The organism is Okeania sp. (genome assembly GCF_035285525.1).
Taxonomy (GTDB): domain Bacteria; phylum Cyanobacteriota; class Cyanobacteriia; order Cyanobacteriales; family Microcoleaceae; genus Trichodesmium.
On sequence record NZ_JAYKGW010000217.1, the window covers coordinates 1 to 50,653 of the forward strand.

Annotated in this window: 42 protein-coding genes and 1 pseudogene; 20 read left to right on the forward strand and 23 right to left on the reverse strand. The window is 32.5% G+C overall.

Going from position 1 to position 50,653, the window contains the following annotated elements:
- A partial coding sequence (locus VKJ25_RS20465) for an endonuclease domain-containing protein (protein ID WP_324238491.1) occupies positions 1-260 on the forward strand: 260 nt, incomplete at its 5' end.
- 488 nt (positions 261-748) lie between these two features.
- On the opposite strand, the gene VKJ25_RS20470 is transcribed toward VKJ25_RS20465, so the two are convergent.
- The 4 genes from VKJ25_RS20470 to VKJ25_RS20485 all read right to left on the reverse strand — a co-directional run bounded on the left by VKJ25_RS20470 (position 749) and on the right by VKJ25_RS20485 (position 5,136).
- The gene (locus VKJ25_RS20470) at positions 749-1,429 is read right to left on the reverse strand and encodes a HEAT repeat domain-containing protein (RefSeq protein ID WP_324238492.1); all 681 of its coding nucleotides are present in this window, start codon (positions 1,427-1,429) and stop codon (positions 749-751) included.
- 836 nt (positions 1,430-2,265) lie between these two features.
- On the reverse strand, positions 2,266-2,661 hold the full coding sequence (gene mutT, locus VKJ25_RS20475) for an 8-oxo-dGTP diphosphatase MutT (RefSeq protein WP_324238493.1): 396 nt from the start codon (positions 2,659-2,661) through the stop codon (positions 2,266-2,268).
- 476 nt (positions 2,662-3,137) lie between these two features.
- Positions 3,138-3,458 carry a DUF760 domain-containing protein gene (locus VKJ25_RS20480; protein ID WP_324238494.1) on the reverse strand — a complete coding sequence of 107 codons (321 nt, stop codon included), beginning with the start codon at positions 3,456-3,458 and terminating at the stop codon, positions 3,138-3,140.
- Between the two features lie 718 nt (positions 3,459-4,176).
- Positions 4,177-5,136, reverse strand: a complete 960-nt coding sequence (locus VKJ25_RS20485) for an RNA polymerase sigma factor, RpoD/SigA family (protein WP_324238495.1) — start codon at positions 5,134-5,136, stop codon at positions 4,177-4,179.
- 1,077 nt (positions 5,137-6,213) lie between these two features.
- On the opposite strand from VKJ25_RS20485, the gene VKJ25_RS20490 reads away from it, so the two are divergent.
- The 5 genes from VKJ25_RS20490 to VKJ25_RS24745 all read left to right on the forward strand — a co-directional run bounded on the left by VKJ25_RS20490 (position 6,214) and on the right by VKJ25_RS24745 (position 7,859).
- Complete coding sequence (locus tag VKJ25_RS20490) at positions 6,214-6,462, forward strand: AAA family ATPase (protein WP_324238496.1); 249 nt, start codon at positions 6,214-6,216, stop codon at positions 6,460-6,462.
- 153 nt (positions 6,463-6,615) lie between these two features.
- A complete protein-coding gene (locus VKJ25_RS20495; RefSeq protein ID WP_324238497.1) occupies positions 6,616-6,864 on the forward strand; it encodes a hypothetical protein in 249 nt (82 codons plus the stop codon).
- A gap of 310 nt (positions 6,865-7,174) precedes the next feature.
- Positions 7,175-7,306 (forward strand): hypothetical protein, encoded by a 132-nt coding sequence (locus VKJ25_RS20500; protein ID WP_324238498.1) that lies wholly within the window; start codon positions 7,175-7,177, stop codon positions 7,304-7,306.
- Between the two features lie 2 nt (positions 7,307-7,308).
- The gene (locus VKJ25_RS20505; RefSeq protein ID WP_324238499.1) at positions 7,309-7,515 is read left to right on the forward strand and encodes a hypothetical protein; all 207 of its coding nucleotides are present in this window, start codon (positions 7,309-7,311) and stop codon (positions 7,513-7,515) included.
- 176 nt (positions 7,516-7,691) lie between these two features.
- Positions 7,692-7,859, forward strand: a complete 168-nt coding sequence (locus VKJ25_RS24745) for a DUF3226 domain-containing protein (protein WP_375340360.1) — start codon at positions 7,692-7,694, stop codon at positions 7,857-7,859.
- An 882-nt stretch (positions 7,860-8,741) separates the two neighbouring features.
- On the opposite strand, the gene VKJ25_RS20510 is transcribed toward VKJ25_RS24745, so the two are convergent.
- Positions 8,742-9,167 carry a hypothetical protein gene (locus tag VKJ25_RS20510; RefSeq protein ID WP_324238500.1) on the reverse strand — a complete coding sequence of 142 codons (426 nt, stop codon included), beginning with the start codon at positions 9,165-9,167 and terminating at the stop codon, positions 8,742-8,744.
- A 2,792-nt stretch (positions 9,168-11,959) separates the two neighbouring features.
- Here VKJ25_RS20510 and VKJ25_RS20515 point away from each other — a divergent pair.
- On the forward strand, positions 11,960-14,338 hold the full coding sequence (locus VKJ25_RS20515) for a protein kinase domain-containing protein (protein ID WP_324238501.1): 2,379 nt from the start codon (positions 11,960-11,962) through the stop codon (positions 14,336-14,338).
- A 273-nt stretch (positions 14,339-14,611) separates the two neighbouring features.
- Here the strand turns inward: VKJ25_RS20515 and VKJ25_RS20520 are convergent, their stop codons facing one another.
- On the reverse strand, positions 14,612-14,950 hold the full coding sequence (locus tag VKJ25_RS20520; RefSeq protein ID WP_324238502.1) for a TMEM14 family protein: 339 nt from the start codon (positions 14,948-14,950) through the stop codon (positions 14,612-14,614).
- Between the two features lie 958 nt (positions 14,951-15,908).
- Here VKJ25_RS20520 and VKJ25_RS20525 point away from each other — a divergent pair.
- From VKJ25_RS20525 to VKJ25_RS20535, 3 genes are all read left to right on the forward strand, one after another.
- Complete coding sequence (locus VKJ25_RS20525; protein WP_324238503.1) at positions 15,909-17,240, forward strand: ATP-binding protein; 1,332 nt, start codon at positions 15,909-15,911, stop codon at positions 17,238-17,240.
- A 356-nt stretch (positions 17,241-17,596) separates the two neighbouring features.
- Positions 17,597-18,043, forward strand: a complete 447-nt coding sequence (locus VKJ25_RS20530) for a tellurite resistance TerB family protein (RefSeq protein WP_324238504.1) — start codon at positions 17,597-17,599, stop codon at positions 18,041-18,043.
- Between the two features lie 457 nt (positions 18,044-18,500).
- The gene (locus tag VKJ25_RS20535; protein WP_324238505.1) at positions 18,501-18,917 is read left to right on the forward strand and encodes an acyl-CoA thioesterase; all 417 of its coding nucleotides are present in this window, start codon (positions 18,501-18,503) and stop codon (positions 18,915-18,917) included.
- 359 nt (positions 18,918-19,276) lie between these two features.
- On the opposite strand, the gene VKJ25_RS20540 is transcribed toward VKJ25_RS20535, so the two are convergent.
- The gene (locus VKJ25_RS20540) at positions 19,277-19,660 is read right to left on the reverse strand and encodes a KGK domain-containing protein (protein WP_324238506.1); all 384 of its coding nucleotides are present in this window, start codon (positions 19,658-19,660) and stop codon (positions 19,277-19,279) included.
- Positions 19,661-20,209: 549 nt separating this feature from the next.
- Here VKJ25_RS20540 and VKJ25_RS20545 point away from each other — a divergent pair.
- The 3 genes from VKJ25_RS20545 to VKJ25_RS20555 all read left to right on the forward strand — a co-directional run bounded on the left by VKJ25_RS20545 (position 20,210) and on the right by VKJ25_RS20555 (position 22,140).
- Complete coding sequence (locus VKJ25_RS20545; protein WP_324238507.1) at positions 20,210-21,175, forward strand: putative 2-dehydropantoate 2-reductase; 966 nt, start codon at positions 20,210-20,212, stop codon at positions 21,173-21,175.
- Between the two features lie 222 nt (positions 21,176-21,397).
- On the forward strand, positions 21,398-21,934 hold the full coding sequence (locus VKJ25_RS20550; RefSeq protein ID WP_324238508.1) for a class I SAM-dependent methyltransferase: 537 nt from the start codon (positions 21,398-21,400) through the stop codon (positions 21,932-21,934).
- Between the two features lie 59 nt (positions 21,935-21,993).
- Positions 21,994-22,140: a hypothetical protein gene (locus VKJ25_RS20555; RefSeq protein WP_324238509.1), complete on the forward strand. Its 147-nt coding sequence runs from the start codon at positions 21,994-21,996 to the stop codon at positions 22,138-22,140.
- Between the two features lie 223 nt (positions 22,141-22,363).
- Here the strand turns inward: VKJ25_RS20555 and VKJ25_RS20560 are convergent, their stop codons facing one another.
- From VKJ25_RS20560 to menA, 5 genes are all read right to left on the reverse strand, one after another.
- Entirely contained in the window at positions 22,364-23,779 is a 1,416-nt protein-coding gene (locus VKJ25_RS20560) for a 2-succinylbenzoate--CoA ligase (protein ID WP_324238510.1), read from the reverse strand.
- Between the two features lie 172 nt (positions 23,780-23,951).
- Entirely contained in the window at positions 23,952-24,920 is a 969-nt protein-coding gene (locus tag VKJ25_RS20565) for an o-succinylbenzoate synthase (RefSeq protein ID WP_324238511.1), read from the reverse strand.
- Positions 24,921-25,329: 409 nt separating this feature from the next.
- A complete protein-coding gene (menH, locus tag VKJ25_RS20570; protein ID WP_324238512.1) occupies positions 25,330-26,130 on the reverse strand; it encodes a 2-succinyl-6-hydroxy-2,4-cyclohexadiene-1-carboxylate synthase in 801 nt (266 codons plus the stop codon).
- Positions 26,131-26,393: 263 nt separating this feature from the next.
- Positions 26,394-26,792, reverse strand: a complete 399-nt coding sequence (gene msrB / locus VKJ25_RS20575; RefSeq protein ID WP_324238513.1) for a peptide-methionine (R)-S-oxide reductase MsrB — start codon at positions 26,790-26,792, stop codon at positions 26,394-26,396.
- Between the two features lie 533 nt (positions 26,793-27,325).
- Positions 27,326-28,222: a 2-carboxy-1,4-naphthoquinone phytyltransferase gene (gene menA / locus VKJ25_RS20580; protein ID WP_324238514.1), complete on the reverse strand. Its 897-nt coding sequence runs from the start codon at positions 28,220-28,222 to the stop codon at positions 27,326-27,328.
- Positions 28,223-28,799: 577 nt separating this feature from the next.
- Between menA and VKJ25_RS20585 the strand changes: the two genes are divergently transcribed.
- Positions 28,800-30,296: an isochorismate synthase gene (locus tag VKJ25_RS20585; protein WP_324238515.1), complete on the forward strand. Its 1,497-nt coding sequence runs from the start codon at positions 28,800-28,802 to the stop codon at positions 30,294-30,296.
- Positions 30,297-30,377: 81 nt separating this feature from the next.
- Here VKJ25_RS20585 and VKJ25_RS20590 read toward each other — a convergent pair whose 3' ends face one another.
- A complete protein-coding gene (locus tag VKJ25_RS20590; protein ID WP_324238516.1) occupies positions 30,378-31,394 on the reverse strand; it encodes a VOC family protein in 1,017 nt (338 codons plus the stop codon).
- Positions 31,395-31,737: 343 nt separating this feature from the next.
- Between VKJ25_RS20590 and menD the strand changes: the two genes are divergently transcribed.
- A complete protein-coding gene (gene menD, locus VKJ25_RS20595; RefSeq protein ID WP_324238517.1) occupies positions 31,738-33,492 on the forward strand; it encodes a 2-succinyl-5-enolpyruvyl-6-hydroxy-3-cyclohexene-1-carboxylic-acid synthase in 1,755 nt (584 codons plus the stop codon).
- A 470-nt stretch (positions 33,493-33,962) separates the two neighbouring features.
- Here the strand turns inward: menD and grxC are convergent, their stop codons facing one another.
- The 3 genes from grxC to VKJ25_RS20610 form a co-directional block, all read right to left on the reverse strand.
- On the reverse strand, positions 33,963-34,277 hold the full coding sequence (gene grxC / locus VKJ25_RS20600; RefSeq protein ID WP_324238518.1) for a glutaredoxin 3: 315 nt from the start codon (positions 34,275-34,277) through the stop codon (positions 33,963-33,965).
- Between the two features lie 130 nt (positions 34,278-34,407).
- Positions 34,408-34,665, reverse strand: a complete 258-nt coding sequence (locus VKJ25_RS20605) for a hypothetical protein (protein ID WP_324238519.1) — start codon at positions 34,663-34,665, stop codon at positions 34,408-34,410.
- 388 nt (positions 34,666-35,053) lie between these two features.
- On the reverse strand, positions 35,054-35,821 hold the full coding sequence (locus tag VKJ25_RS20610; RefSeq protein WP_324238520.1) for a PspA/IM30 family protein: 768 nt from the start codon (positions 35,819-35,821) through the stop codon (positions 35,054-35,056).
- 478 nt (positions 35,822-36,299) lie between these two features.
- Between VKJ25_RS20610 and thiL the strand changes: the two genes are divergently transcribed.
- The gene (thiL, locus tag VKJ25_RS20615) at positions 36,300-37,325 is read left to right on the forward strand and encodes a thiamine-phosphate kinase (protein WP_324238521.1); all 1,026 of its coding nucleotides are present in this window, start codon (positions 36,300-36,302) and stop codon (positions 37,323-37,325) included.
- Positions 37,326-38,055: 730 nt separating this feature from the next.
- Here the strand turns inward: thiL and VKJ25_RS20620 are convergent.
- Complete coding sequence (locus tag VKJ25_RS20620; protein WP_324238522.1) at positions 38,056-39,075, reverse strand: type I glyceraldehyde-3-phosphate dehydrogenase; 1,020 nt, start codon at positions 39,073-39,075, stop codon at positions 38,056-38,058.
- Positions 39,076-39,846: 771 nt separating this feature from the next.
- On the opposite strand from VKJ25_RS20620, the gene murC reads away from it, so the two are divergent.
- The 4 genes from murC (at position 39,847) to VKJ25_RS20640 (ending at position 44,403) form a co-directional block, all read left to right on the forward strand.
- The gene (gene murC / locus VKJ25_RS20625) at positions 39,847-41,481 is read left to right on the forward strand and encodes a UDP-N-acetylmuramate--L-alanine ligase (protein WP_324238523.1); all 1,635 of its coding nucleotides are present in this window, start codon (positions 39,847-39,849) and stop codon (positions 41,479-41,481) included.
- Between the two features lie 245 nt (positions 41,482-41,726).
- Positions 41,727-42,698, forward strand: a complete 972-nt coding sequence (gene murB / locus VKJ25_RS20630) for a UDP-N-acetylmuramate dehydrogenase (protein WP_324238524.1) — start codon at positions 41,727-41,729, stop codon at positions 42,696-42,698.
- A gap of 617 nt (positions 42,699-43,315) precedes the next feature.
- Positions 43,316-43,663 (forward strand): YbaB/EbfC family nucleoid-associated protein, encoded by a 348-nt coding sequence (locus VKJ25_RS20635; RefSeq protein ID WP_324238525.1) that lies wholly within the window; start codon positions 43,316-43,318, stop codon positions 43,661-43,663.
- Between the two features lie 257 nt (positions 43,664-43,920).
- Positions 43,921-44,403 (forward strand): low molecular weight protein-tyrosine-phosphatase, encoded by a 483-nt coding sequence (locus VKJ25_RS20640; RefSeq protein WP_324238526.1) that lies wholly within the window; start codon positions 43,921-43,923, stop codon positions 44,401-44,403.
- 331 nt (positions 44,404-44,734) lie between these two features.
- Here VKJ25_RS20640 and VKJ25_RS20645 read toward each other — a convergent pair whose 3' ends face one another.
- From VKJ25_RS20645 to VKJ25_RS24750, 6 genes and pseudogenes are all read right to left on the reverse strand, one after another.
- Complete coding sequence (locus tag VKJ25_RS20645) at positions 44,735-45,427, reverse strand: response regulator transcription factor (RefSeq protein ID WP_324238527.1); 693 nt, start codon at positions 45,425-45,427, stop codon at positions 44,735-44,737.
- 898 nt (positions 45,428-46,325) lie between these two features.
- Positions 46,326-47,912 (reverse strand): glucose-6-phosphate isomerase, encoded by a 1,587-nt coding sequence (locus VKJ25_RS20650; RefSeq protein ID WP_324238528.1) that lies wholly within the window; start codon positions 47,910-47,912, stop codon positions 46,326-46,328.
- A gap of 53 nt (positions 47,913-47,965) precedes the next feature.
- Positions 47,966-48,223, reverse strand: coding sequence for a cytotoxic translational repressor of toxin-antitoxin stability system (locus VKJ25_RS20655; protein WP_324238529.1), 258 nt, complete (start codon positions 48,221-48,223; stop codon positions 47,966-47,968).
- A 623-nt stretch (positions 48,224-48,846) separates the two neighbouring features.
- Positions 48,847-49,071: a hypothetical protein gene (locus tag VKJ25_RS20660; protein ID WP_324238530.1), complete on the reverse strand. Its 225-nt coding sequence runs from the start codon at positions 49,069-49,071 to the stop codon at positions 48,847-48,849.
- A gap of 97 nt (positions 49,072-49,168) precedes the next feature.
- Positions 49,169-49,414 (reverse strand): HNH endonuclease, encoded by a 246-nt coding sequence (locus VKJ25_RS20665; RefSeq protein ID WP_324238531.1) that lies wholly within the window; start codon positions 49,412-49,414, stop codon positions 49,169-49,171.
- Between the two features lie 571 nt (positions 49,415-49,985).
- A pseudogene (locus VKJ25_RS24750) lies at positions 49,986-50,051 on the reverse strand (KGK domain-containing protein); the annotation flags it as partial.
- Positions 50,052-50,653 lie beyond the last annotated feature (602 nt).

The window sequence follows — 50,653 nt, forward strand, 5'->3', positions numbered from 1 at the left end:
CTAATCGTTTAAATGGTTGGCATTTTCGTCGTCAACAAATTATTGATGGGTTTATTGTAGACTTTTATTGTCACTGTGCTGGAGTTGTGGTAGAAGTTGATGGGGAGATTCATCTGCAGCAATTTGAATATGATGTAGAACGCGATCGCATTCTCTTAATGCGAGGCATTCGATTGTTACGATTTAAAAATGAGGAAGTTAGACAACAACTAGATAGGGTTTTGATAAGTATTGCCACAGTATGCAGTGAGGAGACCTAACCCCCCAACCCCCTTCCCTACAAGGGAAGGGGGTGTTGATTTTTGACTCCCCTCTTTCTTGCCCCCTCCTGTTTCTTGCCCCCTCCTGTTTCTTGCCCCCCTCCCCTTGCAGGGGAGGGGTTGGGGGAGAGGTCTTAGTAAGCGATCGCAACTTGATGACCACTTTATCTAGACTAATAATATAGATATGGAATTAAAATGTAACATCTCTACAGGGTTATCATTTTCTTCACAACCCCTAATTTTTGCTGGATAGAGGTTAGCTGAAAACTTTATTCCAAAAGCTTTTTACCTTACTTGTCACGACTCCAGTCGAAAATTACAGCAGATTCGATTTTGGTAAGGTAAATCCACGGGAGCAAGATGCACGGTTCCCGAAAAATCCCTACTTATGAAGATTTAATTATTAAATCTGTACTTTAGTTATGCTTGGAATCTGCTGTAAATCCATTATTATCCAGAAATCATCAATTATTTTCCTTGACTCCCTATTCCTTCTTTTCTAGCTCTAACAAATGTTGCAGAGAAATACTTGCTGCTTGAGAAACTTGAGGATGAACATCTTTTTCTAAATATTTCAAAGCAGATACACTCTTGGGAGTAGACATATTTCCTAACGCTTCTGCTAACCTCTGACGAATCAACCAATCTTCCGAAGAAGCAAATCTAAGAACATGATCTACTGCTTCCAAATCTCCAATTTCTCCTAAAGCGGCGATCGCTGCTTGTTGTATTACCAATTCCTGACTGTCTAATGCTTCTATCAATAAATCATGGGCACGTTTATCTTTCAGATTTCCCAGAGCAACTGCTGCACTGAAACGTACTAACCAACTGGTATCTTCATAAAATGCTCGTGCTAAAGGTTCAAACGCTCTCACATCCTCCAAATAACCTAAAGCTCCTGCTGCATCAGCGCGAACACCATAATCTTCATCTTTTTCCAGTAATTCTACTAAAATTGAGTAGCATTCCTCTGTCCGTTTAACACCCAGAGCAAATACTGCCATCGAACGTACTGGTAAGTTGGAGTCATACAATACTTTTTTGATTAGAGGAACCGCTTCAGTTGCAGATACTTCCCGGAGATGAGCAAGAGCGAGGAGGCGATCGCGGGAATTTTCGCTATCTAGTTGGGCTGATATTTGTTCTAAACTCAGATTTTGCATATTTTGCCTTTGGTTTATAAAACTTTATATTTAACTAATATTATAACCCACATTCCGGACGACAAAATGTAGCATACTAAAGAGGAAGAAACTTGAGTAAGTATTTAGGGTTTGCTGAAAAAGTTTGTTTGTGAAACTAGGCAATTGGTATGGGGCAATAGGTAATAGTTAGGGTTTGCGCTTCTTCAGTCTTTTTTAAGGGTAGGGACATTTTGCTGCGCAACATGTTTGCGGAGCATTCCGGAACGGAAAACGCATTTTTGTTATGCAAGGTCCTACGGGAGTAGAGGAGCTCGAAAGTAATTTTTTTTGCCCAACGATGTGTCTAGAATGTTAACTTGAGGAGCATTAAAAGCTGATTTTTCGGGAACCGTAAACCAGGTACTTTTTCCTGACCTAAAAAGGCTAAAACTATTAGTATGTAAATACTTTTAGTTTTCCATACGCCAGCCCTAGTTACAGGTGTTAATTTTTCTAAATTTTTTCAAGTTTGGTGAGAAAAAATCTAGAGTTTTTCAAGATTAATTTAGTAATTTATTGCCACTTTTTGTTACCTAAAAAAGTTTCTTCATCTGTCAATGGGAGCGAGATTTAATCAGGAATATCTATTGATAATTATAATATTTCATTCACCTAATTTTATGGCTGATGTTAACTATAGTTATGGGAAAAAATAGGGGTGTTTATCCAATAATGGATAATTGATAATTACCTCTCCCTAAAAAAATGAATAAAAGGAAAAAATATATTTTTTCCCCCTTGAAAGGGGAGGCTTTAAACCTGAATTATTTAATTATTTAATTATTTAGTTATTTAGTTATTAATTCTTTGGTAATTTAATCCTGGTTCAAAGCAGTAATAATTTGTTGATTTGCTTCAGGAAAAGTAAATTTATCTATCTCATCCAATGTAACCCATCTAAACTCATCACATTCTATAGTTTTTGGTATTCCCCGCAAATAACGACAATGATAAACATGAAGTGTAACCGTAACTTCCGAATAATTATGTTCTATAGTAATTAAATGTTCTTCTACTGAAATTTCAACTCCTAACTCTTCTAAAATTTCCCTTTTAATGCAATCTTCTATTGTTTCACCAATTTCTTTTTTACCTCCTGGAAATTCCCATAAACCACCAAAAGTACCTCCAGGTTTTCGCTTGTCAATTAAAATTTTTCCTGCTTCATTCCAGATGACAGCAACACCAATTAACTTATGAGGTAATATCATATTGCCATTCTATTTTTATTTTATTTGTCTATAAAAATCTTACTGCTTTTCGGGAATAGGTATGGAGGCAATAGACAAGAGTTTCAGAGTTTAATTTTGCCTAACTATCAATAAAAATTCCCCGGTTTATTACAGCAGTTATCAACAAAGTTTAGACATTCTCAAATTTAATTACACCAAAAATTAAACTTCTGACTTCCACTATAAACGTAAGCATTCAGCCCTCAGCTAACCTCCTGGAGCGGAACTGCGGAATTAATTCAGCTATTAGCTTTAGATGATAAATTTAATAAAAAGTATCAAATCTAATAGTATTGGTAAAATTCAATATTGTTCTCCAAACCTTACCAAGATTGAAGTTTTTGCCAATATTGATTTTCTCCTCCAAAGGTGGATTTGATATTAATAGCTGAATGCTTACCTATAGCCAGGGAAATAATAACTATTCGACTAAACTAACTCTCCTTGCTAAACATTTAATCCCTTTTCAAAGAATTTTCAAATGTCATTCTCTGTTCAGCATTTCTAATAAAATAGCCACTAAGCATTGCTGAAGCTAATAACTTACCTAAATTTTCTCTGCTAGTTGTTATACTTACATTAAACTGTTCTGAAGGTAGATTGCCTAAAAGTCCCACAATATTTCGCTCCATCACCTGAAAAACTTCTTGGGAATTTGGTTTTGATAAGTGGGATACTGTGTCTGGACTCATAGATTGGACATATTGCCAAAGTAAATTGACTTCTTCTGAACCTTCTGCAAACAACTCTGGCTCGTGATTGTTTCTACTGGTCACTTCCTACCTCCATTTCAGAAACTTTTTTTTGACAACTTAATAGTTTATGGACTTAACTAACCATAATCTATTGCAATTGTTAATATTTGTTTGACTTCCTATATTATAACTTAACAGAATATTGCCATAAGTCTCTATTATAGCACTTCCCGGAAGTCAGAAATCAGAAATGAGAAAATATCTGATCGAAAATTTGGGGCATTTGCTTCCCATTTCCAAGCTATCTCTGATTAGGAACTCCTGAAAAGCTTGTGGTACCCACCCCTAGCCCCTCCCAGGAGGGGCTAGGAGAGCTATTAGCAGGAGAGAAAGGAGAAAAAATCATAGTAGCTAGGCCAAACTACTCAAGTTATCAAAAAAATGTACTTTTTCATACACTTTTTCCCCAACAAAAGCTATTTAAAGGCTTAAACATAACTTGTACATAATGCCCAAGTTTTATGTTCAGAAAGATGCTTATAAAGCATAAGTAGGAAGATGGGGAGGAAAAATCCTGTTTAGTCAAGTAGACCCCCATACGGGCTTTGCAGCCCCCACTAAAAACATTTAATTCTAAATAGGGCTGGCTGATTAAATCTAAAAGCATTTACAGATAAAGGTTTTAACGTTTTTTTGTAGAAAAAAGTACCACCTTATTAGGTCGCTCAGATTCAAAAAAAAAAGAAGTACATTTTGGGCAAGAGTTAGACAAAAAAATTACTCCCCATCACCCCAAACTCTAACTAGCTAAATAATCACCTATATCTTGTTTTCTTTTACGCAGTTTACTCAAAGCTTCCCGCTCTATCTGTCGTACTCTTTCACGACTAATATTGAGGCGATCGCCTATTTTTGATAGAGTCATACTTTGTCCATCTTCTAAGCCAAATCTTAAGGCCAAAACTTGCTTTTGTTGAGGATTAAGGTCAGCCATAATTAGTTCTAAATCAGTCTGCATCGAAGACTGAAGAGCATAATCTTCTGGAGAATATCCTGTGTCCTCCAACAAATCTCCTAACTCTGTATCTTGGTTATCTCCTACTCGCAAGTCCAGTGATAAAGGTAAGCGAGCCCGTTCTAGACATTCTCGAATTTGTTTGGGAGTTAAACCTAGTTCTTCTGCTATTTCCGCAGTGGTTGCCGAACGTCCTAGTTCTTGGGTTAATTGACGTTGGGTTTTTTTGATTTTGTTGAGCTTTTCTGTGATATGAATAGGTAAACGAATTGTGCGACCTTTTTCGGCGATCGCCCTAGTTATAGCCTGACGAATCCACCAATAAGCATAAGTAGAAAATCTATAACCTTTAGTAGGGTCAAATTTTTCTACCCCTCGCTGCATACCAATAGTACCTTCTTGAATTAAATCCAGCAAATCTACATTTCGTTTGATATACTTTTTAGCAACAGATACAACTAAGCGTAAATTGGCCTCTACCATCTTGCGCTTGGCTCTATCCCCCTCTCTCATAATTCGCTGCAATTCACTTTTTGAGAGGTCTTGGGCATCTGCCCATTCTTCTAATGTTGGCTCACGGCCTAATGCTTCAGCTAAGGTCTGATGAAATTCTTGCAAGGCTATTAAGCGTTGTACTTGTTTCCCATAAAGAATTTCTTCTTCGTGGGTTAATAGGGGAACACGACCAATTTCTTTTAGATAAGTGCGTACAGAATCAATGTCTGAGGTTTTACCAATCTTCATAATCTTTTTACCGCTAGATAACTCTACTTTGAGCCAGCAAGAAAAGCGGGCGGGGGTTACGCTTTTCTTGAGTTTTTCTGAAAAAAAGCTTTTCTGTCTCCAGAAAACAAAATGATAAGACTCCTGCACATTCCAGGAGTTAGTGATAGTTGATCAATGAAATGACCATTTTTGATTAATTTGGTCTAGAAAAGGTCTTGGTTATAGATTTTAGATTTTGTATAAATGACCAAAGAGTTCCTCTTTATATTGGACTTCTATGATGAACATTTGTTAACAATAAAAGAAGTTTTACTATATCTTTTTGTAATTTAGATTTTGTACAGAATCCAAGTAGGATTTCGCAAAAATAGACTTTTTAGTGTTTTTAATCACCTCAGATAGTTATTATGGCCTTTACATAACTCTATATTATGTTAAGAATTTTAACATTTATGAGGGCAAATGGCTATACCTAAATACCGTTTTACTGAAATTAGAGAGGTTAACAAGGTTTAATAGCTTGTATGAGACTACTGAGAAATCCTGAAAAAAGTTGCATCCTGTACAACAAAATCACAAAAATACTTGAGTTAGTCAGAAATTATGGACTTATTTTCTGGCGTTTGACTTTTTTTTTTGACTTTCGACTTGATTGAGACATAACAATAGGATAATAAAACAGGACTTATGAATGAACGCTATTAATAGTGGATTGTTTCACCTTAAATGGTGCAATAGCTGTAGGTTACAAAAATATTTCTCCCCCACTCCCCCACTCCCCCACCCCCCCACTCTCCTACTCCCTAATGCACCATTTTAGGTATGTCGGTCCAGTAGGGTGTATTTTCCGCGCTTGAGCGGAGATGAAACGCTACGGGACATGAAAAGCGTTTCGCTGCGCGACATGAATGGGCAGCATTCCGCAGGAAAGCGTAACGCACCAACCCGCTATATACAGAGTTGTTGCGTAAGTCTTATAAAAGTGATGGTAACACTGAGTAGAAAAGCAGAAATTGTTATAGCAACTATTGCCCAATAGTTAGTTATTTATTTAAGTAGTATTATTATTCCCCAGTTATGAACAGGAAATAAATTATGTTGAAATCTTTGACTATAAATAATTTTCGGCGCTGCCAATTTTTTGAACTTCAACAACTTAGCAGAGTTAATTTATTGGTGGGGATGAATAATAGTGGGAAGACTTCTATTTTAGAAGCAACCAAACTTTTATATTCTGTGAAACAACCAGATAAATTGGAGAAAATAATGTCTTATCGAGGAGAGACTTTATTTGAAAAAAGCTCTGAAAAACTAGATATTAGTCACCTTTTTTATGGGCGTTAAATTTCAGTAGGAAGTAATGATAAAAATCGGGAGAATTTAGTTGGTTTAATACAAGTAAATTCAATTAATGAATTGTCTAAACCAAAAGATTTATTAGATTATTCAGAATAAATTAGTGATGAAATAGATGAATTAAAAGATATTTTTTTAGCCTTGATTGGAACAAAACAAGAAGTTAGTATAAGAGGTAGATTATCAAATGATGGAGGTATAGATATTCGGATGTTAAGGTTATCTAGAATAATGACAAAAGAAGTTACAAAATATCAATTTATTACACCTTTATCTTTGAATATTAATGAAATTACTAAATTATTTGATAAGATTGTTTTGACTCCAGAGGAAACATTTATCCTAGAAGCATTACAAATTATTGAACCTAACATTGAACGTATTGCTTAAATAAGTCCTGAAAAATACGTTTATTAGACTGAAATTGTAGCAACAAGAGACGGGTTTAGAATAAAAATTTCTGACCAAAAACAACCTATACCTATTGGAAGTATGGGAGAAAGAATATGGCGAATTTTAGCATTAGTTATGGCTCTTGTTTCTGCTGAAGGTAGAGTATTACTTGTGGATGAAATTGATCTGGTTTACATTTTCGACAATGTCTGATATGTGGAAACTTCTTTGAAAAACGGCGAAAGAATTAAATGTTCAAGTATTTGTTACTACTCATAATGGTGACTGTTGGAGTAGTCTTGCAGATGTGATTAAAAGTGAATATTTAGAAGGTGAAGAAATTACAATTCACAGAATAGAAGCAGATAAAAATAGTTCTGTAGTTTTTACAGAACCTCAAATTGTTATTGCTGCAAAACGCGAAATAGAGGTGCGGTAGTAATGAGGACAAAAGAAAAGAAATTACTTCCTAAAAATAAACTCTTGGTCGAGGGTGCTGAGGAGAAAAGAGTTATTCCATATTTGATAGAAGCTAATGGAATTTCTACCAAGTTACAAAAATCTGGACTTTCTGCATTAGTTGAATGGTTCATGCAGATAATAAACCAGAAAATACATGGCAAAGTATTAGAAATGTTTGTTTACTAAGTATTCCTGATTTGTAAGCATTGAGCTATTAGCTTTCAGCTCTCATAAACAAGACTTTTAGCTCTTAAATAGTGTTTAAATGAATCAAGATTTCAAGTCAATAAAAACCAGCTTTGGTAGCAAGATTTATAAAGCTTTTATCCCACACATAATAGCTGATAGCTAATAGCTGACCGCTGAATACTTACCCTAATTTTCCTAAAAATTTACCAGAAACAAGTTTAATTCATAACACTAATTATGGTGTTAAGTTTGGAGTTTGGATGATGCCAGATAACAAAATGTGTGGGATGTTAGAAACTTTTTTTACTTATATGATTCCTGAGGAAAATCAACCTATTTAGAACCATGCAAAAACAACTGTTATGGAAGCTAAAAATGTAAGGATTCAGCAGTTAGTTATCTATTTTATTTTGAGATAAAAGCTTTATGATCCGGTTCCCGATAAATCGGCAATTTTATCTGACTACAAAATTCAGCTTGAACTTTCTTTATTCGTTTAAATATCCTCCTTAAGGTTGAAGTTTTTATTGCTGAAGTGCTGACAGCTAATAGTTGAATGGTTACCTAAAAATTTAAAATCCAAAACATTCCCAAGCTCAAATATTTATTAACTGGTTGAAAAAATTATATGACTTGTAAATTTAGATTTTAACTTCATTCTCTCTTGATGTATAGTTGAGGCGAGCACTACAATCAGATCAACCTGATCAAATACAATTAAAACTAAAACTACAAGAAAATTTTTTTCTCTAATTTTTCTCAAGAATTCGGTTCAGAAAAACTATAACAGTCTGAAATTTGTGACCAATCAAAAAGCAACTAAAACAACTGAAATTTTCACCTGTTCCCTATTCTCTCTTCCCTCTTCCCTAAAAGGAATGCAATTTTGTACACGAATAAAATAGGATTGCTATAGGAGTCTCAGCACTTTAAAAAATTGGTTAATTTAATATATTTTGGGAAGGGAAATTTCAGTATGATAAAAGCTTTATCTCTCAAACTAAAGACAATAGCTGATAGCTGTTAGCTGACGACTGAATGCTTACTAATTTGTACATGTTGAGAATTAGTTTAATATAGCAATCCTAAATAGGTTGCGGGTAATCAAAAAGTAAATAAAGAAACGGAAACTCCTACCTGTTCCCTCTTCCCTATTCCCTAAAAAGCAGTAAGATTTTTGGCAAGAATAAAATAGGATTGCTATATTAATTTAGTCAGGTTAGTTAAGGTTGTTTTAATAATTCAGCTCGGATGCAACCTTTTTCCCATTTCCAGTTAGGTAAAGATTTTTGGGGAAGAAAAATTGCCCAAATTGAACCTTCAGGACTTTTATAAAAACCTGTAATTTCAGCTTCTACCAGACTACACCAGGGTGCTGATACTAAAATTTTATCTCCCGAACTAAAAACTTTTCCATTAGCATTAGTTGCTTGTTGAATAGATTCTTTTAATTTTGGTTTACCTGGTTTTTTAGACCTTTGTAATCTAGTTGACTGATTAGTAGTTTCTCTTAATGAGATATTTTTGGCTATGGTGGGTTTTTCTGTTTTGGACTCAGTTGTTTTGCGCAGGGTCTCCTTGGAGAAATTAGATTCAACTGGCCTTTTGGGTCTAACAGGTCTATTAATTGCTATTATTTCGTGACTCATTCACTTAACTCCCTATACCTGATTTTAGCTATCTTTCTATCTTATGATAGCACTACTGAAATTTGGCTTTTATTTTTGGTAGCCTAAATAATTATTTAAACTGTTATAGTACACTTTTTGCCAGAACAAATTTTATGTTCTGAAAGAATAAATTCCCCAGAATTAATTTTTAATAGTTAAAATAGTTAATCCTAGTAGATGATAGGAGACAGCTTTATCCTTGTTCATTTTAGCAACAGTCCAAGCAAGCCTTAAATAAGGATTTAAGTTTTATTGAATAAACTGTTTTTAATAATTCTCACTTTCTGGACTTGAATCAGGAATTTTTTTGATTAAGATAACTTTTACTGAATTTTAACCTGATTAATAGTAAGTATTCAGTTTTCAGCGGGTGCATCTCATCGCCCCCAAAACAATTTTTTCTCTTCTCTTTTTCCTATTGCTCATTCCTTAAAAAGCATAAATTTTTGTCTTTATTCAAAATTGAGATGCCCCCGATCTCTGGTTTCCAATTAATTAAGCAATTCTTGCTTTTTATCTGAGAGTAATTAATTGAATAAGCTTTAATAATTTTACTTATTGACTATTCAGAGAGTCTGATAAAAACTGAAAGTTATTTAATTGCAAAAGATAGTTTTTATAATATTTATACTTGAGCTTGACGTCAGGATTCAGCTATTAGCATTCAGCCCTCAGCTTTTTTAACTTATAGCACATTTTTAACTAGAAAACTGATGTACAAAAACGATAGTTTGACTGGTCAAATCATACAATTAATTATGTGGCGGGAAATGCAGATTTGTCTGACAAGGTAATAGCTGATAGCTGACGGCTGAATGTTTACAAATTGACTCAAATAATACAGCATTACCTATAAAAATTATCATACTTATAAGGTACATTTTTTTTTGATTTTCTACCATTTATCACACATTCTTGCTATACTTGGAACCTGGGAAAATAACTTTTGTTCATAACTGAAATTACCACTCTATTAAGTATTTGTTTGAACAAATAATATGGGGGAAATAAAAAATCCAAATATAGCAAAGTTTATGGCAATTAGTATTAGAGAGCAGGGATTAGGGTCATTTCAGTTATCAGTTATCAGTAGAGAGTGAACCTCCGAGTAAATTCGGAGGCTTGAAATATTGAGTTAAAATTTTTTCATCCCCGAACAAGGGGAGGCTTTATACCTCTTTTGTTGGTAAGTTATAAAGTAGGTTCAATAATGGATAATTGATAATTACCTCTTCCTTTTAGGGCTATGCTTTATAAATATCTTTCTTAACATAAAACTTGGGCATTATATACAATTTATGTGTAAGCCTTTAAATGCCTTTTGTTGGGGAAAAAGTGTATGAAAAAGTATATTTTTTTTTGATAACTTGAATAGTTTTGCCTAGTTACTATGACTCTTTCTCCCTTCTCCCCTGCTCAGAGCTCCCCCTTCCCCTCCTGGGAGGAGCTAGGGGTGCTTCCCACAAGGGTTTCAGGAGTTCCTGATCAGGGATAGCTTTTAGGGAGAGGATTGAATAAAAGGAAAAAATTTACTTCTCTTGGTCGATTAGATATGGTTAGAGAAGCTATCCATCTCACCCTTCGGGAAGCTCTGCTGACGACCACTTTTTTCCTTTTTAAAGGGGAGACTTCAAGGGGCGAATTATTTAATTATTTAATTATTAATTCTTTGGTAATAAAAAAGAAGAAAAACCAGAGTACCTTATGAGTGTGGGAATCGGTACACCTAAGTTGATAAGCTAAATTAATTGCCATCCTATTAATGCCTTGTTTCCTTTCTCAACTAGGAAATTTATTCCCGATGAATGCTTAATAATTTTGACTATAAAATTTTCACTAATGAATAATTATTTCTCAGGTTAAAGGAGTTTATTTTGGTAGTAATTTTTAATTCTTTCTCTATTTTTAAATTACTTTTACCTTTTCTTCTCATTAATAGCTGATGGCTTAATGCTTAGATTATCTCTTCCCTATTACCTCTCTCAATTAGGAAATTATTAAAAGTACAACTACTTAATCTTTACAGGCTAAAGGTAATTAAATTGTTTTATGTCACAATTAGGTTGCTAAAATTAATTAGAGCTTGGTGATGAAATATGAAAGGATTAGCATTAATTATGATAGTAGCATTTAAGGAGCGAAAAAAGTACCATATTTTCCCTTAAGAAGGCGCGGTTCCCGAAAAATCAAAAATTTAGTATTTGAGTAAGAGTTGAGTAGAAAAATCAAGGGATAATTTTTCCGATTGATCGAGAACCGTTTACCTCCTCTATAAACCCCCTATTCCTCTTGACTCTTAACTACTCTCTGCTCCCTACTCCCTGCTTTGACAAAAAGACTTTTTCAGCAAACCCTAATTAGAAAATTCAAAGAGGTATGAGAACAACGAAAAAATTCATCCTTAAATTTCCTACCTCATATAACAATGCTAAATTGGTTGTGATAATTTTGATAACAGTTAATTTGAGCTGAAAATTTTGGAAATTCTATCCGTCAAGAACCCGATGGCCTCCTAGCTAATTCCTGAGTTCTACTCCCATCCATAATACTTATTTAGCCAACCCTGACTCTAAGCATTCAGCAGTCAGCTATTAGCTATTAGCTTTTGGAGCAAATCTATAATTTTCAGCCATAAATAAATATATGGAATATATATGGTTTAACAACTCAGACATTAAAAAAGGGCTTTGCTGACTGCTGAGTGCTAATAGCTAAGTGCTTACCCCTAACTTAATTGAAACCCTGCCCTAAAGAATGAGGTTTTATCTATCATGATGAAAAATATTTTAGATGGACGCTATAAAATTATCAAAATTATTGAATCAGGAGAATCTGGCCATACTTATTTAGCCAAAGATATTCGCCGTCCTGGAGAAGCAAAATGTTTTATTAAGCATTTACGGCCAAATACCTACGACGAAAGATTTATGCAAATCATCCGTCGTAGATTTCAACAAGAAGCAAAAATACTAGAAAAGTTATCTGAACATAATCAAATTCCTAAACTTCTGGCTTACTTTGAAGAAAATCAAGAGTTTTATTTGGTTCAATCTTTTATTCCTGGTCAATCTCTAGATAATGAAATATTGCCTGGTAAAGCTCTATCTGAAATGCAAATAATTAAAACTCTCAGAGAAGTATTAGAAATTTTAGTATTTGTGCATGGAAAAAATGTAATTCATCGAGATATTAAACCAGCTAATTTAATTAGAAGAAAATCAGACTATAAATTAGTTTTGATTGATTTTGGTGCTGTTAAAGAAATTAATATTTCTCAACAAAATAAAACAGCAAGAATTGGTACAATGGAATATATGCCAATTGAACAATTTGAATATAATCCACAATTAAATAGTGATATTTATGCTTTAGGAATGATAGGAATTCAGGCAATTACAGGATTACCTAGTAGTGAATTATCTAAACTAAAAGATTATCAAGACAGGGAAAAAAGAGAAATATTTTGGAGACATTTAGCGGTTTGTTCTACAGAAATAGCAGATATTTTAGATAAGATGGTGCGCTATGATTATCGTGAACGTTATCAATCAGCAGCAGAAGTTATAGCTGATTTAAAAGAAATTAGCAATAAATTAAATCAAACTATAGATAAAAGAGAGATTTATCGGGAAGAGGTGGTTCGTCGAGCTAGTTATCAAGGAGATATTTCTATTGTCGGAAGAAGAATTTTAGATGAATTACGAGAAAGTTTAGAACTATTAAAAGAAGAAGCGGAAATAATTGAGGATGAGGTATTAAATCCTTATCGTAAATATCACGAGAAAGGGGAAATATATGAACAAACATTACGAGCTGCACTTCAACAAGAATACCCATTTAGTAATGAAACTCGTGAAGAGTTAGAGCGTCTACAGCAAATTTTAGGACTTACTCAAGAGGATATAAGATTAGTAGAAGAAAGAATATTGCCTAAATCTACAATTAGAAAAATTAAAAATATATTAATCAATAATTACAGAAAAATTCCTATGACTAATTTGCGGTCAATTTTAGGGATTATCGTTATGGTTATAGTAGTAATATTTACTCTTGATATATATATTAAATATCAAAGTTATCTTCAAGATAAGGGAGAAGAAAAAGTAAAAAAAGAACAGAAAGAATTAGAAAAACTAAATTCATTTAAAAGTTTATATGAAGAGCGAAACTATGAAAGTTGCATCATTCAAATAACTTTTATTAGTGAAGATGAAAGTATTTTTGCTGAAGCTCAGGAGATTTTACAAAAATGTAAAGAAGGTAAAAATTGGCAGAATTATCAAGTCAAAGATTTATCTCAATATTCAGCTGCTGTTAATACTGTTGTATTTAGTCCCGATGGCAAAATGCTAGCTACTGGTAGTAGAGAAAACACAGTAAAAATTTTAGAAATACCTACAGGAAAAGTTATCAAAACATTTTCTGGTGATGGTTCTCCAATTTGGTCAGTTGCTTTTAATAGTGATGGTAATCAATTAGTTGCAGGTACTTATGATTGGAGAGTAATGGTTTGGAATTTGTCAGAAAGAGAACCTTTTCAGATTGTTGAACATCAAGCACCTATTTGGTCGGTTACTGTTAGTCCTGATGATGAATTAATTGCTAGTTCGAGTGGAGATAAAACTGTTAAAGTTTGGGATTTAAAAGCAGGTTTCTTAATTTTTAGTTTCCCAGATCACTCAGATATAATTTATTCTGTTGCTATTAGTTCTAATGGCAAAATATTGGTGAGTGGTAGTGCAGATAAAACTTTAAAAATTGAAGATTTAGATACAACAAAATTACTTAATACTTTAACTGGACATGAAGGAGTTGTTAGGTCTGTTAAGATTACTCCAGATGACAAAAAAATAGTTAGTGGTAGTTATGATAAAACTATTAAAATATGGGATTTAGAAACTGGAAATTTAATCAAAACTCTTGATGGTCATACTGATGAGGTTATCTCGGTTGATGTTAGTCGAGATGGTCGCTATATTGCTAGCGGTGGTAAGGATAATACTATTAAAATATGGGATTTAGAAACTGGAGAATTACTAAAGACTTTAACCGGACATACAAATGAAATTTATACGGTTAGTTTTAGTCCTGATGGTAATAGTATTGCTAGTGGGAGTAAAGACGGTACTATTAAACTTTGGCAAAGATAATTGGATAATTAATAATTAATAATTAATAATTAATAATGGATAATTAGGGCTTGCTGATTAAAAAAAAGTATTGAACAGATAAAAAAGATTTTAGCTTTTTTGGGATAGAAAAAAGTACCAGGTTTTCGGTATAAAAATTACGGTTCCCGAAAAATCAAAAAGTTAGCATTTTGAGCAGGCAAGATTTTATCTACTCACACTTCCCCTCCTGGGAGGGGTTAGGGATGGGTCTCACACTCTGCTTTGTTCAGCAAACCCTAATTACGTTTTTTTTTAAATTATAGCTGAATTGTTTATACTAATTTCATAAACCATAATTGCTAGGGCGATAATACCAGTTAAAATCATTAATCCAGCAGGCATCATTTTACGGGTTTTTGCTAAACGAATAATAAATGTAATTATGAGAATAGTTGTAATTATAATAGACAATATTAGACCCCAATTTATTCCTATTAGTTGCATAATTCCACTAATAATTAGTAGTAAACCGCTGATACTACCTGATACTAAAGATATTTTGCTGCCTACTTTCTTATATCCAATAATTCCTCCAATTATGGCTAGGATTCCATAAGCGATCGCTGCTATTATGACGATATTTATAGTCATTATTATTAAATCCCTAAAACTAATTGATAAAGTAATTTATACAGTTTACTTGCACAAATAGCTAGCTAACTTATTAAAAATTAATATTGCCTAATTTTTAATAATTAGGGTTTACTGAAAAAGTCTTTTTGTGAGGTAGGGGGTGGAAAATATGTAACTTCTCTACATACAACTCCCTTGCAGAATAGCGAGAAGCGGGGAGTTAGCGAATAATTAATAATTAATAGTTAATAATTAGTAATTATTCGTTGATAGTTAATAATTATTCATTCAAAAATTCACGGCTGGAAGCCTCTCTTTTTAAGGGAATAAATCAAAAATTTTCATAATTATTCAATCCCCTTCTTTGAAGAAGGGGTAATTATTAATTATTAATTATTCATGGCTTTATTGCTGAAAGAGGAAGTAGTTGAAAAAATAGTTTCTTAATTTTTCTGTCCTAGTTAATGTAAAATGCTAAGATGCTTAAACCTGAGCAGCCTAAAAACTTGCACTTTTATGGTTCCCGAGAAATCAGACTATAAAAAGACTGAAATTTTTATCTATAAATACTTTTAGATTTAATCAGCAGAGCCATAATTATTAAGTTATGATTAAAGCGGAAATTTGTAAGCATTCTGCATCGTCAACAAACAGCGGTCAGCTATTTATTTTAGTTTGAGATCAAAGCTTTATTAGTTGAGGTAAATTCAATCTTAATATCAAAACAGACTTTAAAGTTTATATTCATTTGAAGTTATTTTAAGCTTTAGATAGGGTTTGCTGAATGGGAGGGCATTCCGCAGGAAGAGCTGACGGTTAATAGCTGAATGCTTACTGAAATTTTCAACTCTTTAATCACATTTTTTATAATATTTCTAATTCTTAAAATTGTATCTTAAGTAAATGTAAAAAAATAGTTTTTTATCAATACAGATAGTAAAATTAATTATTAATTATCCATTATTCATTATCAATCATGTCTTGTTTAGATACTGAAATTATTATCGAAATTGAAAATTTGCAACAGCAAATAGCATCTCTTTTGTTATATCAATCTGTTCTGAAAAAAACAGTGGGTGAATCTTTTCTTCAGCTATTAGAATCTTTGTCTAAAAATGATGGGATTAAAATAGAATGTTTTCGAGCTTATGGTAACTGGTTTAGAACTATTGCTAGTGAAAATATTTCTTGGCAAGAATATCTAATTTCTCAGATTATTCTGGATGATAATCCTTTTAGTCAACAAGTTCAAAAAATAGATACTACTAACCTATCTCCAAATTTAATTGCAGCAGTAAAACATGATTTACAGATTTTGCAAAATCTTTATCGGTGCAATGGTAAAACAATTAGTCAGTGGGTAAAAATAATAGCTAAATTAGAAAAAATTCCCATTGTTTGGGAACTAGAATTAGAAAGAAAAGAGCCTATCTATCAACAGTTAATAAATTTAGAAAATTGGGAAGATGCTATTGATATTTTAGCTGTTCATTATCGTAATTTTGGTACAGGTTTGTTTGCGGAATCAATTGCTTTTGAATGGCGCAATGGTCAACTACTAACTATTACTTATCCCGATTCAGTGAAATTAGAAGAATTGGTAGGATATGAATTTCAACGAGACACTTTGATTAAAAATACAGAATTTCTTATAGCAGGATATTCAGCACTTAATGTTTTGCTTTATGGTAGTCGTGGTACTGGAAAATCTTCTTTGGTAAAAGCTTTATTAAATGAGTATAGTCAACGCAATCTCCGTTTGGTTGAAGTAGCTAAATCTGATTTAAAAGATTTACCTTTAATTGTGGAAAAGTTACGGAATGTTCCCCAAAAATTTATTATCTTTGTTGATGACCTTTCCTTTGAGGAAGATGATGATATTTTTAAAGCTTTAAAGGTTGTTTTAGAAGGTAATTTAACTGCTAAACCAGCAAATGTTGTGGTTTATGCTACCTCAAATAGAAGACATTTAATTAGAGAATTTTTTAATGACCGTCCTTCTCCAAAAGATAGTGATGAAGTTAATAATTGGGATACGGTTCAAGAAAAGCTTTCTTTTAGCGATCGCTTTGGTTTAACTTTAACTTTTGAACCTGCTAACCAAGATACTTATTTAAAAATTGTTAGGCATTTGGCAAAGCAAGAAAAAATTAATTTAAGTCCTGAAGATTTAGATTTTCAAGCTTTACAATGGGCAACTAGAAATAATGGTCGTTCTGGGAGAACAGCACGACAATTTATTGATTTTATTAGTGCTAATTTAGCAGTTTTGAGAAGCAAGGAAGAAGGAAAAAGTAAGAAGGAATAGTGTTTCGATTCAGTAGTTATGGAGCAATTAATTATACTAAATTCAATTATCATAAATCTTCTAGCAATGAATAATATATAATCCGATTGAAGAGTTGTTCCTATCGACTATAGGAAGCAATCTCTACGCACCCCTGAGATTGTTTCCTTCCACACTGTTACCGTCGCAATGACTTGAGTATAGTAATTATTCGGATTCCATATAATGGATAATTAAAGATAGTTTTAGTTATCCATTATCTATGTTTAAATTAATATAAATTTTCAGGTAGGGGGAACAGCTTTTGTAGTAAGATTTAATTATGGCTAAATAAGGCAATGGCTGACGGCTGAATGCTTATAAAATGAGGTGACTAAATGGGTCTTTTTGAGCAAGGAACAACAACAATAAAAGCTAGGGATATTAAATTAGAACCTGCTGAAGCTTTTGCAGCGATCGCTTTAATTGCTGTAGCTGCTGATGACGTTATTACTGAGAGTGAAAAACAAGGTATTAATAATATGTTATCTTGCATGAAACTGTTTAGTAATTATTCAGAAGAACGTAAGAGAGAAATGTTAGATCGTCTCTTAGAGATAATTAAGAATAAGGCAATTAAGCCTTTGTTTGATGCGGCAGTTGCTAAAATTCCTCAAGAGTTAAACGAGACTGTTTTTGCTGTTAGTACAGATTTGGTTTTAATAGATGGAGAACTTGCTGAAGAGGAAGAACAACTTTTGAATGAGTTGTATAATGCTTTGGAAATTTCCGAAGCAGTAGCTACTAAGATTATTGATGTAATGATGATTAAAAATAAGGGGTAATTTCAGTTATCAGTTATCAGTTATCAGTTATCAGTAAATACAATTTCTTCGGAATGCTGCACAAACAGTTAAGAATTTTTTGAAAATAAATAAGGAAGAATAAAAGTAGAATTGTATTGAATTATCGGTATTTATGACTGAAACTGGTAAGTTGAAATATTAGTTCAAATTTCTCTAGCGAGCATCTTGCTCGCTACCTAACTTAAGACTAGATTCCCTACCTAATTAAAATTAAATTCCCTATATTTTTGTGAGTATTCAGCTATTAGCAATCAGCAATTAGTAATTATTTATTACTTCTAAGCTTTGGGAAGGAAACCTCGACATTAACTTTTGATTAGTTCTAAATTTTCAGGGTTGTTTTACCTTCTCTGCAATTAATAGCTAATAGCTGAAAGCTGAATGCTTACATATTTTTTATCCTTAAAATTAGCTTTTTTTCTATTTATTTCTATCAATGTCTTTTTACTATACAAGAATAGTTCATTTTCAAGATACTGATGCTGCGGGTGTGGTTTATTTTGCTAATGTTTTAGCATTTTGCCATGAAGCTTATGAAGCATCTTTGGTAAAATTTGGTATTAATTTAAAGGTTTTTTTTAGCAGTCAAGAAGTTGCTATTCCTATTATTCATGCTGATGTTTATTTTCGTTGTCCGATGTTTTGTGGGGATGAGTTAATTATTGAGTTAATGCCTAAAAGTTGGGGAGATGATGAGTTTGAAATTTTTTATCAAGTCTTTTTAAATGAGGTGGAAGAAAAGTGGGTTGCGAGAGCTAATACGAAGCACGTTTGTATTCATCCTCGAAGTAGGAGTAGGCAAAATTTATCTGATGAAATGAGGCGATGGTTATTGAGTTTTGAAAGTTCCTAGTTTTGGGGATTTTAAGGAGGTGGAAATGATAGAGATGTTGATTTTTTTGATTGAGTAAATCTTTTTGGGGTACTATTTACAATATTTTTATTGCTACAAAGTTAGCGATCGCTCTGAAGACTATATTTCTCTTGGTTGAATAAAAAGTCATGTGTATAGACGAGTAGACCCTTACAAGTAAATCATATCATCATTTTTGGGAAAATGCAAGGGTAAACCCCTCTATTTTTTTGGAGCTTCACAAAATGCAAAACTTATCTACTAAGTTAGATACTAAATGGTTTCTGTGGTTGGTTTAGTTACAGTATTTGACAAGAAATACCTGAGTTTTCAGGGTTGATAATAGAGGAGTTATAGATTTATTGATTATTTAAAAGTTGTTGATAATCTTCTCTTTGCCGAATATCATCTAATGGTGATTCTGGTTGTGGAGGTTCATCATAACAAAACTCTAATTTAACAAGTACATCTGAAGCATTTTTGAGCGTAAGATTAATTATTGCTTTACCTGTTTCCCACTCAGAATTACCTAATTTTAGAATCTTACATTCTATACCTTCAGGTGTAAAAATTAACAGTATATCTCTAAGATTAAGTGCTACAGATTTATCAACTATTTTAATAATATTCCTACCTAATAGTCCAAATATACTAAGACTATTTATGTTTTGGTTAAAATTCTGATTTACCTGACGCAATAAAGGGCGTTCATAAAAGGAACTTCTAACTTTTTCTACTACCAACTATTTAAAGCATTCAACAGTAAAAGTATCCTTCTGAATCATCAAAATATCAGTATCACATTCTAGAGGTTGATATGTATTAGTCATAATATATAATCCAACTTTTATCTAGCTAATAATAACACAAAACTTTGACAAATGAAAAATTTATTGATGTAAAACATTAGGCAGATAGGTGAGGATATTGATAAATTATCAACCTTAGTTATAAATGACTTTTAACCCAAGTTTCACACATCAACTTGTAAAATTAAAGATAGTATTAAAATTGGTGGCTTGTTAAATATTTATACTATATGATTCATTTTCATTAAGTTAGAAAAATTATAGCTGTAAGCTAACAAATTGCTATAAGCTATTAAACATTTAAACCACATACAGCAGATGCTATTTTGGTGAAGTACACCGACGCGAGCCGGAAAGCTCGCACTGAGAGAATTTAATGATTAAATCTGTATTTATTATACTTAGAATTTGCTGTATTTATTGTCTACGAATGCTATACCTTATTTCTAATAACCCTACTCTTTACTCTCTATAATAAATAAAATGTCAAACAATACTTATGCCATAATTGGTAGTGGCGCACTAGGAGGTTTTTACGGTGCAAAACTACAAAAAGCAGGATTAGAAGTTCATTTTTTACTACACAATGATTATCAGTACGTTCTGGAAAATGGCTTTATTATAAAATCAAAAGATGGCGACTTTAATCTCCCTCAAGTTAACGCCTATAACAATATTAATAAAATGCCAAAATGTGATGTGATTATCATCGGATTAAAAACTACACAAAATCATTTATTAGCAGAATTAATCCCACCTTTATTAAAAGAAAATACTGTTGTTTTACTCTTACAAAATGGCTTAGGTGCAGAACCAGAAATTGCTAAAATTGTAGGAGAAGATAGAATAATTGGAGGAATATGTCGCATTTGTTCTAATAAAGAAAGTTCTGGTTATATTCATCATTCAAATGGTGGTTTAATTAGAATGGGAAGATATGCTATAAATTATCAAATTGCTGAAATTAATAATAAAATGCGTGACATTAATCAGAATTTTGAAAAGGCTGGAGTTTCGGTTAATTTGATTGAAGATTTACTACTAGAAAGATGGAAAAAATTAGTTTGGAATATTCCCTATAATAGTTTGTCAGTAATTTTAAATGCTCGAACTGACGAAATTATGGGAGATACTAATACGAGAAATTTAGTAGCAGAAATAATGGAGGAAGTTTTAGAGGGGGCAAAAAGTTGTCAGCGTCAAATTCCAGATAGTTATATTCAAGAAAAGTTAGACTATACTGATAAATTACAACCTTATTCAACTAGCATGAAAATTGACTATGAACGAGGAAGACCTTTGGAAATAGAAGGTATTATTGGCAACCCTTTACGAATGGCAAATAAAGTTGGTATGAAGTTACCAAAAATTGGGATGTTGTATCAGCAATTAAAATTTTTGGATGCTAGAAACATAGATAAATTTTCCAGTAAAAGGAAAATTACATGATGGATATATTTCCACCTTTTCTGATTTAATAAAGATGATAAGGAACTACAAAAAATTAATTACACATTCTGTTAATTCTCTGTTATTCTTTACCTCTTACCTCTTACCTGTTCCCTGTTCCCTGTTCCCTTTCTCAAATAGGAAATTAATTTTGCACGACTATTTAGTTAATAGTTGATGGCTATTTGCTTACATAAACTTTTCGATAAAATTTACATAATTATGTCTAAAGATATTGCCAAAATTCAACATCAGACTCTACCTTCTAGTGTAGAAGTGTTTGCTAAAAACTGGCAGATATACCAGAAAATTCTCAAACATAATCACATGAGACATAAAGAAATGTATGATGTCTTAGATCAATTTATTCTCAATTATCCAGTTAAACCATTTTCTTTTTTAGACCTCGGTTGTGGAGATTTATCAACTATAACACCTTGTCTTATTTATAGTAATGTTAATAGTTATATTGGTGTTGATTTATCACCACAAGCATTAGAAATTGCTCAAAAAAATATTGCTGATATTCCTGGCGAAAAAAGATTAATTACAGGCAATATTAAAGATATAGTTAAAGAATTAGTGTCTACTAAAAACTCAAAATTTGACATTGTTTTTTCTTCCTATACTATTCATCATTTAAGCACATTAGATAAGCAAAATCTCATTAATGATATTTGGCAAATACTGAATCCTAATTCTTGTTTTATTTTTATTGATGTTTTAGAGAGGAAGGAGAAAGTCGCGATAACTATTTAGCAAAATATTGGCAAAATTTTAATAAAAATTGGTTTAGTTTGACTAAAGATGAAATAGATATGGTAATTACACATATGAATAATTACGATTTTCCTGAAACAGAAAGTACAATTATTAATCAAGCTAAAAGTGCTGGTTTTAGTAAATTTGAGTTTATTTATCGAGACCAAAAACATCCTGGATATTTATTAGTTTGTTATAAATAATTGAAGAAGGAAGAAGCAAGAAGCAAGAAGCAAGAAGCAAGAAGCAAGAAGCAAGAAGCAAGTAGCAAGAAGCAAGAAGCAAGAAGCAAGAAGGAAAGTAGATAAGTCATAATAACTCAGCTATTAGCTGTCAGCTTTTAGTAGTAAAGTTTAACTCTAACATTATTAAAGGTGAGATTTAGATAAAAGGCAATAGCTGATAGTCTATCCCTGAATGCTGACCCTAATCTTTTATTCTTTGAATAGCAATTTCTTTTAACAACTGCCGATTAATTTTTCCTTGAGTATTACGAGGTAAACTTTCGATTCTCACCCAATATTTCGGTTGTTTAAATTTACTCAACTTTCCATCAATAGCAACTAACAATTTTTCCCTAGAAACTGCAAAATTATTACTAACATAAATAGCAGTTACAACTTCACCCCAATACTTATCTTTTAAACCAATTACACAAATATCATTCACTAAACCAGTTCTTAAAATAGCAGCTTCTATTTCTGCTGGAAAAACATTTTCTCCACCAGTAATAATTTTTTGACTGTTACGACCTACTATTTTTAAATAATTTTGATTGTCAAAAAATCCTAAATCATCTGTTGTGAAACTTTCAGAATTATTAAAAGTATTAGGATAATACCCTAACGCCAAAGAATTAGCTTTAATAATAATATTACCAATTTGATTCTGACCTAATATTTCTCTACTTTCACTTTGAACGATAATTTTAGCGTGAGGTAATACTTGACCGTTACTATTATTTCCTGCTAAAAAATCTTCTGGTTTCAGAGTCGCAACTTGAGAAGCTGTCTCTGTCATTCCATAAGTTGGAGCTAATTTAATTTGATATTTTCTAGCTACATTAAATAATTCTTCCCAAGCAGCAGCACCACCTAAAAGCACTGTTTGAAAATTTGATAACCAGTTAGCTATTTCTGCATTTTGTAACAAATTTTTTAACTGAGTTGGTACTAGGGAAATGAAAAATTCACTAGGGTTAATATTCCATTCTTTTTTGTCAAAAATATCTTTATAGGATGGCAAAATTACTAAATTTCCTCCAGTGGTAAAGGAACGCATAAATTGCATTAAACCACTGACATGATATAGGGGTAAAACACAAAAGGAATTAATTTTTTGTACTTGGAAATATTCTTGGAAACCTTTGACGGATGATATTAAAGTTTCCCATGTATGAATAGCAAATTTAATTTTTCCAGATGAACCACCAGTAGGAATCATAATTAAATTTTGCTCACTAGAAAGAGTTTTTTTACAGGGGTTATGTTTAGGAAAATTAGGTGTTTTTTCTAAATTTTCTCCGGGAAATTTCTGGTTAAGGATATTTCCGAAAATTATGTCTGGTTGTACTAATTTTAAAACTTGTTCCCATTCCTGTTTTTGCCATTTTGGATTACATAAAAATACTTGACAACCAGCAGTAACAGCAGCAATAAAACTGGTAAGAAATTCTTTTGGTTTTGGTTCTGATATTAATACTTTGCTTGGAGTTTCTGGATTTACTATTTTGATTAAATCAGTAAATTTTTTCTCGGCAAGATAATAAAATTCACTATTAAGAAAGAAGTTGTTATCTCTGTTGAGTTGGTATTGTTTTAGGTAGTTAAAAATTTGATTCATAAATTAGCCCTGAAAAAGGTTGATTGGCAAACTTTACAGAAAAAGGAAAATATTTCACCTTCTACAAATATATAGATAAAGTTCGACTTCTCTCCAGAAATGTCAAAGTCGAAATTTATCCTTTTGCCTCAACTTTCTGCCAAACTAGAAAAAGGTTGATTGGCAAAATTCATTATTCATTATCTATTAATAAATAGGTTTCCTGTTCTTCATCAAAAAAGTGAGTGACTCCAAAACCAAAAGCATGATTTTTTATTAAAAATGTTTGTAACTCTGTGGCAAGTTTAAGTGCTGCTTGTCTACCAATATTTGTTTCAAATACTGAAGAAAAAACTGCATCAATAGAATTATTTTTGCAAAAGTTACGGAGTTCCTTTCGCGAACCAAAAATGGCAGGTTTAATCACAAATATTCCTTGCCAACTCTGTTGATAATATTGTTCCATCTTCCTGAGATTAGCAACAGATTCATCTAAAGCAATAAGAGTAGAATAGGAATTACTTAATTCCAACATTTCTGAAAATTTATCAATAGATAAAGGTTGTTCAATAAATTCAATTATGTTGAGATTTTCGCAAATTTCTAACCATTGCTTTGCTTCCTCAAAATTTAATCCTCCATTAGCATCTAATCTCAGATTTATTTCCGTAGGAAGTTCTTTAACTAACTGCTGAAATATTTCTATTTCTGTTTCAATTTTATCCACTGCAATTTTCCATTTAAAAGTTCGATATCCTTGTTGCCAAAGTTGCTGAAAAATTTCTAGAGCTGCTTTTCCTCCTGGTAATAAAGCACTGTAAAAATTAGTGTTTTTTAATTCTTCTTTTTCCTCTATTTCTACTTGTTGAATATTTTCCCAAGCTGACTCAAAACCAAATTGACAACTAGGTAAATTATCGGGAATAGAAAAAATTGTTTCTGTTATAATTTCTGTTGGTAACTGACGACAAAAATCTAAAGCTGCCGATAAATTTTCCGAACCAAACCAACTTAAAGGTGCAATTTCACCTAAACCTATTTTTCCATTTTGATCGGTTAGTTTCAGAATAATTCCTTCTCTAATATTCCAAATACCATGACTGGTTTTCAGAGGTTGTTTGAAGTTTCGTTTATAGAGAGAAAATTCTAATTTATATTGCATGATTTTTTGAGAATATTTTATTTAAAAATTTTACCTCTTTGACCTCTTCGATTAATAGTTATACCATTTTTATATAAACTTTCCCTTCATAAAAGATCATAACTGTCACTAGAATATAAGTTTGCATAAGGATTATTAAATACATTGTTAAAGGCAAATAGTATCAGGTGATATTTATTAGGTAAGACACAGAAAGAAGTAAAGAAAAAATACTTTAATATTATTTCAACTAATATGATTTAGATAATACTAAAATTTATAAATTATGGAAGTATATAGAGTAGCTATTGAGATTACAAAACTACTAAAAAAAAATCCTTAAGTGAACTGTATTTATCTATAGACTCATCTATTTTATATCCTAGATAACTAAAGCTTACTTACTTCTTCCTTAATTCTTCTTCCTTCCTTATTCCCAAAAAATTATGATACTTTCAACCCATTCTCTAGGATTTTCCCAGTGGATATTATGACCAGATTCAGGAATTATTTTTACTTGAGCAACCCGACATAATTTTGCCATTTCAGTATTAATAACTTGAAATTTATCATCATATTCTCCCACTATTAATAATGTCGGAATCTGATGATTTGATAATTTATTCCAAAGTGAAGGTTGATTTCCTATTCCTAAACTTCGGAGAGACTTTGCTAACTCTAATTGATTATTTTCCAACCGCTTTTTGATGACATTTTCAAAATTATTATCCTGTCTCAAAGATGCAAATAATGGTTGACTATACCAGTTCCATAAAAATTCTTCAAAATTACTATTTTCCAACTTATTAGCTAATTTAAAATCTGCCTGATAACGAAGTGATCGCTCTTTTTTAGTCTTTAATCCTGGAGATGCTGATTCTAATATTATTTTTTCAAACCGAGTTGGATAATTTATTGCTAAATATAATGCTAATCTTCCACCCATTGAATAGCCAAATAAATAACATTTTTCAATCTTTAAATCATCTAATAAATCAATCAATGCTGTGGCAGTATTCGGCATATTATAATATTCTTCACTGCCAAAAATTTTGGTTTTTCCATGCCCAGGTAAGTCAACTCTTAAACAGCAAAATTTTTCAGATAACTCAGGAATAATTTCTCTAAAATCATTAGTATTACCCATAAATCCATGTAGTAATAAAATAACCTGTTTATTATTTTTTCCAGTTAAATAGTAATTAAATTTATAAACTTTTCCATCAAACATGAATCAATAATACTGAGCAAAGTAAATAGATGATTAATAATTAATAATTAATCGAATCTCGGTTTTAAACCTATCCTTTTATATTGAAAATTGATAATTAGACATAGTTTTCATTATCCACTATTCATTATTCGTTATTAATTAATAATATTTCCGTACTTGATTCAATCAAGTACGGTTTTAACCAGAGGTAATTAATAATTAATAATTAGAGATAGTTTCCATTATTCATTATTCATTATTCATTATTCATTATCCATTATTTATTCTGCTTTAACAAACTTCAGCGCAGCAGAATTTAAGCAATAACGTAACCCTGTTGGAGGGGGACCATCAGGAAAAACATGACCAAGATGAGCATCACAATTATTGCAAAGAATTTCTGTTCTGCGCATAAATAAACTCCAGTCAGTTTCTTCTTTAATATTTTCTGGATTAATAGGTGCCCAATAACTCGGCCAACCTGTGCCAGAATCAAATTTTTCTTCTGAACTGAATAGGTCACTACCACAACAAATACATTTATATATTCCTTTTTCTTTGTTGTTGTAATATTCTCCTGTAAACGGTCTTTCAGTTCCTTTTTTTCTAGTTACATTAAACTGTTCTGGTGTGAGTTGTTCCTTCCACTCTTTTTCACTTTTTTGAACTTTATTAACCATATCTTCAATGTTCCTTTTGACAAATTGTTATATTTAGCAGTACAACGTTTTTTAAGACTATATATTGTTGTACTTTACAAATCATAACATATTTTTGCAGAAAGAAGGAAGAGGGAAGAAGGAAAAAGGAAGAAGAAATAAGGAAGCAGATGAGTCTGTAGTAATCCTATTTTATTCGTGTACAAAATTCAAAAGCTTTTAGGGAAGACTTAAATGGTAGTAGTTTAAGTTTTTATTGACTTTTTAATTTCTTACAACCTATTTAGGATTGCTATATCATTTTTAAATTACTGAAATACACAAATTTTGGTTAATTAAATATTATAAAACTACTGATATTTAGATAACTTCTGCTATGAGCAAATAAATTTATTTCTTGGGGTAATTTATCATTTAAAATTTCAGTAATTAACCATAATAAACTAGCTACCTTTAGTCATCTAAAGATGACTTATGCTATTAGTCAAGAAATTTATTTCTTGGCGTAGAACCTAAATCTACTTTATTGTAAATTTTGGCAAATATTTTCAGATTTACAGAACAAATCCTAAGCCCAATAATAATCCACTAAAAAAATGCAAATAAACAGCAATAAACTTACAATTACTAACTTTTTCTGGTTGGTCATGATAATTACTAACATGACTACATAAATGAATAGCAAAAGGCAAACTACCAAAACTTAATAAACTCCAAATAGGGAAAAATCCTAAACTTATACAGATAGAAATTAATACAAAAACCATTCCACAAAACCAATTTAATACTTGAGAACCTGCCTTAGTTCCTATTCTCACAATAGGCGATCGCTTTCCTGCTGCTAAGTCATCTTCTACCTGATGAAAATGAGAACAAAAGAGAATAATAGTAGTAGTAATTCCGATAATTATTGATGCTATTAAACTGTTAATTGACCAAGCCTTAGTTTGACTATAATAAGCAGCAGAAATTGCCAACGGACCAAAAGCAAAAAAACAGAGAATTTCTCCTAAACCTTGATATCCTAATCTAAAGGGAGGACCTTGATAAGTATATCCTAAAAAACAACAGAGTAATATTAACCCAATTACAGTTAAATCTTGTAGCCACCAACTAATCATTGCAATTCCCAAAATACCTAAAAATAAACATAAATTACCTAGCCAAAAAATTAAGGTTTTATTATTAGTTAAGTTTACCAATGAATGATGTTTATTTTTATCAATTCCTGTTTCCGAGTCAAACACATCATTGCTAATATTCTCCCAAGCCAAAATTAAAATTGCTGATGTTATAAACGTTAAAAAAATCGACCAATTAATTGCGTTTTTTGCCGAGATAGCTATTGCTGTTCCTACCCATATTGGCATAATTGCTACACTATACATAGGTGGTTTAATTGCAGCTAGCCATAACTTTTTATCAGATTTATTTGCTATTTGAACTGTCATTTCAGTTATCATTTATCAGTTATCATTTATCATTTATCAGTTATCAGTACCTCTAGCTAAAGCCAAAAGCTGAAATATAAAATTTCTTTTTTTATATCCTTGAAAGAGGAGGTATGAGATATTAGTCTTTCAAAAGCTGAATCCGGGGACATTCTGTAGGAAATCCAAGCTAGCTAAATACTTATCCTCAAAACAATGATAAATATTATCCAGAAATATTTTTTACTGACAATAATTTTTAATCTCTTACCACTTTAATTTACCAATTAGAGCAAAAGCTTAACAAAAAATAATTTAATTTATCTTTCCTTTACATTATACTTGCCTAAATAATCCCCTATCCCCTATCCTCACAAAAGAGGGTTCAATAATTAACAATTAACAATTAATAATTAATAATTAGTTCAAAGGAACTTGTTTCTTCTCCCCGAAAGGAGAGACTTTAAAGCTTAATTTTGCGGTAAAAAAAAGTCTAATATTAATTAATGCTAGGGGATAAATTTTAGCACTATCAGGAATTGGACAGCCCCACCAATCACTATCTCTGATTCAGTGAAAATTTGCTATTCTTATTTTCATGCCTGTAATACCAACTTCTATTAATCTGTTTCAAACCTGCCAAGAGCTGCATCAATTTCTGTTTAATTGTCAACAGACATTAACAGACAAGATGCAGACAAAAATAATAAGTATTTCTCTGGAAATATTACCCGTAGATCCCCTAGCAGTATTGCAAGAAATTTGTCAACCAAATCAACTACATTTTTACTTAGAAAAACAAGTAATTGAAGAAAAAAATTCTCAGAAAAAGAGCTTGGCGATCGCTGCTATTAATTCTGCTAAACATTTAACCATTAAAAGTGGAAATCGTTTTGCCCAAGCTCAATCTTTTATTCAATCGTGTTTAAACAATATAACTTCTCTAGGAGCGACACATTTACCTTATGCAGGACCCCACTTTTTTTGTAATTTTACCTTCTTTGAAAAACATACTCAAGCAAATATAAACAACTTTCACCAAAACGGTAATTATCAACAAAAATCATCTGTAAATCCTCACTTTCCTTCAGCAACAATATTTCTACCAAAGTGGCAAATAACTCATATAAATAATCACAATATACTTGTCATCAATATAGTTATCAACACCTCTATTAACATTGAAAATCTTTCGCAGAAAATTTGGAATAAATACCAGCAAATAACCCAGATAAAAAATACTGATTTATCAACTTTAACAAAGCCTTATAAAAAACTTAGGAAAATTAACGTTAATCATTTACAAGAATTTAAAAAATCCGTCGCTTCAGCTCTAGACTTAATTAATTCAAATTCTTTAAGAAAAATTGTTTTAGCCCATGCTATAGATATTTATTCTCAAACGAATTTTAACCTAATCAAATCCTTAAATAACTTGCGATTAATTTATCCAGACTGCTATGTAATTTCTATCAGTAATGGCAAAGGTCAGAACTTTATATGTGCAAGCCCAGAACGCTTAATTAATATTAATAATAATCAATTAATTACAGATGCCTTAGCAGGTTCTGCACCCAGAGGTAAAAACCCAAGTGAAGATGCAAAATTAGCCAATAATTTATTATCTAGCGAAAAAGATTTACGAGAACATCAATTTGTCATAGATTTTATTATTAAACGTCTTCAAAATTTAGGATTAAAACCTAATTATTCATCTCAACCCCATCTACTACAATTGTCAAATATTCAACATTTATGGACTCCAATAACAGCAGAAATTTCCCAAAATATTCATCTATTAGAAATATTAGCAGAACTTCATCCCACACCAGCAGTAGCAGGATTTCCTAGAGATATTGCTCAAGAAAAAATACAGAATTTTGAAACCTTTGATCGATCGCTTTATGCAGCACCTATTGGTTGGATAGATCGTCAAGGAAATGGGGAATTTGCTGTAGGTATTAGGTCAGCTTTAATTAATGGAGACCATGCTAGACTTTATGCTGGTGCAGGTATAGTTATTGGTTCTAAACCAGATAAAGAATTAGCAGAAGTTCAACTAAAACTTCAGACATTATTGAAGGCTTTAGTATAAGCTTGATTAAAAATAGTATTCACTCTTTTTTCCCAGTTAAGTGTTCTCTCTCAACGTAGGAAATTTATTTGACACAACTACTTAACTTTGTAATAATGTCCAAAAATAGCCATCAGGAGAAACAAAAGAAAAGCTTTTTTCTTCAAATTCATTAACTATTATTTCTGTAACTTCTGTTGCTTCACTATTACTAACTTTTTGATGATATAAGTCAATATTAGTAACTTTTAGGGTATACAAAGACGTTCCTAAACAACCAGGACGAGAATAAGACTGTTTATTCTCTAAATTTCCTTCTAAACGTAAAACTTCCAAGTTACCTGAGTGAATTTGATTTTTTTCTTTTAAGTCATAACCAGGAGCAATAAAATAATAGTTAAACATTCTTTCATCAAGATTCTCTTTTTTCACTTCAAGTATGTTGCGAGAAGCCATATTATATCCACTTTCAATATTGTTAACAACCCGAACTAATCCCAAGACTCGATCATAAAAATCTAAGCTTTTATGTTCACAATCAACAATTAGTCCAACATGAACAAATTCTGAACTTTTAAAATGAGAATCTAGATTAACAATACCAGAATTAGGTCGATAATAATCATAACGTTGAAAGATAACTTGTCGAGTTAATGGTTGAATCAGAACCATTTCATAAACACAGGGGTTAGCTTGATAAAATGGCTGAAAATTTTCGGGACGATTAATTAAATTTCGCTGTGGAGGAACATAATATATTGGAAGTCCTATAGCTTGAGCATCTTCAGCATGATTAGCAACATTAAATACATCTAAAGATAAAGATGTTCCCCAACGACTACCAACTACTTTTAAAGGATTTAATCCTAATCCTTCATTTACAAATTTATCCCAAATCATTATACGGATTAAACTTCTATCTGTGACTTGGTTTTGAAGACGTAAAGAATGTAAATTTGAGTCAACTCCATACAATTTTTTAGCTGTTTCTGCATCAAGGTTTCCAGATAGATTAACTGTATAGCCAAACTTTTCCCAATAGTTAATTAAATTGCTTTTTTCTGCTGCTGTAATACCGATAACAATTTCGTACAATCCGCTAATAGATGAATTAGTCATAAACTAAAACCCCTCAAAGAATATATAATAAATTTGCTGTTTATTTATGTAGTAGTTCCCAAATTAAAATCAAAAAAAATAGCGATTATTTGGAAAATTTCATTGTTATAAGTAGCAATTATTCACAAACAAATTTGCTACACCATTAAAATAAGTCCTAAAGATTAATTGAGTGGAACAACTTAATGATACTATATTTCTGTGCTGTATAAATTTTTGTCAAAAATCATATAAAAAAAGCTTTGAGATAGCCAAAAATTAGTATTTGATATTTATTAATATAGTATTGTTTATTTATGTCTGATTATTTTACATATTGCCATTAAATATTCAAAATTTAACAATGTCAATTGATTTTAGAAATATTAATACAGTATGGGCATCCATTTTAGTAGAAACACTACAACATTTAGGATTAACCATAGCAATCATTAGTCCTGGTTCTCGTTCTACACCTCTAACATTTGCCTTCGCTACCCATCCCAAAATAGAAACTATTCCTATTCTTGATGAACGTTCAGCAGCATTTTTTGCTCTAGGAATAGCCAGAAAAAATCATCAACCTGTGGTTATAGTCTGCACATCTGGTACTGCCCCAGCTAACTTTTATCCAGCTATAATAGAAGCCAGAGAAAGTCGTATCCCACTATTAGTTTTAACTGCAGATAGACCCCCAGAATTAAAAAATTGTCATGCTGGTCAAACCATAGATCAAGTAAAATTATATGGTAATTATCCTAACTGGCAAATTGAACTAAGTTTACCTTCAATACAACTAAAAAGACTAGAATATTTAAGACAAACAGTTATTTATGGTTGGGAAAAAACTACTTTTCCTACACCAGGAGTCGTACATTTTAATATCCCTTTTCGAGACCCTTTACCACCCATCCCTCAACCAGAAGCTACTGCCTTAGAATCAAAATTTCCCCAAAACTTTTTTGCTAATATACAGCCAACTTTCAGAACAGAATTTATCCCAAATTCTGACTTAATAGAAATATTAAAAAATCAAATTAAATCTGATTCAGGAATCATCATTGCAGGTTTAGCACAACCAGAAAAACCTCAAAAATATTGTCAAGCGATCGCTCAAATTTCCCAAACTTTAAACTTTCCTATTTTAGCGGAAGGTTTATCACCTTTAAGAAATTATTCTCAGTTAAATCCTTATTTAATTAGCACTTACGATTTAATTTTAAGGAATCAAAAATTAGCAGAAAAACTCATTCCTAAAATAGTCTTTCAAATTGGAGAATTACCGATAAGTAAACAACTCAGAAGTTGGCTAGAAACAACTAATTCCCAAAGATTAATAATAGACAAAAGCGACCATAATTTCGATCCACTTCATGGCAAAACAACTCACTTACGAATCTCAGTAGAACAACTAGCAAAAACTTTAATTAGTCAATCTTTCCCAAATAAATTTGATAAAAATTACTTAGATTTGTGGTGTAACGCTGAAGCAAAAGTCAGAGAAAATATCGACAAAAAAATGATAGCAATAAATCAGATATTAGAACCAAAAATAGCTTGGTTAATATCTCAGACATTACCAAAAAACACACCAATATTTATTGCTAATAGTATGCCAGTTAGAGACGTAGAATTTTTCTGGGTTCCAAATAACTCTCAAATTCAACCATTTTTCAATCGAGGAGCAAACGGAATAGACGGTACTTTATCAACAGCTTTAGGTATAGCTCATACTAATAAAAGTAGTGTTATGTTAACAGGAGATTTAGCACTTTTACATGACACTAATGGTTTTTTACTAAGGAATAAATTAGTCGGTCATTTAACCATTATTTTGATTAATAATCAAGGAGGTGGAATTTTTGAAATGTTACCTATTGCTAAATTTGAACCACCTTTTACAGAATTTTTTGCTACTCCTCAAGATATTAATTTTGCCGATCTATGTAAAACTTATGGTGTAGAATATCAAAACATTTATTCCTGGCAGAAATTAGAACAACTTTTAAATCCTTTACCAAGTAGTGGAATCAGAGTTCTAGAATTACAAACAAACCGCCAACTTGATGCTAAATGGCGGTTAGATAACTTAGATAAATTTGCAGCGGATTTTTTCTAAAAGAAAGAATTCAATAATTAAATAATTAATTATTGGGGTTGGCTGAATTATTTATCAAAGCATTTAAACATAAAGGTTTGAAAAGTTTTAGGTGCTGATTTTTCACCGAACCGTAAAAGTACCATTTTTTGGGTTTATGGAGCAGAAAAATTGAGTATTTTAGATTAATAATGACAGAACAACTAATCCGTAATCATTAACAACCACTTCTTCTAGAAATCCTCTAAAACCTAACTCTTAACTACTCCCTACTCCCTACTTCCTACCTTAACAAAAATAATTTTTCAGGAGATGAGGTAATAGGGTGATAGAGAGTAATTTTTTTTACCCAACTCTTGCCCAAAATGCAATCCTTTTTGAGTATGAATAGCTCAAACAAGGGGACCTTTTTACACCCTAAAAAAGCTAAAACTTTTACAGACAAAAGTTTTTATATTTAATCAGCAAGCTGTAATTATTAATCCCAAAGTTTATGAAGTAGCTTGACTTAATAAAGAATCTAATTCACCCTTGCTATCCAAAGTATAAATATCATCACAGCCGCCAATATGTTGATTATTAATAAAAATCTGTGGCACAGTACGACCTCCATTAGCACGTTCAGCCATACTATTTCTAGCACTTTCATTGCCATCTATTTTGTATTCCGTGTACTTAACACCTTTCCACCAAAGCAAAAGTTTTGCTCTAATACAATAGGGACAAGTTTGCCAAGTGTAAATTTCGACCTTTGCCTTGACAAGTTCTGCATGACGACCCAGAATAGGGTTGAGAAAATCAAACATTTTTAGTAATTAATTAGAGTAAAAATAAGTAAGTTTAAAAATTTAGAACCATCAACAGTAAATTAATCCGACTTGATGTTCTATTTATTAATTTACACTAATACTGCAAAATTAATTTAGGACTACTTAACTATCTATATCTTGTAGGTTTAGCTCTCATTTTCATTTGTGTTTGCATTTTTTTTCTAATATATAACTCTCTCGAAATATTAGAAAAATAATGAGCAGTAAATACTACATTTACTATAAAAAAAGCTAAGACAAAAACTAGAACAAAAAAACCTGCTAAAGTAAATTTATAGAAGAAAGTAAAAAATAAAAATATAATCGAAAGAAAACCTGCTCCAGAAGCAGAAGAACTAACAACTAGCCAGCGTAAATTAGACATAGTTAAGTTAATATATATTTTTCTTAATTTAAGAAACTAAATAAAAATTATTTAACCACATATATCAATCCTATTTCAGTTTTCACCAAAGGTAATTAATAATTAATAATGGATAATTGATAACTAGAGATAAACAGGTAAACAAAACAAATCACACATTGAGCGAAGCTGAAATCCTGATTTTGTAAACATCGCGCTTTGTGAATAATTCTATATAGATGCTTAGTGTTCATTATCCATTGTTCATTATCCATTATCCATTAAAGAAAGAAGTTATACTTTTAATCTCACACAGCCAAATAGAAGTGGGACTTGACCAGGAAAAAGCTAAATATGTATCAAAGCTATAAACTCTTGCTGAAAGAGCAAAATTCACATAAAACAAAACTTACATTTTGTCAAGTTGTTTACGCAAATCCTCAAGTTCAGCATCAACCTCCGATTTTTCTGCTGAACCTTGATGAGAAGCAGGTAATTGACTCTGATTTACTGAACCCCCTGCCAACTTTGCCTTCATCGCTGCCAACTCATCATCCACATCACTACTAGCTTCCAACTTGCGGAAATCCTCTTCCAAACCACCATCACCTGCTAACTCTGCTGTAGCTTGAGAACGAGCCTCCATTTGCAAAACCTTTTCTTCCATCCGGTCAAAAGCTGCCATTGCTCCGCTAGTATTTAAAGAACCCATTGTATTATTAAGTTGCTCCTGAGTTCTAGCAGCCGTCATTCTGGCCTTCAACATATCCTTCTTAGCCTTAGCCTCAGAAATCTTACCTTCTAAAGCTGTCAGATTCTTTTTCAGGGTTTCCACCTGAGATGTTTGACTGTCCAAAGATACTTTTACAGTGCTTGCCGTCTCAGAATAAGTCTTCTTACGTTGCAGAGCTTCCTTGGCCAGATTTTCATCTCCCTTTTGCAAAGCTAACTGTGCCCGAGAGTACCATTGATTAGCTTGAGATTCAGCTTGATTGTACTGTTGTTGGCTGCGTTTCTGAGTCGCAATAGCACTAGCAACTGCCTGACGCAACTGGACTAAATCTTCCTGCATATCAAGAATAGACTGTTCCAGAACCTTCTCAGGATCTTCAGCCTTATTTACCATATCATTAACATTAGCTCTAACAAGACGACTAATTCGATCAAATAATCCCATAATTTTATCTTTCCTTTTGATTGACCACTTGTTTAAGTTTGCTCCCAGCTTGCAATGACAGATATTAGCTACTCTGGGCCAAGCTTTTGATTAGTTGATTAGAGATAATTTCCCCTACAATTATAATATCCATTTTCAGCGGTTCTTTGTCCCTAAAGCATTAGACAAAGTGCTTTATAAAACTGATACAAAGCCTCACATATCGTGACAAATTGATTGATGTGTAGGGACGTTGCATAAGTCCCTACCTACAGAGTCAAGAGGAATAGGGAGTTGCATAGAAGACTCGAAAAAATTATCCCTGGCTCGACTCTTACTCAAATACCAACTTGATTTTTCGGGAACCGTGCTTTATAAGGCAAAAATCTGGTACTTTTTTAGACTAAAAATGCTACAATCTTTGTCTGTCAATCTTTTTAGATTTGATCAGTAAGCCATATTGAAGTGTGTAGTGCTATACATCTAAAGGACTACCTGAATGCTCAAAATTAAAGATATTAGCGAACAAGGACTTTTAAAAAGACTACACCGTTTTTGTCCAGATAATATTATTGGCGATGATGGGGCTATTTTGCCAACTCAACCCCATAAATCATTAGTAGTAACAACCGATACCCTTGTCGATGGAATACATTTTAGCGATCGCACAACCTCCCCCGAAGATGTAGGTTGGCGTAGTGGTGCTGCGAACCTATCCGATCTGGCCGCTATGGGGGCATTTCCCATTGGGATTACAATAGCTCTTGGTTTAACTGGCGATACACCCGTTACTTGGGTTGAACAACTTTATCAAGGAATCTATGACTGCTTAAAACCATACAATACTCCTATCGTCGGCGGAGATATTGTGCGATCGCCTGTCCTTACCATCTCAATTACTGCTTTCGGACAAGTTGAACCTTCTTATACTATACTTCGTTCCAATTGTCAACCCCAAAATTCAATTGTAGTTACTGGAGTTCATGGAGCATCAAAGGCTGGATTAGAACTATTGCTTAACCCAGAATTAGGTGAATCTCTCACAGAAGCAGAACGTTCTAGTCTAATTTTAGCTCACCAACGTCCCCAACCAAGGCTTGACATTTTAACAATTTTATGGCAATGCTTATCTTTAGATAGTGTTAATGGTGTAGAGGATAGGAAAAATCCTATTTTAGTAGGAGGAATGGATAGTAGTGATGGTCTCGCAGATGCAATTATTCAAATGTGTCGAGCATCTCAGGTAGGAGCCAGAATTGAACGAAATCAAATTCCCATTCCCTATTCTTTAACTAAACTTGTCTCATCTGAACAAGCATTACACTGGGCACTATATGGAGGAGAAGACTTCGAGCTAGTTTTATGTCTACCAACAGCTTATGGCCAAAAATTAGTTGAAAAAATTGGAGTCGATGCAGCTATAGTGGGTACAACTACTAATGAGAGTGAAATTTTATTAATAGATAGCCTAGGAATATACCCAAACCAGCAACTTACACTCAGTCAAGGATTTCAACATTTTTAATTTTCTAGGGAGTAGGGAGTAAACTCACCCCTAGTCCCTCCTGGGAGGGGAACAAGTCAAGAGGAATCTTGAGTTGTAGAGGACGTACACGGTTCCCGATAAATCGGAAAAATTATCTTTTGACTTGGATTTCCCTCTCTTACCAAGATAATCACTTTTTTCGCCTTACCAAGCTCAAATCTGGTACTTTTTCACAACCTAGGACGTGTCATCAATTAAATAAGTTAACAAAAAGGCTGTGGTCTGTTCTGTAAAAATGGCGATCGCCCTAGAGAGTAGGTTCAGATACAGCGAGCGCACACCTGAAATTATCCGGTCAGTAGGGGTGGGTTTCTCAGTTAAATGAACGATTTTCAAAAGTCGAGTTAGATCAACCCGCCCCCAATGATGTAATGCAAAGTTTTAGCTTTGTCAGTCCACTACTTTTTTTGATCGAGCTGATAACGTCTAATTGATGACATACCCTCAAAAGTCTAAAACCTTTATCTGTAAAAATTTTGAGATTTAATCAGCCAACCCTAAATATCTACGAAAAAACCGAGTTTCTTGGTTTACCTAGCAATTAACAATTAATAATTACCTCTCCCTGTTTGGGAGAGGATTGACGCTCAAGGAAAAAATTTTCTTTTCTCTTGGTCGATTGGATATGGTTAAGGAACCCATTCATCCCTCGACCGCTTCTTCCTCTTGAAAAGAGAGGCTTTTAACCTAAATTATTAATTATTAATTATTAAGCAGCCCACTTCTGCGCTACAACTTCAGCTAAATCCACAACACGCTGACTGTAACCCCATTCATTATCATACCAAGCAATAACCTTTACCATATCCCCATCCATAACCATTGTCAGACTCGCATCAACAATAGAAGAATTATCATTGCCACGATAGTCAATAGAAACCAAAGGTAGATCGTTATATAGAATAATACCCTTCATTGGTCCAGCTGCTGCTGCTTGTATAACTTCATTTACCTGTTCTACAAAAGTCTTTTTCTCAACTTGAGCCACTAAATCTACAACAGAAACGTTAGGAGTAGGAACACGCATCGCAATACCATTTAATTTACCCTTCATTTCTGGAATTACTAAAGCCACTGCTTTAGCTGCACCTGTAGAAGTGGGAACAATATTTACCGCTGCAGCTCTAGCTCGTCGTAAATCTCTGTGACTAGCATCCAAAATACGTTGGTCCCCAGTATAACTATGAGTTGTAGTCATTGTACCTTTAATAATGCCAAAGTTGTCATTTATAACCTTGACCACAGGAGCTAGGCAGTTGGTGGTGCAACTAGCATTACTAATGATATTGTAATCTTCATGCTTATAATCCTCGTGATTAACACCCATCACAAAAGTACCAATTTGTCCACCCTTACCAGGAGCAGTAATTAGAACCTTTTTAGCTCCAGCTTGTAAATGCTTTGAAGCTCCTTCCTCAGTCACAAATACACCTGTGGACTCAATAATTAAGTCAATGCCCCAGTCTTTCCATGGTAAATTTAAAGGATTACGGTCCGAAACACATTTAATTGTTTTGCCATTGACAGTAATAGAATTTTCATCAGCACTAATATCTACACCCTTTAAAGTGCCCAACATTGAATCATATCTTAGTAGATGAGCATTGGTTTTGGGGTCAGAAGTATCGTTAATACCTACAAGATCAAGTTGGCTATCTGTACGAGTCAGTAAGCAACGTAAAAAATTCCGTCCAATACGTCCAAAACCATTTATGGCAACTCTAATCACTTTTTTAGCTCCTAATAACAGCTTGTAAAATTTAATTTTTTAGACAGTTCCACACACTGATAAAAAAGTTTCAGTATGGGTTTTTTCGTAAATTTATCCATTTAAGTGGATATATTTCCTAGTTAACTAATTAAGTTCCCATGAGGCTCCACAGGTTACTTATTGATAGTTTCAGATATTTCAGATATTTATTTCCGACTTCAACTCTTTCATGGCTTAATTCCACATCATTTACTTTTAGAGAAGTAATCTGAATTTCAGCCACGAGAGCTTAAGAGAAAATTAACCTCGACCATCATCATACAGCAAAATGGTAATTCGATAATTTTTTTATCGGTTAATTACGATCCCAAATTATTTATTAAAGCACTTATCAAACAAATATTACTCAAGGTCAGGTGAAAAATGGTAATTCTCTGTCCTACTATCGTTAGTATGTCATATCCAATCGACCAAGAAAAGAAAAAAAATTCCTTTGAGCCAACCCTCTGTTTTATAAGAATAGTTAATTATTAATTATTAAACATATATTTTTTCTGCTACGACAAAATCCTGATGATTAATCCTCAATCTGCCTTGGAGATGTGTCCGGAAAGATACTGGCCAATAGGTAAATAATTAATATAAAAAAAACTAATCATTCGAGATATAGACTATTCACAAAGCTAACCAGTGTTTTTACTAAATTACTGCTAAACTCTATCTAAAAAAAAAAATTCCTGGTATGATGTCGCGTGTTAAGGACGCGGTGTGGTGTGTAAGGAGCAATTAATGAGTAAATATGTTGATTTAAGTGGTAAGCCATTTCACTTTATTGGTATTGGTGGCATCGGGATGTCGGCTCTTGCTTACATTTTAGCGAAACGCAACCTACCTACTTATGGCTCAGATTTGAAATCTAGCCATATAACAAAACGCTTAGAAGCAATAGGGGCACACATATTCTGGCGTCAAGAAGCCAAAAATTTAGAGTTATTTCAGCAGAATATTGAAGAACAAAATTTATCTCGATCAGATAATCATAACTTAAATTTACCTTCTACTAATATCTCTAACAATAAGGTCGGAGAAGTAGTAACTAAAAAACACCATGTTAGATTGGGAAATAAGGAAAGAATTTTTCAATTACCACAGGTAGTTTGTTCAACAGCAATAAATCAAACCAACTCCGAGTACAAGGCAGCCATTGAACTTGGATGTCCAATTTTGCATCGCTCAGATTTATTAGCAGCTCTAATTGAGGATTATCAAAGCATAGCTGTGGCTGGAACTCATGGCAAAACTACAACTAGCAGTTTAATTGGGTTGATGCTTCTGGAAACTGGTTTAGACCCTACCATTGTTGTTGGAGGAGAAGTAGATGCTTGGGGAGGTAATGCTCGTTTAGGTGAAGGTCCTTATCTGGTAGCTGAAGCAGATGAGTCAGACGGATCCTTAGTTAAATTATGTGCCCAAATTGGTGTAGTTACAAATATTGAATTAGACCATCCAGACCATTACGAAAGTTTGGAACAGGTGGTAGAAACTTTCAAAACATTTAAAGGAAACTGTCAGGATATAGTGGGTTGTATAGACTGCTCTAATGTTAGAGATCAACTTCAACCAAACATTAGTTACAGCATTAATCCTAAAAGTGACGCTGATTATACAGTAGATTGTATAGATTATCGCTCTAATATTACCTTGGCTCGTGTTTGGGAACGAGGCCAACTTTTAGGACAACTACAGTTGAATTTACTGGGTAAGCATAACTTAAGTAATGCTTTGGCTGCAGTCGCAGTGGGTAGATTATTAGGTTTAGAATTTTCTGCCATTGCCTCAGCGATCGCTAAGTTTCAGGGTGCGCATCGTAGGTTTGAACATCGGGGTGAATATAACGGCATTGTTTTTATTGATGATTATGCTCATCATCCCAGTGAAATTACTGTAACTTTGGCGGCAGCTCGCTTATGGAAAAGTCAGCCATTAACTCTAAAGTCTCATACATCTACAACCAACTTACCTTTCATTCAACTAAGCAATAAGTCACAATCAATTGAAAGAGTTATTGCTATTTTCCAGCCTCATCGTTATAGTCGTACTCAGAGTTTTCTTTCCGAGTTTGCTAAGTCATTTAAAGATGCTGACATGGTGATTGTCACTGATATTTACAGTGCTGGAGAATCACCTGATGGTCAAATTGATGGCCTTAAAGTAGCTGAAGCAATTTCTAGGGAGCATCAAAAGGTTTACTATCGATCATCTTTAGACTCAGTGACTAAATTTTTACATGAGGTTCTTAAGTCAGGAGATATGGCAATATTCCTTAGTGCTGGTAATCTGAATCGTATTATCCCAGAACTTATGGCATATTATCATCAATCACCTCAACCTCACTATCAGGTGGTATCTGGTGAAATAGCTTAGATGAAAAGACGAAGTTGAGTTAAATAATACCAATTTGCTCAAAAAATATTACAAGCTTAAGGCTAATTACCAAACCAAGAAGCAGTAATAATGACAATTCCTGAACATGTCACAGGTGACATAGTATGACTTATATTTCCTAGAGGTTGTCCTTCTAACTGACTAGAAATATGTCAGAAATATTTGTCCAATTGGTATAAACCCAAAACAGGCTCTTTAAACTACCATAATTCAAGTTATTAGTTATGACCATGACTCTTTCTTATCAAATACCTACTTCAGTTCCCAAACCACAACATAAACCTATCCCACTATTAGGTACAGATTGTGTAATTAGGTCTAATGTTCCTTTGGCTCCTCTCACTTCTTTCCGAGTCGGAGGCCCTGCTGAATGGTATGTTACGCCAAAAAGATTGGAGCAACTGCAAGCAAGTTTTCAGTTTGCTAACTCCGAAGGGCTAGAAATAACTTTGCTAGGAGCTGGCTCTAATATGTTAGTTAGTGATAGTGGTTTATCTGGATTAGTTATTGGCAGTTGCAAGCTCCGGTACATCAACTTTGAAGAAGAAACAGGTCTCTTAACTGTGGGTGCTGGTGAATCATTACCACGTCTTGCTTGGAAGGCAGCAAGAATGGGCTGGCAAGGTTTAGAGTGGGCGGTTGGTATTCCTGGTACTATTGGTGGTGCAGTGGTAATGAATGCTGGGGCACAAGGTAAATGTATAGCTGATATATTAGTTAATGCCCATGTTATGTTACCTAATGGTGAAATAGATATTTTATCTCCTCAAGACCTGGAATACAGTTATCGTCATTCCAAGCTACAAGGTAAATCTATTTTTGTGGCTCAAGCTACTTTTCAGCTACAACCAGGAGAAAACCCTGTTCTCATAAAAGCTATAACTTCTGAAAATTTTGACAAGCGAAAAACTACCCAACCTTATCACTTACCTAGCTGTGGTAGTGTTTTTCGGAACCCCAGACCAAAAGCTGCTGGTTGGTTAATTGAACAAACTGGACTTAAGGGGCATCAAATAGGTATGGCTCAGGTTGCTCACCGTCATGCTAACTTTATTCTTAACTGTGGAGGTGCTACAGCTAACGATATTTTACGACTGATTCACCATGTTCAAGAAGAGGTGGAAAAGCAGTGGTCTTTGTTATTAAAACCAGAGGTAAAAGTGATGGGAGATTTTTCAAAAGTAGCAAGTTTTTAATTACAGTCAACCATAGTTTGTGTGGGATAATTTAGGGGTGCAAATATAAAGCATAGAAAATGAATAAGTTATTGTTATGAAAACTATTTTGATCCTAATCAATCAGGTTTTTAACAAAAAATCAATTTCTATTACTTTTTATAATACTATTGAGATGAGCAGCAGTTTCAGATTTCCCACCTTCTGGAACTATTGATTGCTATACACAAGACATTCGAGTTAGAATAAAAAACTTTTCCTTAAGATTATTAATAAATCCCTTGAGGAAACTATAAATGAATTAGCAAAATCAATGTCAATTTATTCATTATAATTAAGCGCTAAAAATTTATATGTATGTAGTGTTATGATTTTTATGGTGGAGGATACCCGTGCTATAGCTTTGTAGATTAGTATTTTAATCAGCTCATACTAAAGCACAAAATAAAGTTAGATTTCATCTTATACCCAGTATGCCTTGATACAGGGATATTAAAAAAAATCCAAATCTTGATCAGGCAAGGAAAAGATTTAGATACTATAGTTATTTAATAATATCTAGACTTGGTATAAGTAATTCAGAATCTATTGGCAACTAACAAATACTAAATAAGACTTACCATAGAAGAGTAATTAATATGACACAAGGAAAAGGTTTTGGCTTTGGCTTAGGTAAAATGAGAGAACTAACTGATGCTTTTAAAAAAGCTCAACAAGTTCAGGAAGGAGCCAAAAAACTTCAAGAAGAACTCGATAAATTAGAAGTTGAAGGAACAGCAGGTGGTGGTTTGGTGAAAGTTTTTCTCAGTGGGAACCAAGAACCGCGACGAGTAGAAATTTCACCAGATGTACTGAAGGAAGAAGCAGATGTAGTTGCTGAACTGATGACGGTAGCAATGCAAGATGCTTATACTAAGTCTACTACTACTATGCGGGAACGTATGGAAGAGTTGACAGGTGGTTTGAATATTCCAGGGTTATCTTAGTTTAAATAGTAATAGTGGCTAGGAAAGGTTTGAAGTTAGTTATCTACAAAGCCATGGTAGACTAACTAACTGAGAAACTTTATCCTAGTCTTTTAGATTTCTGAAAGATTAAGAATTAAGATGACCATTGAGCTATCAGCAATAAGACTATATGCTTAAGGGTTGACAAACAGTTAATTCGTCAATTTTTAATAATTCTGGATTCTGCATTTGAAATTCTAAATTAATTTATGTAATTTTGGATTCTAAATTCATTTATGTCTTATAAACTATTATTTGTTTGTCTTGGTAATATCTGTCGTTCTCCTTCGGCAGAAAATATTATGAATCATCTGATAGAAAAAGCTAATTTGAGCGAACGTATAATTTGTGATTCTGCTGGTACTGGGGGTTATCATATAGGTAGTCCTCCTGATTCTAGAATGACTTATGCAGCTAAAATGAGAGGTATTAATCTCAAAGGTTCAGCTCGTAAATTTCAAGTGGAAGATTTTAATAATTTTGATTTAATTCTCACAATGGATCAGGAAAATTATCGAGATGTACTTCGTTTAGATAGTGCTGGTAAGTATAGGGATAAGGTGAAGTTAATGTGTGATTTTTGTAGATATTTTGATATTAAGGAAGTACCCGATCCTTATTATGGTGGTTCAGATGGTTTTGATTATGTGATTGAAATACTTTTGGATGCTTGTGAGGGATTATTAGATGATTTGGTCAAAAATAAAATAGTAATTTAGTCATGGCTGAATTTAAAATTCTAGCAATCCTGTATAATTAATAAATTGTCTATTAAGAAAAAGGAATACTTGGCATGGGAGCAAAATGTTCCCACTGTCTATTTTGACAAATATTGTCGGACAATTTATCACCATTACCATTATAATACAATAACCTAGATTATTTACAGCGGATTCCACTTTTATGAGGTACATCACACCCGCGCGAGCAAGATGCACAGTTCCCGAAAAATCCCTACTTATGAAGATTTAATTATTAAATCTGTGCTTCTTATGCTTTATGCTTGGAATTTGCTATATCTAAAAATTATTAACGAAATTATAATTAAGGTTAATTAGATAGGTAATTTTCCATAGTAAAACGAACTAATTCAGCTCGATTATTAGTATTAGTTTTTCTCAATAAACTACTCACATATTTTTCAATAGTTCTAGGACTTAAATGTAGGCGATCGCCAATTTTAACATTAGAAAAACCATTAAGCAAAAGACCTAAAACTTCTTTTTCTCTAGCAGTTAAACTAATCTGATAATTTTTGATAATTGACTGAGATATTGCTTCTGAATCATCTGATTTTGATGCTTTTTCTGTTATTAAAGATTGACTATTATTAGATAAAGAATTAGCTTTAGGTGAAGCTTGGGCTATCAGAGCATATCTATCTAATAAAGCTCTAACTACAGCTCCTAATTCTACTAATTCAAAAGGCTTTGGTAAATAAACATCACAACCTAATTGATAACCTTTTACCCTTTCCTGTACACTTGTATGAGCAGTTAGGAAAATAACAGGTAAAAGACGAAAATCTGGACGTCTCCGAACTTGTTTTACCAGTTCATAACCATCCATTTCTGGCATGGCAATATCAGTAATAATTAGATGGGGTTGAGATTTTGCAACTAAGTCTAAAGCTTGTTGACCATTTTCCGCTTTGACAGCTAAGTAACCAGATACCTCTAGGTAGTCACTGATACATAGTCTAGTTCCTAAATCATCATCAACAACAAGAATTGTTAAAGGCATGGTTTTGTGGGAATGAGTCTAAAATAATTAATAATTAATAATTAATAATTAATAATTAATAATTAATAATTATAAAAAAGAGCAAACTTTTAGGCTGTTCAGCTTCAAAAACTTAGCATTTTACGTTAACTAGAAAAGAAAAATTAAGAAACTATTTTGGCAACTACTTCCTCTGTAACTTCTTTAAATCCTTATTCTTAACTACTTCCTACTCCATACCTCCCTCAAAATACTTTGTATAAGCAAACCATAATCATTGGAAATGTCTAGTCGTAGTAGAGTTTATCAAATATAGTTTTAAGATATCAGATAAAGTCTAAACTCTTGGCTAGAAAAGATTTTAATTTGATCAATATCCTAAAACGTAAATATTTATTGCGGAATACTGCGCAAACAGTTATTAGCTTTCAGCTATCCTCCTAGCAATAATACTCTAATTTTTTAGTAGGATTTAACTTTTAGTCAATCATAGTCTACTTAATTGACCGGGGTTTAAAAAAGCTTTTATAGCGCAAATAACGCAAATAAATTAAGAGCAATAGCTAATAGCTAACAACTGAATACTTACCCTAAAACTTTTTTAGAGTTCTATAAATATAAATATAGATGAGATGGAGAAAATTTATCAAGCAAGTCAGGTATATATTTTTAATAAGTATTAATAGACATCTCCATAAAAGGTTGTGAAAACTTTATTTAACTCTTCCAAAAGTAGTATTTTGGGAGATATCTAAATAGGTTTAATTTTCACTTCCTTTTTTTCTACAATTCTTAACTAAATTTCTATTAAGAGGTTTTTTCTCTCTACAAACTTTACTTTCCGATAAGCTATTGGTAGTTAAATATTTTTCGAGATTAATATTTATATTTAAACCTCTATTAATAGTTATATTCCTTTCTAATGATAACTTACAGCTAAACTATCAGGTTGTCCAAGATTTCCATGCCAAACAATACCTTTTTGGTTGGCAGCTAAATGACGCAAAATTTTGTAAATTGTTTCTATTTGATCATCAGCTCCTGCTTTTTTAGCTAACTCTTCTAAAGACAAAGGAGAACTTTCCTGCTTCAGAATATTTACTACCTTTTGTTGTAATTCTAAAATTGTAGCAGCAGCTTTTTTGCCCGCCTCTACTCCTGGTTGATGATAAGCATTAATATTAACTAGAGAAGCATAAAAACCAACCGCCCGCTCATAAAGGGCAATTAACGCTCCTACATTATAAGGATTAACTTTAGGAATAGTAACTGTAATAGAACCTCGGTCTTTTTCATAAAGTGCTTGTCTAGTACCTTGAAGAAAACCAGATAAATAGTCCCCAGATGTAACCCCCGCTTCTATTTCTGGAGAAATGCCTTGACGATCTTCCAGAACTTCAATAAAAGTAAGAAAGAAATTAGAGACGCCTTCTCGTAACTGTTGTACATAAGCGTGTTGATCTGTGGAACCCTTATTACCATAGACGGCAATACCCTGGTTAACTATATTACCATCTAGGTCTTTTTCTTTACCCAAAGATTCCATAACTAACTGTTGTAGATATCTACTAAATAGTAGTAGACTATCCTTGTATGGTAAGACTACCATATCTTTTTCCCCACGACCATTACCTACAGCATACCAACTTAAAGCTAATAAAGCTGAGGGGTTATCCTTGATGTCATGTTTGCGAGTAGCTATGTCCATTTCTTGAGCGCCAGCCAGCATAGCCCGAATGTCAATTCCTTGCAGTGCTGCGGGTAGCAAACCAACGGAAGAGAGTTCGGAAGTCCGTCCACCTACCCAATCTGCCATCGGGATAATATCTATCCATTCTTCAGATTTGGCAATTTTACCTAGTTTACTATTAGGAGTGGTAATCGCGACAGCTTGATTGGCAAATTTTAAGTTTTCAGATGCAAAAGCAGCTTTGACCTCGATCATACCATTCCGAGGTTCTGGGGTGCCTCCAGATTTAGAGATGACTATAACTAGGGTACTTTTGAGGCGATCGCCGATTTTGTGGATTACCCGGTCTATACCTACTGGGTCTGTGTTATCTATGAAGTGTATTTCCATTGGTGGGTCATCTAGACCAAGAGCTTCGGCGACAAATTGAGGGCCTAAGGCTGAACCACCAATACCAATGGACAGAATATCTGTAAATTTAGCAGCATTATTAGGTTTAATTTCTCCACTATGGACTTTTTTAACAAAAGTTTCAATTTGTTCAATAGTTTGGACAACTTCCTGTTTAATTTCAGGAGTAGGAGCAATATTAGGGTCTCTGAGCCAATAATGGCCAACCATTCGATTTTCATCTGGATTAGCGATCGCCCCTTTTTCTAAAGCGTCCATATCTTGGAAAGCTTTGGTAAATTTAGGCTTCATTGTCTCAACAAAAGAGTGGTCAAATTTAATACGACTTATATCAACATAAAATCCTAATCCTTGGTGATAGTAAAGCCAGTCAATATAACGTTGCCAGAGTGCTTTTGATTCCATAAAAGTTAATTTATTCAATATTTTTACTTGTTTATTAATTTTAGTTTAGAAGACTAAATTTCTGGCTTTGGTAAAATACGGATAAATTTAATAATTTTACCTGTTACTTCTATACCAATGAGATAATTGTCCACAGTAAATCTATAGAAAATACCGGTGGTTCCAAGTTGCCTTAATTCTGGCAATTCTTGTAAGTAATTTATTTGACTGAATTTCATAAAAACAAAATCATATATTTTTTGGTAAGCAACAGATTCTATAACTTTAAGGTCTTCGAGAAAAGACCTAGCGTAACGAACTTCTAGGGTCATTTCAGTTATTAGTTATTAGTTATTAGTTATTAGTTATTAGTTATTAGTATCTCCAATTTTTCAGTTATTAGTTGTTAGTTTATCAGTTATAGCCATTCTCAATAGGTTGTAATATTTTATTTATGGGTTTGGAGGCACAAACACCTACAGTTTTTTATTGCAATTAATTTGATATTGGTATATTAGTATCTCCGGCTCAAGTTGGAAGTTTTAAAAATAGAAGTTTGCTTTTTTCTTGTATTTGAAAAAATAGACTTAATGCCCTATTTTTTGTCACTATCAATATAGTTTTTCTGTTGTAGTTTAATCAATAAAAATTGTTTTTACCAATAGATAAATGATAATTAATCTATTATTTATTCCTCTGGGTTTTAACCCTATCCCTTCCTTATAAGGAACTCCTGAAACCCTGTTGATGGGGGTCGGGAGATGGGGATCTGGGGGGAGAAAAGCCTCTAGTTAAATGCCTTGACTCTCCCCGAATAACCATTGAATGACAAGCTCATAACTTCTCTTTTTTGTCAATTTTTATGTTAAGAAAGATGTTGATCAAGCATAGGTTTTAACTAGAGGTAATTATTCATTATTCATTATTCATTATTCATTATTCATTATTCATTAATTTAACTATCTTCTTTGTCAAAGTCTAATATTTGTAAAGCTTCTTCTTCAGTGAATATATCTCCTGGTTTGTGACTTCTTTTAGATTGTTGAATAGCTGCCATCATAAAATTGTCATAATGAAGTATTTTTAGATATTCCCAAGCTTTTTTTAATTCTACATCAGACATTTTTTCAATTAAAGAATACATCTTAATTTTGAGAAAACCAATACTATTTGATTTCACTTTCTGTTTTTCCTCTTGATAGGGAGTATTTATTAATGGATAATTGATAATGGATAATTGATAATTGATATTAACTTGTTTTTGATAGTAATTTACTTTAATTACTAAACCTTCTTTGAAACCGGGGATCGAAATGATGTTTCTTTTTTTGGTTGCATTTGAAACAGAGAGTTTGCAGATTACTCATATCATTAGTACCACTTCTAGCAAGAGGAATAATATGGTCTATAGTAAGTTCTGTTTCGGTTGAATTTTTACCACAACTTTGACAGTTATGATTGTCTCTTTCAAACACATATTTTCTAACAGCTAAAGGAATTTTTATCCGTGGTGTTTTGTGCATAATTAATTTGCTATAAAATTACTGAAATTAAATAATTTCATTATATCCTTTGATGAGGCGATCGCCAAAGAAAAAGTAAATTGCGTTTGATTATGGTAGGGGTTTGGTCTCCCAACCCTCATTCCAACAAAAATCCTCAAAAAATTGATGCTTTATTTTAATTTTCGATATTATGTTGATTTTGAGTTTAATAACAAATAATAAAGTTATTAAATACTATTTACTAAAATCCTTTTTTCCTATTTGTTATTCCCTAAGATAGATAAATTTTTGGCTGTCTTCAAAATTATAAAAGATGCCAAATATATGAAGTAAATATATTAATAATTGAATGTTCATAAGTAGGGAGCATCTTCCACCCGTGAGCGTACTTCACCAATGTAGAATTAGCTATAAAATGTACTCTATAAATTTAGGTTTTTCTGGAAAATTTTTACTTATCTTCTGGTTTAATTTTCTGACGTAAATCATCAAGTGGGGAAACTTCTTTGTCTTCTGCAAATTGATTATTGAAGTCGCTTTCTTTTGTCTCAATATTTTTAGGTTAAAACTCAATAGTTATTCTTATTTTTCATCTTTGCCAGCTTTTTGCACCTGGTTTTAATATTTTACAATCTATTCCGTTAGTTAACCAATTTTCTCTTCCTTCTGTTAGTTATGTTTGAAGAGCTTTTTTCATTTATGTGAGAAATTCATGGAGGGTAAAAGTCCGATTTTTGACAAAGACTTCGTTTTCATAAACAGAGACAACATCTTCTTTAGATAAGAATATTTTTTGATTAATTTTTGTTTGCCTTTTGTGGGTTTACAATAAATTTATTAGCGGGGTTAGTTGTTACAATGTCTGAGTTTTTGGCAGAATGTTTTTGGTTCTATTACTCCTTCTTTTTTCAGAAAAATAAATCTCTAGGATGAAAAAAATATCGTGCATAAATTAATTTTATCTCAGAAAGTATCTACTAATTTTCCTGATTAAACTTTTGCCGTAAATCATCAAGTGGAGATACTTCTGTTTCCAGATATTCTGAATTATTATCACCAAAATTTTCTGACTGACTTAATTCTTTTTGTTCGATTTTTGCTTCAGGTTCATCAAGGCAAAATTGTACAGAAAATTTTACTAGAATTTTCTCTGACTACATTTTTGAATAAATCTGGAATATGTAGCAGAAAAAATCTTCTATATAAATCAACTTTTTGATAAAAAAGTTTCTCAAACATTAGTTAGTAGTAGTGCTT

Bases quoted from the DNA above. Each gene is read 5' to 3' on its own strand.
- VKJ25_RS20470 (WP_324238492.1), bottom strand. From the start codon at position 1,429: ATGCAAAATCTGAGTTTAGAACAAATATCAGCCCAACTAGATAGCGAA.
- mutT (WP_324238493.1), bottom strand. From the start codon at position 2,661: ATGATATTACCTCATAAGTTAATTGGTGTTGCTGTCATCTGGAATGAA.
- VKJ25_RS20485 (WP_324238495.1), bottom strand. From the start codon at position 5,136: ATGAAGATTGGTAAAACCTCAGACATTGATTCTGTACGCACTTATCTA.
- VKJ25_RS20490 (WP_324238496.1), top strand. From the start codon at position 6,214: ATGTTGAAATCTTTGACTATAAATAATTTTCGGCGCTGCCAATTTTTT.
- VKJ25_RS20505 (WP_324238499.1), top strand. From the start codon at position 7,309: ATGAGGACAAAAGAAAAGAAATTACTTCCTAAAAATAAACTCTTGGTC.
- VKJ25_RS20510 (WP_324238500.1), bottom strand. From the start codon at position 9,167: ATGAGTCACGAAATAATAGCAATTAATAGACCTGTTAGACCCAAAAGG.
- VKJ25_RS20515 (WP_324238501.1), top strand. From the start codon at position 11,960: ATGATGAAAAATATTTTAGATGGACGCTATAAAATTATCAAAATTATT.
- VKJ25_RS20520 (WP_324238502.1), bottom strand. From the start codon at position 14,950: ATGACTATAAATATCGTCATAATAGCAGCGATCGCTTATGGAATCCTA.
- VKJ25_RS20525 (WP_324238503.1), top strand. From the start codon at position 15,909: ATGTCTTGTTTAGATACTGAAATTATTATCGAAATTGAAAATTTGCAA.
- VKJ25_RS20530 (WP_324238504.1), top strand. From the start codon at position 17,597: ATGGGTCTTTTTGAGCAAGGAACAACAACAATAAAAGCTAGGGATATT.
- VKJ25_RS20535 (WP_324238505.1), top strand. From the start codon at position 18,501: ATGTCTTTTTACTATACAAGAATAGTTCATTTTCAAGATACTGATGCT.
- VKJ25_RS20545 (WP_324238507.1), top strand. From the start codon at position 20,210: ATGTCAAACAATACTTATGCCATAATTGGTAGTGGCGCACTAGGAGGT.
- VKJ25_RS20550 (WP_324238508.1), top strand. From the start codon at position 21,398: ATGTCTAAAGATATTGCCAAAATTCAACATCAGACTCTACCTTCTAGT.
- VKJ25_RS20555 (WP_324238509.1), top strand. From the start codon at position 21,994: ATGGTAATTACACATATGAATAATTACGATTTTCCTGAAACAGAAAGT.
- VKJ25_RS20560 (WP_324238510.1), bottom strand. From the start codon at position 23,779: ATGAATCAAATTTTTAACTACCTAAAACAATACCAACTCAACAGAGAT.
- VKJ25_RS20565 (WP_324238511.1), bottom strand. From the start codon at position 24,920: ATGCAATATAAATTAGAATTTTCTCTCTATAAACGAAACTTCAAACAA.
- menH (WP_324238512.1), bottom strand. From the start codon at position 26,130: ATGTTTGATGGAAAAGTTTATAAATTTAATTACTATTTAACTGGAAAA.
- msrB (WP_324238513.1), bottom strand. From the start codon at position 26,792: ATGGTTAATAAAGTTCAAAAAAGTGAAAAAGAGTGGAAGGAACAACTC.
- menA (WP_324238514.1), bottom strand. From the start codon at position 28,222: ATGACAGTTCAAATAGCAAATAAATCTGATAAAAAGTTATGGCTAGCT.
- VKJ25_RS20585 (WP_324238515.1), top strand. From the start codon at position 28,800: ATGCCTGTAATACCAACTTCTATTAATCTGTTTCAAACCTGCCAAGAG.
- VKJ25_RS20590 (WP_324238516.1), bottom strand. From the start codon at position 31,394: ATGACTAATTCATCTATTAGCGGATTGTACGAAATTGTTATCGGTATT.
- menD (WP_324238517.1), top strand. From the start codon at position 31,738: ATGTCAATTGATTTTAGAAATATTAATACAGTATGGGCATCCATTTTA.
- grxC (WP_324238518.1), bottom strand. From the start codon at position 34,277: ATGTTTGATTTTCTCAACCCTATTCTGGGTCGTCATGCAGAACTTGTC.
- VKJ25_RS20605 (WP_324238519.1), bottom strand. From the start codon at position 34,665: ATGTCTAATTTACGCTGGCTAGTTGTTAGTTCTTCTGCTTCTGGAGCA.
- VKJ25_RS20610 (WP_324238520.1), bottom strand. From the start codon at position 35,821: ATGGGATTATTTGATCGAATTAGTCGTCTTGTTAGAGCTAATGTTAAT.
- thiL (WP_324238521.1), top strand. From the start codon at position 36,300: ATGCTCAAAATTAAAGATATTAGCGAACAAGGACTTTTAAAAAGACTA.
- murC (WP_324238523.1), top strand. From the start codon at position 39,847: ATGAGTAAATATGTTGATTTAAGTGGTAAGCCATTTCACTTTATTGGT.
- murB (WP_324238524.1), top strand. From the start codon at position 41,727: ATGACCATGACTCTTTCTTATCAAATACCTACTTCAGTTCCCAAACCA.
- VKJ25_RS20635 (WP_324238525.1), top strand. From the start codon at position 43,316: ATGACACAAGGAAAAGGTTTTGGCTTTGGCTTAGGTAAAATGAGAGAA.
- VKJ25_RS20640 (WP_324238526.1), top strand. From the start codon at position 43,921: ATGTCTTATAAACTATTATTTGTTTGTCTTGGTAATATCTGTCGTTCT.
- VKJ25_RS20645 (WP_324238527.1), bottom strand. From the start codon at position 45,427: ATGCCTTTAACAATTCTTGTTGTTGATGATGATTTAGGAACTAGACTA.
- VKJ25_RS20650 (WP_324238528.1), bottom strand. From the start codon at position 47,912: ATGGAATCAAAAGCACTCTGGCAACGTTATATTGACTGGCTTTACTAT.
- VKJ25_RS20655 (WP_324238529.1), bottom strand. From the start codon at position 48,223: ATGACCCTAGAAGTTCGTTACGCTAGGTCTTTTCTCGAAGACCTTAAA.
- VKJ25_RS20665 (WP_324238531.1), bottom strand. From the start codon at position 49,414: ATGCACAAAACACCACGGATAAAAATTCCTTTAGCTGTTAGAAAATAT.